The 54,008-nt window shown below is 59.4% G+C and carries 53 protein-coding genes and 6 pseudogenes; 36 read left to right on the forward strand and 23 right to left on the reverse strand.

Translation table 11 applies throughout. The features are described 5' to 3' along the window. Positions 1-13: 13 nt before the first annotated feature. From J8I87_RS13705 to arsN2, 5 genes and pseudogenes are all read left to right on the forward strand, one after another. Positions 14-334 (forward strand): annotated as a pseudogene (locus J8I87_RS13705) (ArsR/SmtB family transcription factor); the annotation flags it as partial. 34 nt (positions 335-368) lie between these two features. After that, a pseudogene (locus tag J8I87_RS13710) lies at positions 369-521 on the forward strand (arsenate reductase ArsC); the annotation flags it as partial. A 2-nt stretch (positions 522-523) separates the two neighbouring features. Beyond that, positions 524-793, forward strand: a pseudogene (locus J8I87_RS13715) (arsenic resistance protein); the annotation flags it as partial. Positions 794-840: 47 nt separating this feature from the next. Beyond that, a pseudogene (arsH, locus tag J8I87_RS13720) lies at positions 841-1,530 on the forward strand (arsenical resistance protein ArsH). A 118-nt stretch (positions 1,531-1,648) separates the two neighbouring features. Then, a complete protein-coding gene (gene arsN2, locus J8I87_RS13725) occupies positions 1,649-2,086 on the forward strand; it encodes an arsenic resistance N-acetyltransferase ArsN2 (RefSeq protein WP_209931995.1) in 438 nt (145 codons plus the stop codon). A gap of 593 nt (positions 2,087-2,679) precedes the next feature. Here the strand turns inward: arsN2 and J8I87_RS13730 are convergent. Continuing rightward, on the reverse strand, positions 2,680-4,026 hold the full coding sequence (locus J8I87_RS13730; RefSeq protein ID WP_209931996.1) for an MFS transporter: 1,347 nt from the start codon (positions 4,024-4,026) through the stop codon (positions 2,680-2,682). 112 nt (positions 4,027-4,138) lie between these two features. Then, the gene (locus J8I87_RS13735) at positions 4,139-4,564 is read right to left on the reverse strand and encodes a DoxX family protein (protein ID WP_209931997.1); all 426 of its coding nucleotides are present in this window, start codon (positions 4,562-4,564) and stop codon (positions 4,139-4,141) included. 199 nt (positions 4,565-4,763) lie between these two features. On the opposite strand from J8I87_RS13735, the pseudogene J8I87_RS44715 reads away from it, so the two are divergent. Next, positions 4,764-5,711 (forward strand): annotated as a pseudogene (locus J8I87_RS44715) (LysR family transcriptional regulator). Between the two features lie 345 nt (positions 5,712-6,056). Here J8I87_RS44715 and J8I87_RS13750 read toward each other — a convergent pair. From J8I87_RS13750 to J8I87_RS13780, 7 genes are all read right to left on the reverse strand, one after another. Continuing rightward, positions 6,057-7,001, reverse strand: coding sequence for a hypothetical protein (locus J8I87_RS13750; protein ID WP_209932000.1), 945 nt, complete (start codon positions 6,999-7,001; stop codon positions 6,057-6,059). A gap of 163 nt (positions 7,002-7,164) precedes the next feature. Beyond that, positions 7,165-7,881: a hypothetical protein gene (locus J8I87_RS13755; protein WP_209932001.1), complete on the reverse strand. Its 717-nt coding sequence runs from the start codon at positions 7,879-7,881 to the stop codon at positions 7,165-7,167. A gap of 848 nt (positions 7,882-8,729) precedes the next feature. Next, a complete protein-coding gene (locus tag J8I87_RS45980; RefSeq protein ID WP_313064455.1) occupies positions 8,730-9,752 on the reverse strand; it encodes a medium chain dehydrogenase/reductase family protein in 1,023 nt (340 codons plus the stop codon). Between the two features lie 568 nt (positions 9,753-10,320). Next, entirely contained in the window at positions 10,321-11,682 is a 1,362-nt protein-coding gene (locus J8I87_RS13765) for an aromatic acid/H+ symport family MFS transporter (protein WP_209932003.1), read from the reverse strand. Between the two features lie 143 nt (positions 11,683-11,825). Further along, the gene (locus tag J8I87_RS13770) at positions 11,826-12,689 is read right to left on the reverse strand and encodes a VOC family protein (protein WP_209932004.1); all 864 of its coding nucleotides are present in this window, start codon (positions 12,687-12,689) and stop codon (positions 11,826-11,828) included. Positions 12,690-12,934: 245 nt separating this feature from the next. Continuing rightward, the gene (locus J8I87_RS13775) at positions 12,935-13,876 is read right to left on the reverse strand and encodes a DUF2950 domain-containing protein (RefSeq protein WP_209932005.1); all 942 of its coding nucleotides are present in this window, start codon (positions 13,874-13,876) and stop codon (positions 12,935-12,937) included. A gap of 30 nt (positions 13,877-13,906) precedes the next feature. Next, on the reverse strand, positions 13,907-15,145 hold the full coding sequence (locus J8I87_RS13780) for a DUF3300 domain-containing protein (RefSeq protein ID WP_313064456.1): 1,239 nt from the start codon (positions 15,143-15,145) through the stop codon (positions 13,907-13,909). A 695-nt stretch (positions 15,146-15,840) separates the two neighbouring features. On the opposite strand from J8I87_RS13780, the gene J8I87_RS13785 reads away from it, so the two are divergent. Next, the gene (locus tag J8I87_RS13785) at positions 15,841-16,611 is read left to right on the forward strand and encodes a hypothetical protein (protein ID WP_209932006.1); all 771 of its coding nucleotides are present in this window, start codon (positions 15,841-15,843) and stop codon (positions 16,609-16,611) included. 139 nt (positions 16,612-16,750) lie between these two features. Here the strand turns inward: J8I87_RS13785 and J8I87_RS13790 are convergent, their stop codons facing one another. The 3 genes from J8I87_RS13790 to J8I87_RS13800 all read right to left on the reverse strand — a co-directional run bounded on the left by J8I87_RS13790 (position 16,751) and on the right by J8I87_RS13800 (position 19,372). After that, positions 16,751-17,839: a DUF3466 family protein gene (locus J8I87_RS13790; protein WP_209932007.1), complete on the reverse strand. Its 1,089-nt coding sequence runs from the start codon at positions 17,837-17,839 to the stop codon at positions 16,751-16,753. Positions 17,840-18,239: 400 nt separating this feature from the next. Continuing rightward, positions 18,240-18,527: a hypothetical protein gene (locus J8I87_RS46325; protein ID WP_409518756.1), complete on the reverse strand. Its 288-nt coding sequence runs from the start codon at positions 18,525-18,527 to the stop codon at positions 18,240-18,242. A gap of 221 nt (positions 18,528-18,748) precedes the next feature. After that, positions 18,749-19,372 carry a YSC84-related protein gene (locus J8I87_RS13800; protein WP_209932008.1) on the reverse strand — a complete coding sequence of 208 codons (624 nt, stop codon included), beginning with the start codon at positions 19,370-19,372 and terminating at the stop codon, positions 18,749-18,751. Positions 19,373-19,786: 414 nt separating this feature from the next. Between J8I87_RS13800 and J8I87_RS13805 the strand changes: the two genes are divergently transcribed. From J8I87_RS13805 to J8I87_RS13830, 6 genes are all read left to right on the forward strand, one after another. After that, a complete protein-coding gene (locus tag J8I87_RS13805; RefSeq protein WP_209932009.1) occupies positions 19,787-21,121 on the forward strand; it encodes a two-component system sensor histidine kinase NtrB in 1,335 nt (444 codons plus the stop codon). Beyond that, positions 21,115-21,768 carry a response regulator transcription factor gene (locus tag J8I87_RS13810; RefSeq protein ID WP_409518757.1) on the forward strand — a complete coding sequence of 218 codons (654 nt, stop codon included), beginning with the start codon at positions 21,115-21,117 and terminating at the stop codon, positions 21,766-21,768. The genes J8I87_RS13805 and J8I87_RS13810 overlap by 7 nt, the downstream gene beginning before the upstream one ends. Positions 21,769-21,830: 62 nt before the next feature. Then, positions 21,831-22,223, forward strand: coding sequence for a response regulator transcription factor (locus J8I87_RS13815; RefSeq protein ID WP_209932010.1), 393 nt, complete (start codon positions 21,831-21,833; stop codon positions 22,221-22,223). Between the two features lie 181 nt (positions 22,224-22,404). Then, positions 22,405-22,779 carry a DUF3302 domain-containing protein gene (locus J8I87_RS13820; RefSeq protein WP_245253914.1) on the forward strand — a complete coding sequence of 125 codons (375 nt, stop codon included), beginning with the start codon at positions 22,405-22,407 and terminating at the stop codon, positions 22,777-22,779. A gap of 12 nt (positions 22,780-22,791) precedes the next feature. Beyond that, entirely contained in the window at positions 22,792-23,946 is a 1,155-nt protein-coding gene (locus tag J8I87_RS13825) for an HlyD family secretion protein (protein WP_209932011.1), read from the forward strand. Continuing rightward, positions 23,913-25,355, forward strand: a complete 1,443-nt coding sequence (locus J8I87_RS13830) for an efflux transporter outer membrane subunit (RefSeq protein ID WP_313064458.1) — start codon at positions 23,913-23,915, stop codon at positions 25,353-25,355. Before J8I87_RS13825 ends, J8I87_RS13830 begins: the two co-directional genes overlap by 34 nt. Positions 25,356-25,600: 245 nt before the next feature. Here the strand turns inward: J8I87_RS13830 and J8I87_RS46330 are convergent, their stop codons facing one another. After that, positions 25,601-25,720 (reverse strand): hypothetical protein, encoded by a 120-nt coding sequence (locus J8I87_RS46330; RefSeq protein WP_209932012.1) that lies wholly within the window; start codon positions 25,718-25,720, stop codon positions 25,601-25,603. 303 nt (positions 25,721-26,023) lie between these two features. Here J8I87_RS46330 and J8I87_RS13840 point away from each other — a divergent pair, with 303 nt between their 5' ends. The 10 genes from J8I87_RS13840 to J8I87_RS13885 all read left to right on the forward strand — a co-directional run bounded on the left by J8I87_RS13840 (position 26,024) and on the right by J8I87_RS13885 (position 34,011). Further along, positions 26,024-26,407: a response regulator gene (locus tag J8I87_RS13840; protein WP_209932013.1), complete on the forward strand. Its 384-nt coding sequence runs from the start codon at positions 26,024-26,026 to the stop codon at positions 26,405-26,407. 151 nt (positions 26,408-26,558) lie between these two features. Then, on the forward strand, positions 26,559-27,125 hold the full coding sequence (locus J8I87_RS13845) for a lipid-binding SYLF domain-containing protein (RefSeq protein ID WP_209932014.1): 567 nt from the start codon (positions 26,559-26,561) through the stop codon (positions 27,123-27,125). A 38-nt stretch (positions 27,126-27,163) separates the two neighbouring features. Next, a complete protein-coding gene (locus J8I87_RS13850; RefSeq protein ID WP_209932015.1) occupies positions 27,164-27,388 on the forward strand; it encodes a hypothetical protein in 225 nt (74 codons plus the stop codon). Continuing rightward, positions 27,385-28,674 carry a paraquat-inducible protein A gene (locus J8I87_RS13855; protein ID WP_209932016.1) on the forward strand — a complete coding sequence of 430 codons (1,290 nt, stop codon included), beginning with the start codon at positions 27,385-27,387 and terminating at the stop codon, positions 28,672-28,674. Before J8I87_RS13850 ends, J8I87_RS13855 begins: the two co-directional genes overlap by 4 nt. Next, a complete protein-coding gene (locus J8I87_RS13860) occupies positions 28,643-30,283 on the forward strand; it encodes an intermembrane transport protein PqiB (protein ID WP_209932017.1) in 1,641 nt (546 codons plus the stop codon). The genes J8I87_RS13855 and J8I87_RS13860 overlap by 32 nt, the downstream gene beginning before the upstream one ends. After that, on the forward strand, positions 30,280-30,870 hold the full coding sequence (locus J8I87_RS13865) for a membrane integrity-associated transporter subunit PqiC (RefSeq protein WP_209932018.1): 591 nt from the start codon (positions 30,280-30,282) through the stop codon (positions 30,868-30,870). Before J8I87_RS13860 ends, J8I87_RS13865 begins: the two co-directional genes overlap by 4 nt. Before the next feature lie 50 nt (positions 30,871-30,920). Continuing rightward, positions 30,921-32,093, forward strand: coding sequence for a patatin-like phospholipase family protein (locus tag J8I87_RS13870; RefSeq protein ID WP_209932019.1), 1,173 nt, complete (start codon positions 30,921-30,923; stop codon positions 32,091-32,093). Beyond that, entirely contained in the window at positions 32,090-32,845 is a 756-nt protein-coding gene (locus tag J8I87_RS13875) for an acetoacetate decarboxylase (protein ID WP_209932020.1), read from the forward strand. Before J8I87_RS13870 ends, J8I87_RS13875 begins: the two co-directional genes overlap by 4 nt. 258 nt (positions 32,846-33,103) lie before the next feature. Beyond that, positions 33,104-33,523, forward strand: coding sequence for a glycine zipper family protein (locus J8I87_RS13880; RefSeq protein WP_245253916.1), 420 nt, complete (start codon positions 33,104-33,106; stop codon positions 33,521-33,523). A 20-nt stretch (positions 33,524-33,543) separates the two neighbouring features. After that, positions 33,544-34,011, forward strand: coding sequence for a hypothetical protein (locus J8I87_RS13885; protein ID WP_245253917.1), 468 nt, complete (start codon positions 33,544-33,546; stop codon positions 34,009-34,011). 369 nt (positions 34,012-34,380) lie between these two features. Here the strand turns inward: J8I87_RS13885 and J8I87_RS13890 are convergent, their stop codons facing one another. The 4 genes from J8I87_RS13890 to J8I87_RS13905 form a co-directional block, all read right to left on the reverse strand. After that, on the reverse strand, positions 34,381-34,584 hold the full coding sequence (locus tag J8I87_RS13890; RefSeq protein ID WP_209932022.1) for a DUF2970 domain-containing protein: 204 nt from the start codon (positions 34,582-34,584) through the stop codon (positions 34,381-34,383). Positions 34,585-34,965: 381 nt separating this feature from the next. Next, the gene (locus J8I87_RS13895) at positions 34,966-35,379 is read right to left on the reverse strand and encodes a hypothetical protein (protein ID WP_209932051.1); all 414 of its coding nucleotides are present in this window, start codon (positions 35,377-35,379) and stop codon (positions 34,966-34,968) included. Positions 35,380-36,103: 724 nt separating this feature from the next. After that, a complete protein-coding gene (locus J8I87_RS13900) occupies positions 36,104-36,409 on the reverse strand; it encodes a hypothetical protein (protein ID WP_209932023.1) in 306 nt (101 codons plus the stop codon). 172 nt (positions 36,410-36,581) lie between these two features. After that, complete coding sequence (locus tag J8I87_RS13905) at positions 36,582-37,883, reverse strand: PAS domain-containing protein (RefSeq protein ID WP_209932024.1); 1,302 nt, start codon at positions 37,881-37,883, stop codon at positions 36,582-36,584. 203 nt (positions 37,884-38,086) lie between these two features. Between J8I87_RS13905 and J8I87_RS13910 the strand changes: the two genes are divergently transcribed. Next, positions 38,087-38,947 carry a DUF692 domain-containing protein gene (locus J8I87_RS13910; protein WP_209932025.1) on the forward strand — a complete coding sequence of 287 codons (861 nt, stop codon included), beginning with the start codon at positions 38,087-38,089 and terminating at the stop codon, positions 38,945-38,947. Beyond that, positions 38,931-39,695, forward strand: coding sequence for a DNA-binding domain-containing protein (locus J8I87_RS13915; protein ID WP_209932026.1), 765 nt, complete (start codon positions 38,931-38,933; stop codon positions 39,693-39,695). Before J8I87_RS13910 ends, J8I87_RS13915 begins: the two co-directional genes overlap by 17 nt. Positions 39,696-39,720: 25 nt before the next feature. Here J8I87_RS13915 and J8I87_RS13920 read toward each other — a convergent pair whose 3' ends face one another. Then, the gene (locus J8I87_RS13920) at positions 39,721-40,797 is read right to left on the reverse strand and encodes a cell wall metabolism sensor histidine kinase WalK (RefSeq protein WP_245253918.1); all 1,077 of its coding nucleotides are present in this window, start codon (positions 40,795-40,797) and stop codon (positions 39,721-39,723) included. Further along, positions 40,781-41,488, reverse strand: coding sequence for a response regulator transcription factor (locus J8I87_RS13925; protein WP_209932027.1), 708 nt, complete (start codon positions 41,486-41,488; stop codon positions 40,781-40,783). The genes J8I87_RS13920 and J8I87_RS13925 overlap by 17 nt, the downstream gene beginning before the upstream one ends. A 228-nt stretch (positions 41,489-41,716) precedes the next feature. On the opposite strand from J8I87_RS13925, the gene J8I87_RS13930 reads away from it, so the two are divergent. The 9 genes from J8I87_RS13930 to J8I87_RS13970 all read left to right on the forward strand — a co-directional run bounded on the left by J8I87_RS13930 (position 41,717) and on the right by J8I87_RS13970 (position 49,645). Next, positions 41,717-42,040, forward strand: coding sequence for a DUF2282 domain-containing protein (locus J8I87_RS13930; protein ID WP_209932028.1), 324 nt, complete (start codon positions 41,717-41,719; stop codon positions 42,038-42,040). Between the two features lie 88 nt (positions 42,041-42,128). After that, positions 42,129-42,638: a DoxX family protein gene (locus J8I87_RS13935; RefSeq protein WP_209932029.1), complete on the forward strand. Its 510-nt coding sequence runs from the start codon at positions 42,129-42,131 to the stop codon at positions 42,636-42,638. A gap of 69 nt (positions 42,639-42,707) precedes the next feature. Further along, positions 42,708-43,490 (forward strand): 3-hydroxybutyrate dehydrogenase, encoded by a 783-nt coding sequence (locus J8I87_RS13940; RefSeq protein ID WP_209932030.1) that lies wholly within the window; start codon positions 42,708-42,710, stop codon positions 43,488-43,490. 9 nt (positions 43,491-43,499) lie between these two features. Beyond that, a complete protein-coding gene (locus J8I87_RS13945) occupies positions 43,500-44,576 on the forward strand; it encodes a patatin-like phospholipase family protein (protein ID WP_209932031.1) in 1,077 nt (358 codons plus the stop codon). Between the two features lie 37 nt (positions 44,577-44,613). Then, positions 44,614-45,642, forward strand: coding sequence for a YeeE/YedE thiosulfate transporter family protein (locus J8I87_RS13950; RefSeq protein WP_209932032.1), 1,029 nt, complete (start codon positions 44,614-44,616; stop codon positions 45,640-45,642). Next, entirely contained in the window at positions 45,639-45,926 is a 288-nt protein-coding gene (locus J8I87_RS13955) for a DUF2282 domain-containing protein (protein ID WP_209932033.1), read from the forward strand. The genes J8I87_RS13950 and J8I87_RS13955 overlap by 4 nt, the downstream gene beginning before the upstream one ends. 30 nt (positions 45,927-45,956) lie before the next feature. Then, positions 45,957-47,306: an adenylate/guanylate cyclase domain-containing protein gene (locus J8I87_RS13960; RefSeq protein ID WP_209932034.1), complete on the forward strand. Its 1,350-nt coding sequence runs from the start codon at positions 45,957-45,959 to the stop codon at positions 47,304-47,306. Between the two features lie 120 nt (positions 47,307-47,426). Then, a complete protein-coding gene (locus tag J8I87_RS13965; protein WP_313064460.1) occupies positions 47,427-48,821 on the forward strand; it encodes an NAD(P)/FAD-dependent oxidoreductase in 1,395 nt (464 codons plus the stop codon). 44 nt (positions 48,822-48,865) lie between these two features. Next, on the forward strand, positions 48,866-49,645 hold the full coding sequence (locus J8I87_RS13970) for an acetoacetate decarboxylase (protein WP_209932036.1): 780 nt from the start codon (positions 48,866-48,868) through the stop codon (positions 49,643-49,645). Positions 49,646-49,701: 56 nt separating this feature from the next. Here the strand turns inward: J8I87_RS13970 and J8I87_RS13975 are convergent, their stop codons facing one another. After that, on the reverse strand, positions 49,702-50,421 hold the full coding sequence (locus tag J8I87_RS13975) for a DUF1223 domain-containing protein (protein WP_209932037.1): 720 nt from the start codon (positions 50,419-50,421) through the stop codon (positions 49,702-49,704). Between the two features lie 331 nt (positions 50,422-50,752). After that, positions 50,753-51,616, reverse strand: coding sequence for an NmrA family NAD(P)-binding protein (locus J8I87_RS13980; RefSeq protein WP_209932038.1), 864 nt, complete (start codon positions 51,614-51,616; stop codon positions 50,753-50,755). A gap of 215 nt (positions 51,617-51,831) precedes the next feature. Here J8I87_RS13980 and J8I87_RS13985 point away from each other — a divergent pair, with 215 nt between their 5' ends. Beyond that, positions 51,832-52,386 carry a TetR/AcrR family transcriptional regulator gene (locus J8I87_RS13985; protein ID WP_209932039.1) on the forward strand — a complete coding sequence of 185 codons (555 nt, stop codon included), beginning with the start codon at positions 51,832-51,834 and terminating at the stop codon, positions 52,384-52,386. 98 nt (positions 52,387-52,484) lie between these two features. Here the strand turns inward: J8I87_RS13985 and J8I87_RS13990 are convergent, their stop codons facing one another. After that, a complete protein-coding gene (locus tag J8I87_RS13990; RefSeq protein ID WP_209932040.1) occupies positions 52,485-53,636 on the reverse strand; it encodes a CaiB/BaiF CoA transferase family protein in 1,152 nt (383 codons plus the stop codon). 7 nt (positions 53,637-53,643) lie between these two features. Further along, positions 53,644-53,799 (reverse strand): annotated as a pseudogene (locus J8I87_RS13995) (hydroxymethylglutaryl-CoA lyase); the annotation flags it as partial. On the opposite strand from J8I87_RS13995, the gene J8I87_RS14000 reads away from it, so the two are divergent. Beyond that, positions 53,792-54,008: hypothetical protein (locus J8I87_RS14000; protein WP_209932041.1), on the forward strand; the 217-nt coding region annotated here is incomplete at its 3' end. The pseudogene J8I87_RS13995 and the gene J8I87_RS14000 overlap by 8 nt on opposite strands.

Raw genomic sequence — 54,008 nt, forward strand, 5'->3', positions numbered from 1 at the left:
TTATTACCGAAATATGGAAACGAACCAGACATCGCCGCTCTGGCGGCACTCGCGCACGAGTCGCGGCTCGTAGTCCTTTCGAGCTCTGGTGCAGGCAGGCCCCGAAGGCATGCCCGCAGGCCAGATCGCTACGTTGCTCGATGTGCCGCCGTCGTTGATGTCCTTCCATCTGAAGGAGCTGTCTCATGCGCAGCTCGTCACCAGTCGGCAAGAAGGCCGGTTCGTCTGCTACTGCGCGAATTTCCAAACGATGAACGGCCTGCTGGCCTATCTCACCGAGAACTGCTGTGGCGGCAACCCCTGTTCGCCGGCATCAGCGTGTTCTCCCTCACGGAGAAGCAGTCATGAAGCGCTTCCAGGTTCACGTCGCCGTCACTGCATTGACGAATGCGGGCATCGATACGGCAGGCTATCGCAGCAAGAGCTGGGACGAATTCGCGCAGGACGGAGCGCCGCAACTGCGCATCGTCATTACGGTATGCGACAGCGCGGCCGCCGAAGCATGTCCGTTTTGGCCGGGTAGGTGCCGATCCTGATCCAGGTGTTTTTCAATTCAGCGCTGGCGTACTGGCTCAATCGTGCTGTTGGCGAAAAGCACAACATTGCCTGTCCGTCTGCGCTGATCGGCGCGTCGAACTTCTTCGAGCTGGCCGTCGCAACTGCAATCGGCCTGTTCGGATTCAACTCCGGCGCTGCGCTCGCGACCGTCGTGGGCGTGCTGATCGAGGTGCCCGTCATGCTGCTCGTCGTGCGCATCGTGAACCGTTCGAAGAACTGGTACGAATGCGCCTGAAGGTTACGGAAACGATCACATGAACGAGGTCAACGAAGTAATCATCGATGCGGAGGGCAAACGTGCCTGATCTCAAGACCGAACTGCCGCAGGTTGACCCGACGCTGTTCCGCGTTCCCGACATCGACCGCCTGCAGCCCGCGAAAGCCTCGCCGCACCCGCCGCGCATCCTGCTGCTCTATGGCTCGCTGCGTGAACGCTCCTTCAGCCGGTTGCTGAGCGAAGAAGCCGCGCGCCTCCTTACGGCGATGGGCGCCGAAGTGCGGACGTTCAACCCGAGCGGCCTGCCGCTTCCGGACGATGCGCCGGACACGCATCCCAAGGTGGCCGAACTGCGGGAACTGGTGCTGTGGTCGGAAGGCATGGTCTGGTGCTCGCCTGAGCGTCACGGCGCGATGACCGGCATCATGAAATCACAGCTCGACTGGATTCCGCTATCAGTCGGCGCGGTCAGACCAACGCAGGGCAAGACGCTCGCTGTGATGCAGGTTAGCGGCGGCTCGCAGTCGTTCAACGCGGTCAACCAGATGCGCGTGCTCGGACGCTGGATGCGCATCCTGACCATCCCGAACCAGTCGTCGGTGGCCAAGGCATTCATGGAGTTCGATGAAACCGGACGTATGAAACCCTCGGCCTACTTTCGCGTCGTGGACGTGATGGAATAACTGGTGAAGTTCACGCTGCTGATCCGCGATATCGGTCCATATCTGCTCGACCGTTACAGCGAACGAAAGTAAAGCGCCGAGGCACTGATGAAGCGCGTGAACCAAGCCAGTATCTGACCGATGTCGCCTTCGTCGTGCTCTCGGCGACCAACACATCAACGAAAGTCACTGGACGGGAACGATGCACGTCATGAAAATACGAGCCGCTAAAGACGACGATCTCGTCGGGATAAGAAGCTTGCTTGCAACGTGTGGGTTGCCAACTGAGGACGTCATGGCTGTACTGCTATCCGGGTTTCTCGTTGCCGTCGACGAAGAGGGCGCGATCGTCGGAAGCGTCTGTCTGGAACCTCTGGGCGGTGATGCGTTGCTCAGATCGCTGGCTGTCGCTTTGCATTTGCGTGCAACGGGTCTCGGCACGTCACTGCTTCAGGCGATCGAACGGGAAGCCAGGGCGCGCCCCTATGCGAGCTTGTGGCTGCTGACAACGAGCGCGCAGCGCTTTTTTGAGTATCACGGTTACAGCACAGTAGATCGAACCAATGTGCCGGGTGCAGTACGTGAAACAACACAGTTCATGCGGCTTTGCCCGTCTACCGCCGTGTGCATGAAAAAGCGCATCGCGTGAGCTAACACACTGCGCCCTGCATTCGACGATCGACTCTCCCCCGCTTTCAATGTCTGTTGACGGATTCGAACGAGCCATCAAACAGAATACGATCAATGACTGCAAGTGGCTTTAATTGCCAATCGGTGTGCAATCAACGAAATCATTGCGCGAACGGCAACACACGACCCACAAGGGACCTTCGGTTTTCTCGATAGCGGACGTTTGCGCTTTGCGGCGCATTCCGTCATAAGGGCGTGTGTCCCCGCCGAAGTCAGACCAGCGAGTGCGCCGGCCCGAACCAGTGAGTGAATGTCCGATGCCAACAGCCTCGGGTGCCGTTGATGAGCATTACGGGAGGAACGCCTCGTCGATGTGGCGAACGGTGAACTGGGCACTCACAGGTAGGTCATGGTGAACGTCATTTCGGTGCTGGCCGAGCCTGCGTTGACCGTCGGCCCGGTCTGGTAGTAGCTCGCCTTCGAGTCATCCCGGGCCAATGCGTTGATTGAGTTTAGGCGATGATTGCGTTTTCACACACTCTCGATCCGAAGCGGACGAATATCATCAATAGTCCAGCGACCGCTTTGAGTTCGTTTCAAGACTCCCGTCAATCAGGACGCAGTGGCACGTGCCTTCGTGGGCTGAGGGCCCGTGGACATCAGCAGCAACATCAGAGCGGAGACTGCGGCCGGCACGGCCACCGCCACGAAGAGCCCGGTGTTGGACCAGTTCATCCCGATCAATTCGCCACCGATCACCGGTCCTACGATGGAGCCGATTCGTCCGACGCCCAAACTCCAGCCGACGCCAGTGGACCGCAGCGAAGTTGGATAGTAGGTGGCGGCCAGAGCATTGACGGCTGGTTGGCCGCCAATGATGGACAACCCCGTGACACTGACGACGACAAACAGCAAACCGAGCGGAAGTCCCGGCAGACCAATAGTAGCGATCGTCACTGCGGCCACCAGGAACGCCGGTACGAGGACCTTGAAGAAGCCGATGCGGTCGATGATCGGTCCCATTGCTATCGTGCCAATTACGCCGCCCAGTTGAAGCGCAGTGCCGACCATTACTGCTGTCGAGGTCGGCAGGCCGGCGCTCCTGGCGATCGTCGGCAACCAGTTGGACAGGAAGTACAGATTGAGCAGGTTCATGAAATTGACGGCCCACAGCAACAACGTCGTCTTTGCGCGTCCGGTGCGGAACAGTTCCACAACAGGAGCCTTGTCCTGACGCGACTCAGGGACGACGAAGCGCGTGTCTGGTGTCACGGCCAATGATGGATCAATCCGACGCAGCGTATCAGCCAGCCTGTCAAGGCGAACACTGCGCACCGCTGCGAACAGCATGGATTCGGGAATGTAAAAGAACATCAACATTGCGAGCGCGAGTGGCACGATGCCGCCGACGATGAATACCGACTGCCACCCCCACAAGGGGATCAGTGCGGCGGAGACGAGTCCTCCTAACACGGCGCCGACCGTAAAGCCGCATGACACCCACATCATCAGCGTCACGCGATTGCGCTTCGGGCTGAATTCGCCAGCGAGCGACATCGCATTGGGCATGATGGCGCCAAGACCCAGGCCAGTGACGAACCGTATCGATAGCAGTTCTGTGATCGTCTTCACCTGCGAGGTCGCCAGCATGCATAGCGCAAATACAAGCGTGGCCACGATTAACACGGGGCGCCGCCCCACCTTGTCAGCGACGACGCTCAATGCCAGGGAGCCGACTAGCATTCCTAGAAGACCGGCACCGAATACCGGTCCAAAGGCGGCCTTGTTCAAACCCCAAGCCTGAATGATGGCAGGCGCGACAAAGCCCATCGATTGAACGTCAAACCCATCGATGACCACGGTCAGGCCAATCAATGTCAGAATTCCGATCTGAAAGCGGCTGAGGGGGCTCTCATCGATGAAGACGGAAATGTCTACGGCCGATTGCGGTGTTTGCATTGCTGCGCCTCCTGAAGGAGCACGTTAGAACAATTGTGAGCGACCGTATGGCAGGCCTGCTCTGCTGTTGGTTGTTGGCCTTTGGCTGCCTGATTGATGAGCCGAGACCGCGTTACCTGCAAACCTTGCCGAGTTGCGAAGTTAGGCTCGAACTTGCAACTATGAGCAGGGCGCCGAAAATGGCAACGTTCTTGAGGAAATGATTAAGCTGATTGCTGTATGTGGCGGCATCGGCATTCCAGAACGAATGGAACATCAGCGTCGCCGGCACCACGAAAAGCGCCAGCGCCATCGCGACGCGTCGTGTCTGCCAGCCAAGTGCCAGCGACAACCCGCCTCCTGTTTCGAACATCGCGACAAGCAGAGCGACGCCTTGCGCAAACGGCATCCCTAGCCCCGCGAGCATTGTCGTGACGGCCGCAAGGTGGGTGATCTTCTGCAGACCCGACACCAGGAAGAGAACTGCCATCAGCAGTCGCCCGATTGCTACGCCCAGGTGAGCATGATTAGGAACCGAAACGGCCAACGTCTTGTCCATGTGTGCGACTCCATCGTGTGACGAAACTGGGGATGCCGTACTCTAAAAGCGGATGTCGCTTCACGGGAAGACTTCGAGCGGCATTTCATTTGTGCCATGACGGCACAAATGCGCAGGCGAGTCTATACTGGCGTACCAAACGCGAAGCCCTGAAAGGCGACGCGACTCGGGCAGGACCGAATAGAGGGGCACGCACCTCATGAATGATTCAGGGATCGACCGGCTGAATGCGGTGGAACTCTTCTGTGCTGCGGCGAAAGCGCAAAGTTTCACCGCCGCGGCATCGGCCTTGGGAGTGACACCCTCCGCCATCAGTAAAGCCGTGCAGCGCCTCGAAAACCGGTTGGGGCTCAAATTGTTCCAACGCACGACGCGCGCGATCCGTCTGACCGACGACGGTCTTGCCTACTACAAGACCTGCCAGACGGCGTTGCAAAGCATCCGGGACGCGGAGCAGACGCTAACGCGCCATGGCATGCCGCGTGGAGAATTGCGGATCAGTCTGCCGTATAGCTATGGAATCAAACGGGTTATCCCACTGATACCCAGGTACGTCGAACGCTATCTGGGACAGGTGAAAGTCGCCGTTTCCCTCGGCAACACCCTGACGGATTTCGTGAAGCAGGACTTCGACATGGCGATCCGGCTGGGCCATGTGGCCGATTCGCGCCTTGTCGCGCGGACCTTGCACCAGGCCAGTTTTCGCGTAGTGGCCGCGCCGTGATACTTGCGCCGGCACGCCGTTCCAGCGCGGCCGGAAGACTTGCACGGTTCCAATTGCCTGGGTCTCGTGATGCCCGACACCGGCCGCGTGCTGCCCTGGACGTTTTCAGGGAGCGAGGGCGATACGTACGAAGTTGCCATTCGGCCCTCGATCACGTTCGATCACCCGCTTGCGACGCTGACTGGTGCGTTAAATGATGCGGGCTTCGCGCAACTGCTCGATTTCACTGTCGAAGACGATCTACGCAGCGGTCGTCTCGTCGAGGTGTTGGCTGATTTTCGTCCCCCACCGCAGTCGGTCTCGATCGTCTATCCCGGCAATCGCCATACATCAGCGAAGGTGCGCACGTTCGTGGATTTTCTGGTCGAGGTAAGCGGCGGGCCACAGGACTCGAATGGAAAGCACGGTATCGTGGCCAAGTAACGCAGTTCCCCACTTCTACCCCATGCGTTGGTACTTCGCTGCGGGTCGACCAGTTATCACGAGCAATGTCGTCTTGATGCTTCGTTGGTTGCGCCAAATACCGCTACCGCAACGACAGAAAGGGAACCCAATCCGGTCGGTCGCTCGAAGTTGAGGGATGTCTCAAAGTGGGGGTGCCCTCAAGATTCGGATTTTTTCGTACGCTAAGCGCGCAGGGCGCCGGGGCTCCGAAGTCTCTGAACGACCCACAAGCGACAGTTGATATGCGCGATAGCGGCCATTCAGGCAAGCTCGGATGTCGTTGCTATCCCCGAAAGTGCTACGGAGACGTATGATGCGGCGCCGTTATCTGCCTTTGCGCCGGAAGGTGAACACGGTGCCACCGCAGCAGTTGCCATTCAGCAGATTGATCTCGAAGGTTTTGTCGACGATCGCGTAGCTGACCGTTACGATGTCCAGGTTGTCGTCTAGCAAGTAGCTGCCCGACATCGCCGTCACTAGATCGATCGCGTCGCTGGCGAGCAGGTAGAGATGTTCGTCATGGACAGTAGTGGCGGGTGACATCGTCTTCAGTTCATCTTCGATCACGCTGTCGTGGGGTTGGCTGATCTCGTACTGCATACTCGCGTCGCGGTACGGGATCGACAGCAGCACCTTGCCATCTACACTCAGGTGTGTGGTGAGCGAAGCGTCCACTATGACCGTCATGCTGTTAAGCCGGTGCAGATCTTCGCGTGTCAGGTTCACATTCGAGAACTCGCGGCGCCCCATACTGATGGCCGATACGTTCGATTTCCATCTGCCATTCTCTCGCCACGAGTCAGACATGCCGTTGGCACCCGCCGCTCCTGAGATGCCATCGAGCGCATAAGTGCCAATAGCCTGCGTGAGGATCTCGCGTTTCGACCCGAGGAGAATTTCCGAGGTTTGATGTGCGTCAACAGACAAGCGTCTGTCGCCGCGGGCTGATGCCCAAGCGCCGTTGAGCGTGTCGTTGGCCACCTTGCCGGTAAAGGTGCCGGTATGTTGGCCCGTGCTTCCGATCTCGTCCATCGTAAAGGTACCTGATGGGTCGATCTTGCCGCTCAGGTAGATATCACTGTGCTTGCCGGCGTAGCGATAGCTTCCCGTTAGACTGCCGTCAACATTTTTGAGATTCATCGTGAACGCGTAATGATCGCCGATGCGGCCCGCAAACATCTTGTGGAAGTAACGAGAATCGGCCTGCGCTGTGGCGGCGGTCACACAAGACAAAAGGAGTGCGATGAGTTGCAGGACAGGTCGGAACATAGAGAGTGGTCGGGATTCGAAATGGTGCAGTTGTGACACACCGTGCTGATCGGTAACGCAGGGGCCACGCGCGGAAATCGCTTGATGAGACGGAATTATCAGCGTCGTGATTGTCGGACCAAGCTTACGGCACTTCGCTATACACAAGTCAAACGAACGTTGATCATCCGCACAGCGCCGCATTGTGCAAAATCGCCTTGCCCGTCGACTGATAATCAATCACATTGGCAGGCGGCAGTCCGAAGGTCTCGTCAACGTCGCGGTTCTGCATTGCCGTCGTCGGCGCGAGTGTCTCAAGGCACTTCGCCTTGTCACCGAGATGATATTGGGTCAATGCAAGATCGCTGCGCACGCGATCGGCTTCGATCCAATTCATGTAGGTCGAACATTGGTCGATCAACGATGTGAAAGCCGCAACTGCTAAACCATAGTTCTTCCTCGTGTACGCTTCCCGCGCAGCTTCGATGCGTCCCGTCCGCGCTCGGTCCGTACAGGCTGCGGGCGGCCTCTGGTACAGGCCGTCGAACCACGCTCGCGCACCGCAATACGATCGGCAGGCGTCGGTGTCGCTCGGGCCGACATGCAAGACGCCGTTTCCCCCCGAGAAAGCAACCCGGCATGTTTCGCCACCGTCACTTACTACGCCCGACTTCCCCTTCATCGAGCCTGTCAGCGAGCATGTATGGTCATTTGCACCAATCGTGTCGATCGTAAAATTGCCGTCTTTCACGTTCAGCCTGCCATGCTCGTGACCGCCTTGCACATAGAAATATTCACCTGTTTCGACAGCTAGCACGTTCGTTGCACCAAAAATACCTGTGACACAACAAAAGCTAATTAACCGCAGCATGAGATGAATCTTTTTTCGGTGCAACGCCATCCTGGTCCTTAGCAAATGGTGGCCTTGGTTTGCGATCCTTCAGACAACGCGCAAACCGAGGCATTTTCAATCGGGGCTCATTAGAGGAGATTGTTGACCATCTATGCGCGTTTGTCGAACGGCCGCTCCTGGCCCGTTAATTGCCAATCGGTGTGCAATCAATGAAATCATTGCGCGAACGGCAACACACGACCCGCTTCCAGCCTGTCGACTCAGTGTGCTGACAACGGCCGTTTCCTGGGCAGAACCGCCACTCGAATGCCACGCGACGCCCCTGTTGAGCGTCTTGACACCGCTCGCGGTCACGCGTTGTACAAGCTAAGTGACTTTTCGGCGCTGCATTTTCAGACCTCTTGTATTTTTGAGATGCCTTTGAGAAGACGAGTCTTGACGAGGTCTCGATTGCCAACGTCAAAATTCGGTGCCGCAGAGTGCGTGCGCAAGACCTCGACTTAATCGGCACCAGAGCTGGCTTCCGCGATTGTTACCACAAGCTCGGAACCGATGAATCTGAATGTGATTTTCATCCAGTACCGCATCCGGTGCTCTCGAAAATGATGATGCAGACCCATGTTTCGATAGGGGTGATCTGTGGCCGGATCGCGCGCGAGCGAACGTGCAGTCAACCAACCAAAAACGAAGAGCTGGATGAGGCGGTGGCAATGGTATCTGCATGTCCACTCGCCGCATCGTTTCTCCGGCAAGGAGCCAATTTTGACGCCGACCCAAACTCCGCGAACAATCGGTCGCTTGTCGACGAAATGCTCATCGCTGTGAATGCTGCGGAGCCGACGGTCCTTGAGTCATGCCGCGTACCGTTCTTATACCGCTCCAGAGTCAGAAGCGGATCATCCATTGCACACGAGCACGATCTTGCCTGTCACGCCCCCATCGCCCAGCAGCTCCTGCGCGCGCCGTGCCTCCGCAAGGGGAATGAGCTGCGCGACTAGCGGGACGATCTTCCTCTGTTGCAGAAGACCGAGCAGGGTAATCAAATCCTGTCGAAACAATGCGGGGTGCAGACGTTTAAGCCACTGGATGCTGTAGGGGATCACCCGTTTCCTGCCCGGCAAAAGCCAGCTGCCGACAATGTACAACCCAAAAATGGCGATTGCGCGAAAGCGATGACGACCACCTGGACGACCTGATGCCAATCTACCTCTATGTAGAGAAGAGGTTAAGCCATATGCGACTACTGTCCCGCCCGGACGGAGAGCCTCGCGGGATCGCCAGATGTGGGTACCGCCGATCCCTTCAAAGACGACGTCTACGCCGTCCCTTGTGAGCCGCTGAATTTCTTTGACGAAGTCGAGATGCTGGTAATCAATCGGGATACCGCCCAGCGCTGAAACGGCCGACGCCCCGCGCAATGAACAGGTACCATACATCTCCAGCCCGGCGAGACGCCCAAGTTGCAACAATGCCGTGCCGACTCCGCCTGCTGCACCGTGGATCAAGACACGCTGGCCCGGTTTCACCTTTGCAGAATCATGCAGCATCTGGTACGCCGTCACATAGTTCAGCACAAGAGTAACCGCCTCGGCAGCATCTACCCCGGCGGGCACCGGAACCAGTTCATCTTGCGGCAGGCACACGTACTGCGCGTACGCGCCACTGATCGGCAGTGCGGCAATCATCTGGCCGGTTTCGATTCCCGACACGCCGCGTCCGAGCCGGTCCACCACGCCAACCAGCTCCCACCCGGGCGTGAAAGGCAGCCGTGGCGTTTCAGGGTGGATACCCTCGCGCATCATCAGGTCGGGCAAGCTGACACCTGCATCCAGTACTTGCACCCGCACCTCGCCATCCCCGGGCTCGGGGCACTCCTCCTCAATCACGCTGAGTGCGTCGGGACCACCGTAGTGAGTCACGACGATACGTGTGTGTCTCACAAGCACATTCCCCTGTTGCCGAGTGCTCTATCCCGCGAATGCGAGCAAGATGTCAAGGCAAGTCAGCGACATCTGAATTCAAGGTACCCGCCTGCCTTCGCGCCACTTTGATGCAGATCATCCCTTCCAAAGGACAGCGTTGCAGCCGTCTTGCCACCCGCATCTTGCTGGCCGCGACCGATGAGGGATCGGCCTGCCTAGGCCGGCGACGCTTGCTTCATTGTTGGTGGCGATATTCTGAAGTCCGCTTCTTGTACGCTGATCAGTCATCAAATGTTCATATGAATGTGTGGACGAACCAACGGTGGAAGACGGTCGGCCTCTGCATCATGCACGCGGACATACGCGGCCCGAATCTCTCAAAGCCGCAATCGGCAGCACGCACCAGGTTGCCGCCCTTCCACTGGACACGCATTAACCTCCAAGTGCCATGCGGGTGCGATCGGTCGGCGTGCCGGCGTCATTAGCGTACGGCGTAGCTGGATGAAATGCCGGAGAAGTTGACTTCGACGAAAGTGCGATGCATGGATTCGGCGCCGACAGTCGTCTAAGGCTTGACTGAACCAGAGGGGGTTCGAGCAACCTCAAACGATCTGAGCGCGGCCTCGTGGCGTCCCATGCCAAACATGCTGAGCGCGGCGACGAAAGTGGGTATCGCCACCAGGATGAACATGATGGGCAGGCTTAGATGCATGGCTAGCAACACTCCGCCAACTAGCGAACCCACGATCGAACCCACCCTGCCAATGCCGAGCGCCCAACTCACGCCAGAAACGCGGCTGGAAGTTGGATAGTAGGCCGCCGCCATTGCATTGACGCCGGTCTGCGAGCCGCCCGTCCCAAGACCTGCCCCAAAGACTGCGAACACCAGCATCGGCAGCGACGAAGCAACGCCGATGAGCAGGATAAACATGGCGGCAACGACGTACGAACTTGCGAGCACCAGACAGGGACTGTGCCGGTCCATCAGGCGTCCGATCAGCACAGCGCCGACCGTGCTGCCCAAGGGCAGCGCCGCGGCGACCAGTGCAGCCATACCCAGGGGGATGCCTGTGTTGGAAATGACGGTCGGTAGCCAGCTGGTGAGCAGGTAATACACCAGCAGACTCATGAAGAAGGTGAGCCAGAGGCAGACGGTGCCGACCATCACCCCGCTGTCGAAAAGGTTGCGCACGGGAGAACCCGTCACCTTGTTCTCGGAGACTGTGAACACCGTATGGTCGAGCACCTCCTGTGGTGCTATGCGCCGGAGCGTGCTGACCACGTGCTCATGTTTCTGGCCAGACAACGCCAGGTACCGGACAGACTCGGGCAGAAGCCACACGAGAACCGGCACCAGAACCAATGGCATGGCCCCGCCGAATAACAGCACGCCCTGCCAGCCATGCACGGGAATGATCTGCGAGGCGACCACGCCCCCGAATGACCCGCCTAACGTGAAGCCGCAGAACATACTCGTCACCAATAGCGAGCGCTGTTTCTCGGGACCGAATTCGGATGTCATCGTAACGGCCGTAGGCATGGCGCCGCCAAGACCCAGGCCTGTCAGGAATCGCAATAGTATGAGTTCGCGCAGAGAAGTCGCGTAGGCGGACCACAGGCACATGAAACCGAAAAACGCCACTGAAAGGCAGAGTATCGGTTTGCGCCCAAACCTGTCGGCAAGCGGTCCGAACAGGAGCGCGCCTACCATCAGACCAAACAGGCCGCCGCCGAACACAGGCGCCAACTGAAGCGCGCTCAATGCCCATTGCTTCCTGATGGCAGGCGCAATGAATCCGGCACTTGCCGTATCGAATCCGTCGAACGCGACTGTCAGGAAACACAGTGCGACGATCAGCAACTGATACGGCGACAGCTTGTGCGAATTGATGAACTCCTGAACATCGACCGTTCTGATCGTTGCCATGGCGTTCTCCCTGTAGTCGCTAAACCCAGGCCGTCTCTTTGAGAAAGGTGCCGGCAGGAACCTTGCCCCCACGTGTTCTCCTGGCTGCGCCTCCAGTCCCTCGAGATTGCTCTCGCGCGATCAGCGATGGACCTGATCGCGCGTCAGGATTGAAATTCTGGAATGTCGGGTTTGGCGCCCCACATGCAAAAGCCGGTCGAATCGAACGGAAACTGGCGAGGGCAATAAGTCGCCTCCTCGTCCCGCCTGATCAAACGAACGCCTGTCGAGTATTCGTAAGTCATTCCGTCAGGCCCCTCGAAGTAGAGAAAGATGGCGCCCGACGTCGGATGCCGCCCTGGTCCGAACCGAATGGGTATGCCCTGTTCACGCAGGATGTACCAGGCGCGCATGACGTCGTCGATGCTTGCAACCTGGTGATTGATATGTTGAATGCCGGCGAATGTGGACGGAAAGAGGGCGATCCGGTGATGTACCTCGTCGATCCTTAGCAGCGGTGCAGGTCCGATCCAGTCGCTCACGCGCGCATTGCACAGTGTCGTCCAGAAGATCTCGTCACGTCCGGGATCGCTGGTGCGCAGGCCGACGTGGCTGAAGCCGGTGATTCCGGTGTGGTGCGACGGAAAATAGCGACGGCCGCTTTGCAAGGCGCCGAACACCAATTCGATCGGGTTGCCCGATGGATCCTTGAAACTGATGAAGGCACGTACGCGACGTCGATCGCACTCGTCGCGACTGCCGGCGTGTACGCGGAAGCTGTTCTGCTCCAACACCGCGCCCGCATGTTCGAGCGCCTCGCTCGTGACGACATCGAATGCAATCGTCTGGTCATTCGGATCGCCCTCGAAGTAGACCAGCGTGTGATCACGCTCATCCGAGCGCAGGTAGGCCCACCCACCCTCGCGCCGCACCAGCTGTAATCCAAGGATATCGGCGGCATACTTCGCCGCTGCGTCGATGTCACGGGTACCGAGCCGAACATACCGGAGTTCGTGCAAATTGATCATGAACGGGACCCCTGCGGTTTGCCTATATCGAAGGATAGGCGGCATCCCTCCTGTGTGTGCCTGATTTTCGTGGCTGCTCGCCTTGGGCCTGCTGCGGGCTGGAGACGCAGAGCGCTGGCCGACGAACGGTCTGATGCCGCCCCCTCCCGGAGGGATATATCGAGAGGGCGGTTGAAAGCGTCCCTCACAGCGATCATGCGATTCCCGATGTGATAGCCAGGCGGGCTCGTTAAGAATCAGTGCGATCAAGGGCGAACCAGCCGCCAGGACGGATCGGGATCGAACGCGCCAAGTGCGAGGGCAGTGCGCTCCGTATGCGGTCCCAGGTCCTTCTGATAGATCTGCCCGTCCTGGTTCACGATAAAGCTCATGACCCCCGTGCTGCCGTATCGGGCAGGCCACGCTATCAGCGCACACCCCTTCGTCATCACGCCGTCCTGCACATAGTTCGCGGCGCCGCCGCTCGCATGATTGCCCTGCCGGCTCAGGATACGGAAACGATAACCGTGATACCCATCCGCCGAAATCGGCGAGTCTTGCCGCATGACGGTTACAAGCGGTCCCAGTGGACTTTGCGCTTCGTCCGGTGCAGCCGGCCAGTACAGGCCGTCGTGATGGCCCGGCGTGCTCACGAGACGCCGTGCATAATGGCCGGTCAGATTCCGGTAGTCGTTCTGCGCGTCGAGATAGGCGAGCGATGTCAGCATCGCTGCGCGCTCATTGCGGCCTATTCTGAGCGTGAGCATTTCGTCTTTTGCCGCTGCGGGATCGAAGCGCCAGCCGTGTGTGCCCTCGATGAGCGGAATGGGCAGCGTCCAGCCACTTTCGCCGACCCGCAGATGGGCCCTATGCCGGGAGCCGGCTGACGGGTCCATCACGATTTCGTGGCCCTGTGACCACGCGCCAAGGAAGTCGTAGATATCGTCATGGCCAATGGCCTGGGTCGGAATGAAGCGCTCGAAGTCGTTGCCTAGAACGTGCTTCAGCGCCCCCGGATCGCTGTGCGATAGCGCATCCACCAGAGCGGTCACCGCCGCGTCGGGCGTCGAATAGACCGCCTGCGCAATAGCGCAGGGTACGACCAGCAGCGTGCCAGGCGCCGCGATGAATGACGCCACAAGACGCGCGACCAAAACGCGATGCGAAACCCACTGTCGCTGCACGGGACATTGGCGGAAGTGAATCATCGTCCTTCTCCTCCTGACAGACCGCCTTGCTCATCGGCGGAAGTGGCCGCCGCCTCCGAAACCACCACCGCCGAAGCCCCCGCCGCCAAACCTGCCGCTGTCCATCCCGCCTTCATCAAACCGGTCGCCGCCAAAGCCCCCGCTACCAAACCTGTCGCTGCTGCCGAATCGGCCGCCTCCAAAGTTGTCACTGGCAAACGCACTGCGGCTGGACCAGCCGCGCTGCATATTCTGACGCGCCGCGTCGCCATCGCCCGCGCCTCGCAGCGCGTTATCCCGATTCACGCTTTGCGCGCGCTCGCGCAGATCCTCCGTGCCCATGCTCCCGCCGCGCTGGATGTCCTGCAGGCGCTGGCTGGCGGAGCCGGCCAGATTCTCGCCCGTCCGGTCTTCCAGCGTTTGCATCGCCTGCTCGCGGGAACTGTCATATCCTCGGTATGCGTTGCGCTGCACGCTGCTGAAGCTGCTATTGCGGTTCCAGGTCGTTGTGCTGCTGCTCGCGTTAATCCGGTTGTTGACGTTGATATTGTTGAAGCGGTTGACATTCACGTTGACACTGCCGCTGTTCCAATTGACCCCGCCCCACAGTGCATTGGTCACCGCGATACCCGCACCGAATGCCATGCCCGCAGCAAAGCCGCTCGCAATCGCATAGCCAGGCGGCGGCGGAATATAGACGGGTGGATACGCCGGATAAAGCCATGGCCCGTAGACGACTGCCGGGTTATAGGTCGGCACATACACCACCTGCGGATCGGTGGGCTGTATCTGGATCGTGTTCTGTTCGACGATCACCTTCTGTTGCTCGCTTGATTTGAGGTTGCCCGCCTGCCGTGCCTGCTTCCTCAGGCGCTGCACGGCATCCATCAAATCGTTCGGCTGCGCGAGAAATGCCTGGCCAAGCTGATCCACCCATTCCGGCTTTGACGCCATCGTTGCCAGCACCTGAGGAAACGCCACCAGCGACTGCACGCTCGGATCCCAGGGTTGGGACGCGACGGCCTTCACTGCATCATCACCGCTGCGCTTCGAATTAGCCTTTGACCATTGCCCTGCGGACTGCACTTCCTGAGGAAATGTCGAAGCCATCAGCACTTGGGCAAGCAACGCGTCAGGATAGAGCGCGATAGGCGCAGTGAGTGAATCGAGCTGCTGGCTCGATAATTTATTCACTCCCTGGGCGCACACTGCGAGTGGAACAACAAGCCCGGTCGCTACGACCACTAACAGGACTAGATAACCTTTCATAATGTCCCGAAATGACTTCACGATCAGCTCCTATCCTTAAAAACGGATTTAACCTTGGCAAACAGGTCCTCGGTCCTGAGATGCAGTCGAACGAGAACGAATAGTTGCATTCCAAGGCAACGCAATCCCGGTCCGGAGTACATCGGCTTCTGATATTTGGCTGTTGCGACTTCGCGGCGTCTGATCGTGGTGCGTTGGAGGGAAACTGGCGTAACGGTAAGGCGCAGCGAGTTCGTAAAAGGCAGCGCTGAGTTGAACTCTAGTCTAGTACCAATAAACCAGCGGAATGCAAGTGACAGAGCAAATTTTCGGGGACGGCGATTCATTCACCAGCCAGCTGCCGTGTTAGTTATTAGCTCTACGACCACCGCAGTCATCGATGAGAGGCACTCCGCTCGGTGATCGCCGATTTGAGCGGTACAGGGCGCCGCATAATCGGTCTTCCGCTGTATCATCGTTTGCGGGAATGGCCTGATGAGTTTGCTGCGTTTCTTATTCGACTTTCTTTTTTAGCAACTTTTTTAAGGAACCCCAGCCCGGACGCCGGTTAGCGGTATCTGAGAGCCGCACCTTAGACGTTCCTCAAGAGACGATGGCTTACTGGCATTCTGTTTGACGCGCGAACATAAGTGGCAACGGGCTGCAAAGAGTAGCGCTGAAGTCGGAGACGCGCAGAGAAGATTCTCCCCACTGCAAAACGAAATGGAGACGCAACAATGTCGGCGATCATGAGGCATCCGCTGGTTCTGTTCGTCATGTCATTCGTGGTGATGGCCATCGGGGCGTATATTGGCGCGACCGTCCTGCGTCGTCGCTTGAAAAACATTGACGGGGGAAGAGACGGTCTAGATGTTGTGCAGGCCGCTACGCTCACCCTGCTGGCGCTAATTATTGGCTTTACGTTCTCGATGGCCGTCACTCGCTACGATCAGCGCAAGAACTACGAGGAAGAAGAAGCCAACGCAATCGGAACTGCATACTTGCGGTCAGGACTGCTGCCCGCCGCGGAGGCGCGAAGCATGAAGAAATTGTTGCGCCTGTACCTCGACCTTCGAATCCGCTACTACCAGGCGCGTAGCGATCAAGCCGTCGCACAGATCAACGCGGCCACCGGCCAATTGCAAAATGACCTATGGAAAGCTGCGCAGATCGCTGCGATGGAGCAGCAGACGGCAGTCATCGCGCTCGTCGTCTCAGGCATGAATGATGTGTTGAATACACAAGGCTACACGCAGGCATCGTGGTGGAACCACATCCCAATTACCGCATGGTCCTTGATGATTGCCATCGGCTTATTCAGTAATTTGCTGATCGGTTATAGCTTACACGGCAACGTCAAAGGAAACGTGGTGCTCCTGGTCTTGCCGTTGGTCATCGCTTCCTCGTTTGCTCTCATCGCCGATATCGACAGTCCGCGCGGCGGATGGATTACGCTGACGCCCATTAATCTCATTGCACTCGCGCACTCGCTAGGGCCGGCCGGATAATCGGATAATCGACCAGGCTGTCCTGCTCGCATGACGGCTCCAGGCTTGCCCCCGGCTGTCGTCGGTGAATCGGCCGCGGACCACGCACTATCGCGAAAGAATGACAGAGGACGCAAGCGATGCGCCGTCCTGCGGACGATCATTGCGTCGTCATCGGACGCGGTGAGGTCAAACGGCCACGCGACGCGTTGCAGCAATTGCCGGCGGGGATGAGCAAAACGGCATGCGCGATGCCGTTGACTTGCGCCACACCCACAATCTGTCCACTGTCGCTAATAGCATTCGCTTTCACCAATATAAGCCCGGAACGAGTGCTTAGCAGATCGTTTAGGTCCTGCATATTGCCGTTCTCATACAGGAAGGCGCGGCTGGTGCCGTCGGCCATGATACAGTCGCCAACGACGTCGCCGTGTACGTTGATGCTCCAGGCCTCGCTATCGGAGCACCCTGTCAGCGCACCGAGGTCGGTCATATGACCGCTTGCGGGATACAGGAACGCACGATTGTTTCCGACCGCATTACGGCTGAAGCCGACCACGTCGCCGCGTGCATTAATCGCGGTCGCGCGGCTGGAAGACCCGCCTGGCAGCGTGCCCAGATCGGTCATGTGGCCGCCCGCCGGGTAGATGAATGCATGGGAGCTTGAGTCTTCTGTGTCAGCATAGCCAACGACATCGCCCTTGTTGTTAATGCCCGACGCGCTGCTCGATGCCCCACCTTCGAGGATTCCCAGGCCGGTCATACGACCGCCGGCCGGAAGCAAGAAGGCGTGACTCACAGTGTCACCGGGATCACCGGTATCAGCATATCCAACGATGTCGCCGGCGCCATTGATGCACGTCGCGTAGCTGTTTAATCCGCCCGCAAAAGTGCCCAGATCCGTCGTCCGGCCCTTGACGGAATACAGGACCGCATGTACAGCCTGTGTGGCTGTCTCGCTATACCCCACGGCGTTGCCAAGTGCGTTAATGCCCGTCACCCGGTTGAATGAGCCGCCAGGCAACGGGGATAGAGCGGTGATGCGACCGTGCGCCGGGCGGCGATACGCGCGGGCGGCAAAGCTGTCGCCGACGATATCGCCACGTTCGTTGATGCCCGTTGCAGCACCGTCCGTGAGTGGCCCAAGGTCTGTAACGTTGTACGCAACTGGTTCGGCTGATGCGCCATGTAGTTGACATACCAGAGTGATGCAGCCGGTGATAAACCATTTAAACATTGGGCGCCGCATGGTCGGTCTTCCGTTGAAGCATCGTTTTCGGTAATGGCCTATTGAGGTTATTGCGTTCTATTATTCGCGTTTGCTTTCCGATGACTTTTAAGGAAGCCAATCCCGGATGCCGGTTAGCGGCGTCCGTGATCCGCACATTTGGCGTTCCTTAGGAGACGATGGCTTACCTGCATTCTGTCTGACGCTCGAACATCAGTGGCAAAAGAGCGACGGGCCGTTAAAGGTCGGCACGAAGTCGTCGAAGGCATCGACCCGCTCGACTGGTGTTAAACGCAACCGGATGGTCGCGCTTCCGCTGCCGGGTAGGTCGCACACGCAGTGCACCGCCGCCTTGGTTCCCTTTTTGGCAGGATTAACAGCCTCGACTGTCCCGCAATGACGTACGCGTGGAACGCGTCCTTCACATAAGGCGACGCGTTGGGTTGATTCCAAAGACGCAGTGCGTTGCTTTCGTTTTCCGTGAAAAGCACTTCCATCGCGCCGCCGAAATAAAGCCAATACTCGCCCAGTTCATGTCTTCCGGACCCGCCTTCGCGTGTTCGACGAACACGTAGAAATACCGGTCGTCATCGAAGACGCCGGTATCGAACAGTTCGTACTCGAAGTCGTTGCGCGATCGCATCCGGTTGGTCTCGATCAGATCCCGGTATGGATACTCGCGCTTTGGATACATGTACAGATACTTCATGTACGAATGCCGTGCGCGTGCCCTACTCTCCCCATCGGTAAGCGCGCGAACGTGCATGGTCATGGGGGAAATAGTCCCAGGCGTTGCCGTGTTCGCCCCCACTTCCTCGACGGTACCTGACTGGTGCGCGCGTCGCTCAGGCGCTTCTCTTCGACGACGTCATCGTTCACGGGACACATGCGACGCCTCCGCAACATCGATACCGCGGCGCCCCCGCATCTTCATCTGCTGACTTTACTGATCTTCGTCCCTCTTAAGGACGAGCCCACCATCAGACCGCGTTGGTCAAAAATAGTTGCGTAGACTTCGGATTTTACGGTTTCAGTATTCAGGTTTTTCGCCATCCCTTCGTCCATGACCACGACAGTCGGCCCCACCCCGACTTCGAAATCCTTGCTTGCTTTAAAATTGTCGAGTGCTGCGTCTGTCATGAAAAGCATTGCATAGGCGTATTGCTGAACACCTGCCTGAAATCCATAAGAAACCGAGGTCGTTGCGTAGTATCCCGTCACCTTGCCGCCCTCAATCAGTTCACCGGCACCATGCGAGACGCCCGCAAGAAATCCTGCGCGTGTGACGTTTGGGAATATCAGAACGCCCTTGGCTCGGTGAGCAAAAGCATCCATGTTTGGATGAGTCGACACCAGAGTGAAGATCGCGGCTCTGGAATCGGCGTCTATCAGACGAGTGGCGCTCGTGGGTTGTATCGTGGCAGGTGGGGGAACAGCCAGTGGTTGCGCGGGTTCCGAGGACGCTTCCGTATTGCCCGCCGAACTCGGGGTTGTGCACGCTGCCATGAACGTCAAAGCTGAAATGATGGCGAGCGTTGTAACAGTATTCGACATGATACACACTCCTTCCGATTAAGCCATGGGCTCGATGCGCCCCCGATCCATCAGTACGACAAGATGAAGTTTGGTATCTCTTTAGTGAGAGCACTATTCATCTTTAGTCTTATATGCCAATGATCCAATGAATCGATGGCGGGCCGACAATTCATTAACAAGACCTATAAATTGCACGCGTCCGCCGTGCTGAATTCAGTAAAACGCCCCTAGAAAAGTGATTTGAGGCTAAATCCGATATTCGTTTTGCGGAAAATCTTACGAGAAGCCGGAAAATCGACCTATGATCATTGGAGAATTTGCTGATCCAGATTCGCGGCTGATGCATTTCCCCTGCGGCAATCGCATCCGCGCGTGTATGTGACCATCCCTGTTATCAACGAACAAGTCACGGTTAAACGTAAGGGAAACGTAATGCTCACCTCCACAGCGAACTGCCACGACCCGACTCCGCCCGTGGGCGGGCGAACCGGCGTCATCGGTTCCATTAGCAGAAGAATTAGCACCGTCGTCGCGCAAAGGATGTTTGCAAACAAGACGATTTTGTTGTCGTCGGGGGCCACTTCAGGGAATGCCTTGCGCCGTTCCAGCGCACGATTTCACTGGCCAGGCTGGGGAAGCCGGAGAAAGCAGCGCGGTAGTACGGCGATGCGAACCGACCTGCTGGACAGTTTGCCGATAGCAGTGGTTGCGATCGATGAGCAGGAGACAATTGCATATGCGAACAAGGGAGCAATTGAGCTATTCGGTTACCAAGGGAGGGACATGCACGGCATGCCGGCGGGCATCCTGTTCCCTGCAACACGTGCTGATGCGCTTCCGTCAATTCAAAGAGCGCTAACCGCAGGCGACGATCGCGAAAGGGGTGCAATAACCGTCGTAGCCAGGAAGGCAGACAATGCAGAGTTTCTCGTTGAACTGACGGCCAACGCGTGTGATATTGACAAGGTTCATGTACAGCTGATCATCGTTGTCGATCGCAGTGAACGGTACGAACTGCACCGTAGCGCCCAGGAACTGGCGCATCTCGCGCGTATATCATCGCTTGGCGAAATGGCCGGATCGCTTGCACATGAACTGAATCAGCCTCTTACGGCGATATTGAGTAACGCACAGGCGGTACAGCACTTTATCGAAAAAGACCCAATCAACCTTCGCGAAATACGGGAAACCTTGCGGGACATCGTCGCTGACAACTGTCGCGCAAGTGAAATCATTCGACGAATCCGTTCATTGGTCAGAAAGGGAGAAGTTGAAATCCAGAGCCTGGATATGGGCAATCTGATTCGCGAAGTGGTCACACTGGTACATAGCGACGCGATCGTTCGCGGCATCAAGACGAAGATACATATCGACGATCACCTTCCGCCCGTACGCGGTGACAAGGTACAGCTCCAGCAGGTTCTACTCAACCTCCTCTTGAATGCCTTCGAGGCCGCTTGCGATAGTCCGCATTCCGATCGAACGGTAGCGCTGGACGTCATCCCGGACAGCGGGAATACGATCCTGATCGCCGTCCGCGACCGGGGTTCCGGGATGACGGTGGATCAGCTCGATACGATCTTCGAGCCGTTTGTTACATCCAAGCAGAATGGATTGGGGCTCGGCCTCTCAATCAGTCGCAAGATCGTGCTGATGCACGGAGGGTCGATCCGGGCCGAAAACAACCGGGACTGCGGTGCCACTTTCTATGTCAATCTTCCAGCTGAGGGCACTGCGGGTTATCCCCCGGCGTGCGGCGAATCGTGAACTGCGAAAAACGGGTGTTTATCGTCGACGATGACGGACTTGTTCGTCGTGCTCTTTGTCGACTTCTTGGCGCGATGGGCTATCAGGCAGAGGCCTTCGATACCGCCCAGTCATTTCTGGATAATATCGATCTCACGGCTGGACCAGCCTGCGTTGTCCTCGATCTGCAGCTTCCCGATATGAGCGGTCTCGAAGTTCAGCGCCGGTTAGACATGAGACTACCTATCGTCTTCATTACCGGTCATGGCGATATCGGCACAAGCGTCGATGCGATGAAAGCGGGGGCTACCGATTTCCTGACCAAACCGATCGATGGCGAAGTGTTGGTCGAAGCGATAAAACGGGCGCTATGTCATGCAAAGAAGGCGTTCGACGATCGCCGTGAACAGGAACATATTCAATCGCGCCTGGCAACGCTTACCCCACGAGAACGAGAAGTGATGACCCATGTCGTCGCTGGTCGTTTGAACAAGCAGGTGGCCGACAACCTCGGCATTGCAGAGGCGACAATCAAGATACATCGTGCTCGAGTGATGACCAAGATGCAGGCAGAATCACTGGCTGACCTGATCCATCTCGTGGACAAAGCAGGCGAGCGGGCATTCGCGAACCCTGCTCCACCGGTCTACAATCAAGGCAGCCGGTAACCCTTCTTTTCAAGCGTGTTCTTATGTCATGAGAGGTCGACGAAAAGGTCGATCCGCTATCAATGCACAGCACAAGCCCATATGTTGCAATAGTAGACGATGACGCATCGGTGTGCCGGGCGATCAGGCGCCTGCTTTTATCGATCGAAATCGAAGCCGATATTTTTCTCAGTGGCGAGGAATTTCTGAGTGCATGGTCCAACGACCCGAAGCGCTTGCCCGCGTGCGTGATTCTCGACATTCATATGCCAGGTATGAATGGCCTCGAGGTACAACGGCAATTGTCTGGTAGTGGCATATCGATCATTATCATGACGGCGTTTGACGAAATCGGGGTGCATCAACAGGCACTCTCTTCGGGCGCGGCAGGATATCTTCGAAAACCGTTTTCTGAGTCGATACTTTTGAGTACCGTGAAGACTGCATTGCAGGAGCAGACTTCTTCGGAAAAGTAAAGAGATTTTCAGATCTTAAATGCTCGCATATTAAAAGCTAATGAATTGAATAACCCGGCAGAATATGACATCTCGTGTATTGTCGGTATTAGACCATGGTTCTATAGCGATGTCTGAGCGGACCGCATAGTCTTCCAAAGGTATTGATAGCGCAGCCTGCGCGTCTGACAGGGAGCTTGAGATGCTCGGATTTGAACTCGGGTTCTGGGATTACGTGACATTTGCCACGGCGTTTCTCGCTGGCGGTGCCGGCATTCTCACCTACATCTGGATCGCGGGCTTGCCAGGACGCATCGCGATCGCCCGCCGCCATCCGGAAGCCGAAGCAGTGAAGCTCATGGGATGGGCAGGACTGCTGCCCACGATATTGCCGTGGATTCAGGCATTCATTTGGGCCTTCAAACCTACCGACGTCATCGATATCCGGCGTTTCCCACGCGAGGAGGCTCGTGCGATCGAAGAGGAACATGCGCGCCTGACTGGCGTCGCGCCTTCCACTCCTAAAGAACCCCGAACCGATGCAGGGCGCACAGAGGATAGCAAAGCTAAACGCTGAGGGAGGCAATGCATGCTACTCGGATTTGTACTGCTATTCGCCTATGGCTTCGTCGTCTGGCTGGTCTTTTTCAAGTTCCGGTGGCTCAGGTTCACCATTGGATGGGGCTTCTTCTCCACGTTCTTCGTGCTGCATCTTGGCATCATATTCCTGGTTGGGCTGCGCTACGTCACCCCGGCGTCAACAGAGGCGCGCGTCATCCAGCACACGATCCAGCTCACGCCGCGCCTGTCGGAGCCGACACTCGTCACAGCCGTACTCGTGCAACCCAATGTCCACGTCAAGCAGGGTACACCGTTGTTCCAGTTCGATAGGCGCGTATACGAGGACAAAGTGAAGCAGTTGGAGGCGCAACTCGCGCAGGCGAAGCAGAACGTACTGGTAATGAAATCCGACGTTCAGGTGGCAACTGAGAAGATCGACAGGCTGAAGAGCGAACTCGAGTACGCCACCTACCAGGAGAAGCTTTCTGCCTCTCTGGCGAAGCGGGGCGCGGGACCTGAGGAGGATGCGCAGAAGTGGCACGCACAGGCAGCCGCGAATATCGCTGCAATCAAGGAGGCGCAGGCTGAGAAAGAGCGTGCGTTGCTCCAATTCCAATCCGAAATCGGCGGCGTGAATACCACGGTGTCGTCGATCGAAGCCGAACTAGATCAGGCGCGCTTTTACCTCGACAACACCCTGCTGGTCGCTCCGGAGGATGGTTACATCATCAATCTGCAGGTCCGGCCCGGGATGGTGTCGGGCGACATTCGCTTCGGCGCGATTGCGTCGTTTGTCTGCGATGCTGATCGTTTCGTTCTTGCGCAATTCTTCCAGGAGAATCTGAAGTACGTGAAGCCGGGACAGCCGGTGGAAGTCGCATTGGATCTCTATCCCGGGCAGATCTGGCCAGGCAAGGTCGCGGCAATCTGGCAGGGAAGCGGCGCGGGACAAATGCTCCCCAGCGGTGCGCTGCCGAATTTCAACGCTGTACCTGGTGAGACCCCGCAAGGCCAGTTCGCAGTTGCAATCACACTCGACGATCCGGACCAGACCAAATTCCCGATTGGTACGCAGGGGCGCGCAGCAATCTACACGAGCGCGGGTAGCAGCTTCGACGTACTACGTAAAGTCGCGATCCGTTCCTACACGTGGTACAACTGGCTGTACCCCTTCTCACCATGATGCGCGCGCGGTCGTTGAACGTTGTAGTGATTGCAGCGCTGACCGCCGGTTGTGCGTTGGCGCCGCCACCGCAGCACAGCGAACTCGTGGACGAGGCCTTGCCCAAAGGCACAAGCATCCCGGCGGCCTGGACATCGGATGCAAATGCCGACCCGGTTGCCGACGACTGGTTGAAGTCACTAGACGATCCAATGCTCAATGCGATCGTCGCCGAAGCGCTCGCCAACAACCTCGACTTACGACAGGCGGCCGACCGTGTGACGATCGCGCAGCAATCTGTCATTGTCGCCGGCGCACAACTGTGGCCACAGATCGGTGCAGCAGTAGGGGGGCGAACCACTCATGACTTCGACCACAACAACGACTCGAACACCTCGATCGTTTTGGGCACTGTCGCGTGGGAAGTGGATGTCTGGGGTAAGCTGCGCGCCCGGCGAGCCGCGGCGGTTGCCGGGTATGAGGCGACAGCGCTTGATTATGCGTACGCACGACAGTCGCTGGCCGCAACGGTAGCGCAGGCGTGGTACCTCGCGATCGAAGCGAGGCAGCTGCTCGCACTCGCTGAACATTCGGTCGATATCTATCTCCAGTTGCTTGACCTCGTGTCGACGCGGCGCTCTGCGGGCAAGGATTCCGACCTCGACGTGGCCGACATGCGCGCCAAACTCGAAACGGCCCGCAGTTCCGTCGAGGCCACACGCCAGTCGTATGGTGACGCACGCCGCGCGCTGGAGGTGCTGCTCGGCCGCTATCCCGCCGACGAAATCGACGTCGCCACAACCTATCCTCTCTTGCCGCCCCCTCCAGCGACAGGGCTGCCCGCAGCCTTGCTCGAACGGCGGCCCGACCTGATCGCTGCCGAGCGCGAGGTGCTGGCCGCGTTTCGTCAGGAGGAAGTGGCGAAGCTGGCGCTGCTGCCTGACTTCTCTTTCTCGTTTGCGGGTGGACGGCTCGGTGATCCGCTCTTTTCCTTAATGAACCTCAATCCGTGGCTGGTGACCGCCGCGATCGGCGCATCGATTCCGATCTTTACGGGTGGTTCGCTGGAAGCCGAGGTCAAGATTGCGACTGCGCAACAGCAACAGGCAGTCGGCCACTACGGCAGCGTTGTGCTAGTCGCATTTCGAGAGGTCGAGGATTCTCTCGCTAACGAGCAGTTGCTGGCGAAACGATTGCCACTCGAAAAGACCGCTGTCGACGCGCGCACCGAAGCCGTGCGCATCGCGACGTTGCAGTACAAGGCGGGTCGCCGAGACCTCTTATGGGTCTCGAATTTGCAGACGGCTGAGCTCGCCAGCCAGGCGGACCTCATCAAGTTATGGGGCCTGCAGCGCAGAAACCGCATTCGCTTGTATCTCGCGCTCGGCGGAAGCTTCGACTCGACGCCGTCGAAAGCGTTATCGCAGTGACTGGATAGGCTAGTGGACAGTTGCTTCGACTGACCGAGAAACGCCCGCAGCGCGCAATAGCAGGCGCCTCTATCACATGCTTTTGCTACGTGGGCACCGTCGATGACAGACTATCGATCGGCAGCGTATTTCGGCTCAGCGGTCATGTCCTGACGGAGTGGGCAGTACTTGGTGCGCGACGCCTTTGGCCCGCGCGAAGCCCACGATCTGCCCGCTGTCGCTGATGACTTTTGCTTTTGCCAATATCATGAGCCCGGCACTGTATCGACGAGACTATTCAGATCGTAAATGCTGCCGTTTTTATGCAGAAAGGGACGGTGGGTTCCGTTGTCCATGATGCAATCGCCTACCACCTCGCCGCGCACGTTGATGCTCCATGCTTGCCGCCCGCTGGCCGCCGAGATGTGCGGTCGGCAAGCCTGTCGCCCAAAATGTCGCCGCGTTCGTTGATGGCTCGTCGCTGCCCCATCCGCGAGTGCACCAGGATCATCCAGGATCGTTCACCTGCTTGTCAGTGCGAGGAGTTTTGCAGACCTACCTTAACTGGACAGCAGTTCTCGTCACGGGTATCTCACCAAAGTCTTATATCAAAAACGGTTATGGCGTTCTAGTGTTTAAGCGTGTCCCGGAACGCATGGTGCCATGGTGCTCTTACTGGATCCTCCGCCATGACTAGACAGAAGCCGTTTGTTGCGGTAGTCGACGACGATACCTCAGTGAATCGCGCGATCCGAAGACTACTGCGCTCGATGGGCGTTGCTGCGGATAGATTTCGCACCGGAGACGAACTGTTGGAGACGATGCGCTCCATTCCTTCTTATCGTCCGGGATGCGTAATCCTCGATGTTCAAATGCCGGGCACGAACGGACTTGAAATCCAGCAGCGCCTCGTGGCGTTCGGGGCTCCCGTTATTTTCACGACATCCCATGAAGGTGTCATCGAACGTGACAAGGCGCTGGCGGCGGGCGCGATTGCCTACATCAGAAGGCCATTCGATGACGAGTTGTTTATGAAGGCAGTGCGCGCAGCATTCGCATCAGCACGCAAATAGCGGTATTGCGGTTAGGAAGAGAGTGATGGAGCAGCTGTAACGCTGAATAACAAGCTGGATAACAAGCTGTTCTTGCGAAGCGTTGTCGAAATCTTGACGGTGTCGCGCCATAAATTGAGGAGTTCTCTCATTTGTGATCGGAGAATGTGTCATGAATAGATTCCTTCAATCCATTGTGTCAATTCCTGTTTTGCTGATTGCGTTAGGCTGTTCGACACAGCAGATGTTGTCTTCAGGAGGCGGAGACCCGCAACTTGAGCAGGCCGCCCGTGGGGAACTGGACAAGCTGTATAGCACGACGCCCAAGGCAAAAGAGCTTCAGGGCCATGCCAAAGCGATTCTGATATTTCCGACCATCTACAAGGCGGGTTTCCTCGTTGGCGCACAGGGAGGAAACGGGGTCATGTTCGACCCCTCCGGAAAGGTGCTTGCATACTACAATGCGACCGCTTTTTCATATGGACTTCAGGCGGGCGCGCAGGAGTTTTCCGAAGCGATGTTCCTGATGAACCAGAATTCAATTAACTACCTCCAGACAAAGAGCGATGGTTGGTCAGTGGGTGTCGGGCCAAGTGTCGTCGTCCTGGATGACGGGGCTGCGAAAGCACTGACTACGACTACGATGCAGTCGGATGTCTATGCGTTTCTGTTTGCACAGGAAGGGTTGATGGCCGGCATGGGGGTGCAGGGCCAAAAGATATCGAAGCTGGGACGATAAAGGCGGGGCGGCCAGATGCAAGACAAGGTGGAGAGCATATGGTTACCTTCTTTTTGTACACCAGGTCTGGCGGCGCCAAACGGAGGAAGTCCGGCTTAGTGCTGCGGAGCGTCTTTTCCAGCGTGCTTTTACCGGATGCGGCGACGGCCAGTCGCAAGCGTGCAGCCGGTCTCACCCTCGATGCATTCGACAGGTTGAGGACGGTCTCGGAGCACGATACGCCCGTTGATTTTGAGAGCGGCGAAACGGGAGTGCAGGCATGAGCAGCGCTCCTCTCATTGCCTGTCACCAGTGCGATCTGTTGCAGCGCGAATCCCCTATCGAGGACAACGGCGCCGCTCGCTGCACGCGCTGCGGTGCGCCGCTGTACCGCAGCCGTCCCGGAGGCCTTGAGCAGACGCTCGCGTGTACGTTGGCAGCGCTGGTGACGTTTGCGTTAGCGAATGCGTATCCCGTCGTCGGGCTGTCAGTCAATGGAACTCTCGTCGACACCACATTGCTCGGCGCCGTGTTCGATCTCTACCATGATGGTGTCTGGCCAATTGCAGGTCTGGTTTTTCTGACCACGCTGTTCGTGCCCTTGCTCGACATGCTGGCGTTGCTGTACCTGCTGATGCCGTTGCGTCTCGGCGTGGCTCCCCACAGACCCGACCTTGCCTTTCGCGTGTTACACGTGGTCGAGCCCTGGTGCATGACGGAAGTATTGATCCTGGGATTGCTGGTAGCGCTGGTCAAGCTCTCGGTCATTGCCACCGTCGTGCCAGGAATTGGACTCTACGCGTTCGGCGTGCAGATGTTACTGCTGGCCGCGATGTCCTCGGGTTTCGAACCACGTGATATCTGGTTGCGGGTCAGTGCAATCAGGAAGGCTGGCGCAATGGCATGTTCGACGCCATCCACCGCTTCGGCATCGACCGCGTCTTCGGCCGGCCTTTATGTATGTCATCAATGTGGGCTGCTATCGGCTGCTGCCCGGCTGCACTCGGCGCGTTGTCCGCGTTGCCGCGCGCATCTGCGTTTCCGCACGCCCGCCAGCATCAGCCGCACATGGGCGTTTCTGGTGGCCGCTGCCGTCCTGTATGTGCCTGCAAACGCGCTGCCGGTGATGTATACGAGCTCGATATTCGGTGCGGAGAACGACACGATACTGAGCGGTGTGGTCTACCTCTGGGCATCCGGGTCATGGCCGCTAGCGATCGTCGTGTTCATCGCGAGCATCGCTGTGCCGATGCTGAAGATCATTGCGCTCGTCTTTCTCGTGGTAACCGCACAGCGTCGCTCGCGATGGATGCAAAGGCGCAGGGCACGCATCTATCGCATCGTCGAACTGGTGGGACGTTGGTCGATGCTCGATATCTATGTCATTACCATGCTGGTGGCGCTCGTCCAGTTCAACGCGTTGGCAACAATTGAAGCAGGTCCGGCTGCAATTGCTTTTGGCGCCGTTGTCGTGCTGACCATGTTTGCAGCGATGTCATTCGACCCGCGGCTGACGTGGGACACCACTGAGGCAGATCATGGACAAGCCGCCCCAGGCTCACGCCAATGAGCCGCAGGAACCTGGCGGGCCGGACTTCCCTGCTGTCGAGACGGTCCGTCGCGCCCGCTGGCGCGTGCAACTGGTTTGGCTGGTGCCGCTTGTTGCCGTTTTGATCGGCGGCTGGCTTGCGATCAAGGCAGTACTCGAACAGGGACCGACCGTCACGATCAGCTTCAACACGGGCGACGGGCTGGAGGCAGGCAAGACCAAGATCAGGTTCAAGAACGTCGAAGTCGGCACGGTCAAGAGAGTGGTGTTATCGAACGACCATACCCGCGTCATCGCGACAGCCGAGATCACAAAGAGCGCGTCCGACATGCTGGTGGACGATTCCCGTTTCTGGGTCGTTCGGCCGCGGATTTCGGGCGGCACGGTCTCCGGCCTGAGCACGTTGTTGTCCGGCTCGTACGTCAGCATGGACCCCGGCAGGTCGAAAGTCGCGCGACACGACTTTATTGGTCTCGAGACGCCGCCCGTCATCGCGACGGGCGAGTCTGGACGTGAGTTCGTGCTCAAAGGTGAAGACATGGGATCGCTCGATGTCGGCTCGCCAGTCTTCTTCCGTCGCCTGCAGGTCGGCCAGGTGACGTCATACAATCTCGACGCTGATGGCAAAGGCGTCACGCTGCACGTCTTCGTCAATGCGCCGTACGACCGATACGTGACGAAGGGCACGCGATTCTGGCAGGCGAGTGGCATCGACGTATCGCTCGATGCGGCAGGTGTTCGCGTCAACACGGAGTCGCTTGTTTCGATTCTCGTCGGTGGACTGGCGTTTCAGACGCCAACGGAATCGGCCAGCAGCGAGCAGGCTGCCGCGCGCAGTGAATTTGTCCTGTACCCGGACCGTGCGGAAGCCATGAAGCATCCCGACCGGATCGTCGTTCCGTACGTCTTCAACTTCAAGGAATCCGTGCGGGGGCTGGTCGTGGGTGCGCCCGTCGAATTCCGGGGCATCCCAGTCGGCGAAGTGACGGCCATCTACACGCGCTTCGATCGCGCCAGGAACGAGTTCAGCATTCCCGTCGAAGTGCATCTGTATCCCGAGCGCTTTACGTCGCGTTATGCATCGGGGGAGAGAGGCGGCAGGCTCACGTCGGAACCGGAGAAACTCGCCCAGATTCTCGTGGACCGGGGTTTGCGCGGGCAATTGCGCACGGGCAGTCTGCTGACGGGACAACTCTATATTGCTCTGGACTTCTTCCCGGACGCGCCGAAAGCCACCGTTGACTTTGCTTCGAATCCGCCGGAACTGCCGACCGTTCCCGGCGGCCTTCAATCCCTCCAGGACTCGGTCTCGAGTCTGATCGCCAAGCTCAACAAGGTGCCATTCGAGGGTATCGGTAACAACGCGCGGCAGACCCTTGCGGACGCCGACAAGCTGGTGAAGGCCCTCGACTCCGGGATCGTTCCGGATGCCCGTGCCACGTTGACTGCAGCCCGCAATGCGATCGACTCGGCCAACGGCGCACTCCAGCCAGATAGCGTGCTGACGCAGAACACCGTGGAGACGATGCGCGAGATGTCACGCGCGGCTGCCGCGTTGCGCACGCTTGCCGATTACCTCGAACGCCATCCAGAGGCGCTACTCAGAGGCAAGACGGGGGGCGAAAAATGATGCGCCGTGTTTGCCTTCTAATGTTGATGGCCGTGTCGATGATCGTGTTGGCGGCGTGCGCAAGATCGCCGCGCGCGGAGTTCTACACCTTGAGCGCCGAGCCGATGGACCGGCTCGTTGCACCCGTGATGCCGGCAGCGATCGTTATCGACACCATTACCGTGCCTGACCTGGTCAACCGCCCGCAGTTCGTACTGCGCATCAGCCAATCGCAGGTGAGGATCGACGAGTTCGCGCGATGGGCCGAACCGCTGAAGAATCAGATCGCCGGCGTGCTTGCGGCCAACCTGGCAGAGCTGTTTCCCGACGCTGTCGTTTTCGGTTTCCCGCAGCCGGCAGGCAAACCGGCTGTTCGGCTGTCGGTCGACGTGCAGATTTTCGATTCATCCATAAGTGAAGGGACGCTGATGGTTGCATTGTGGTCGATACGCTATCCCGGTGTGACTGGCGCGACAGACGGGAAGATTGCGTTGCATGAACAGGTTAGCGGTCCGGGGTACGACGCCTTGGTCGACGCACATAGCCGTGCTCTTGCGATGCTTAGCCGTGAGATCTCGCAAGCGATCATCTCAGGAACGAAAAAATGAAGTCCGCTCTGTCAGATTCCGCATCTTACTTGTCCATATGGTGAAGCGCGATGACAGCCAATACGACGGCGCTGCCCACGCAGATAGCCGAGAACCTCGCGAAATTCGAACACACCGTGCTTGTATTGCAAGGCGGGGGCGCTTTGGGCGCGTATCAGGCAGGCGTGTTCACCGGGATTACGGAGGTCGGCATTGTTCCCGACTGGATTGCCGGCATCTCTATTGGCGCGATTAACGCGGCGCTCATTGCAGGCAATCCGCCTGAAAGACGAGTCAAGCGGCTACGCGAGTTCTGGGACCGCGCTTGCGCGCGCACGTCCTTCCTTTCGCACCCACTGTATGACGCCGCGCGGCCGTGGCTCAATGCATGGAGTGCGGCATCCGTTGTCGCGTTCGGCGTGCCCGGATTCTTTGTGCCGCGTATGCCGCCGCCATTCATGGCTGTTCAGGGCAGTGTCGGCGCGCTGAGCTTCTACGACACCCAGCCGCTCAAGAGCACCCTGGAGGAGCTTGTCGACTTCGATCTGATCAACCGTCAGGACATACGTCTTTCGCTTGGCGCGGTCAATGTGTGCACCGGTGAGTCTGTCTACTTCGACAACACCAGAATGCGGATTGCCCCTGAGCATGTGATGGCAAGCGGTGCGCTGCCTCCAGGTTTCCCGCCGGTGCAGATCGATGGGCAATGGTACTGGGATGGCGGAATTTCTTCCAATACGCCGATGTGGTACGTCGTCGATGAGGCGTATCGGGAAAGCGCGCTCGTTTTGCAGGTCGATGTGTTCGCCGGCGCGGGGGAATTGCCTCAGAACCTTCAACAGGTTCAGGAGCGCCTGAAGGATATCCAGTATGCAAGCAAAACGCGCTTCAACGCGAGACACGTCAGAAACACAGAGGAGCTAAGAACGGCGCTGCGTCGTCTGCTGGAGAAGATTCCGGACGCTCTGCGCAACGACCCGGATGTACAGCGCCTGACGGAAGTCAGTACGCGAGGCGCAGTGGCGCTGGTTCATTTGACTAACCGTCACGATACCCGCTCATCGGATTTCAAGGATTACGAGTTTTCGCGTGCCACGATCGGCGAACTGTGGCAAGGCGGGCTCGATGATGTGCGTGACGGTATCGCGCGACAGGCATGGCAAGACGTAGTCGAGCTTGCGCAAGGGATTCACGTCTACGAATTCACACCGCTCAATCCAGGACAGCAGGAGAGAACATCATGACCGAATCTGAGGTAAGAGACCGTGCCTTCGCAATGCCGCTCACGAGCCCCGCCTTTCCACCGGGACCGTATCGATTTGTCGACCGGGAATTCCTGATCATCACCTATCGGACTGATCCAGACGCGCTGAGGAAGGTGGTACCAGGGCCGCTCGAGATGACCGAGCCGATCGTTAAATTTGAGTTCATCCGGATGCCGAACTCGACGGGTTTCGGTGACTACACCGAAAGTGGACAGGTTATACCAGTGACGTTTCAGGGAAAGAGTGGCGGGTACGTGCATGCGATGTTTCTTGATGACATGGCACCAATCGCTGCCGGTCGGGAAATCTGGGGGTTCCCCAAAAAACTTGCTAGTCCAGAGCTTCGCGTCGAGAAGGACACGATTGGCGGCATGTTGCGATATGGTCCATTTCCGATTGCTGTCGCCACGATGGGCTACAAATATCATCCCGTGCATCATGACAGAATCCTCGCATCCCTGTCTGCGCCAAATTATCTGCTCAAGATCATTCCGCATGTGGATGGCTCCCCTCGAATCTGCGAACTCGTGCGCTATTGCTGTGAGGAGATCACAGTCAAGGGCGCGTGGGAGGGCCCCGCAGCGCTTGAGTTATTCCATCATGCGCTTGCACCTGTCGCCGAACTGCCGGTCCTCGAAGTACTTTCCGGAGTACATATTCTGACTGACCTGACACTCGGTCTCGGTACAGTTGTCCACGACTATCTGTCGGATCGAAGAACCGTATCGTAATGCAGTGGGATAAATCGGCGCATTGGCGCTGGCACTGCGAGCGGTATTGGCATGAGGTTACCCACCGCATGCATCTGAAGTTTTCAGTTACGGACCATTGAGCTCAGCGTGGCCTGAGCGACCGGGTGGATTGCTGGTCGCGAGGCGGCGATGAAGCGACGCCCTTTCGGGCTTGAAGAAACCGTTGGAGTTGACGCTATGCTACGTTCTGTTCGATTCCTTGCCGGAATTCTGGCCTCGTCTCTATCGGTTGTAGCCTTGAGCGCGCAGCCGATCATCTATCCCGCCCGTGGCCAGAGTGCGGAAAGGCAGCAAATCGACACTCAGGAATGTCACGCATGGGCCCAGAGAACAACGGGTGTCGACCCGGTCGCTGTTGCCGAGCAGATGGCGTACGCGCCCGCGCCGGACCAGCAGCGAGGCGAAATGTTGCGAGGGGCTGGCGGCGGAGCGTTGTTCGGCACCGTGGTCGGGGGCGTGGCGGGCGGCCACTGGGGCGAGGGCGCCGGCGTCGGCGCGCTGGTCGGATCGATGGGCATGGGCATGCGAATGCGGCGCGAGCGCCAGCAGGCCGCCATGCAGCAGGAAGGCATGCAGCAGCAGGCATCGGGGCAGCTGGCAACCTATAACCGCGCGGTCGCGGCATGCATGACGGGACGCGGCTACACCGTCGAGTAAATAGCGGGTGAACGTCACCCATGCGCTGGACGATCAGTCGGCTGTCCTATTGCAGCCCGACCATTGCACGACATGCAGGAGGACAAGCGATGCGAAAGTTACTGCGGACGACTGCCGCCGCGATCCTGGTGTGCGCGACCCCGACCTGGGTGCTCGGTGCAGACTTTGATGGCAGCAAACCGCTGTTGTGCGCGACGATCGATGCGCACTTCTGCGATATAGGGGAAGTCTGTTACCGCACGCTGCCGGGCATCCTCGGTGCACCTGACTTCGTGCGCCTTAATTTCGCCAAGAAGATGTTAGTCGGTTCACAGCGCAGCACGCCGATCCGCTACATGGAGACGGGTGAAGGTCAATTGATTCTGCAAGGCACGGAGCTGGGCTATGGCTGGAGCATTGCGCTTGATACGAAAACGGGTGGCATGTCCGCGACGCTGGTGAACCGCGACGATGTGTTTGTGCTGTTTGGGACGTGCACGCCGTCGTAGCCACGCGGTCTGGGGCAGTGTCCGGGACTTGGGCACTGCGCGAGAGCGCAAGCCAAAGGATCATGGACGACACGGCAACAGGGGAGCACAGTCACGGGCTGGCCGCGCTGACCGTCATATCGCTCGTCGCAGGAGCGGCCTGCGGCTTGCCTGGAACGATCTTCCGGTTCTCCCTTGGTGCAACACAAAGCAGTGAATCAGCTTAAGCAACGAATGCCGAAGACAACGCAAGAAGGTCTGGTCGAAAGCAGTCGCTGCGTGCGAATCGCCTCGACCTTTGACGGCTACCCGTTCCGTTGTACTTGGCGGATTCAACCTACCGCAGAGCGGCCTGGAGACCCTGCGCGTTGTCGTAGCGCATGCGCTGCCTCAGAAACCCTGCATCGTCCCGACCGAATTCACGACAAGATGTACGACACCGAAGATCCCCACCCCGATGAGCAGCGCCATCGCTACGGCAACGAATGGCAACATCACCATATTGACGTTCGCGAAGTCGGCCTCATGTGACGCGCGTTTGCGCACCCCAAAAAAGCTCGACAATACAATACGTATCATGTGAAACAACTGCATGGCGCTCTCCTATCGGAATATCATTGCGGTCAATGATCCGCTAGAACGACCGGGAGGAACAGGAGCAGTTGACCTCAATCCGTGGTAAGCAGTCGCGTTTGTTGCGAGTGTCGAATTGGGCACGTAGTGCCCACGCGATCCGTCACCAAAGTATTTCGTCGTTTACTCGCGATATCGCCCCGGCGCTGTCTCCATCGCGCGTTTGAACGCGTGACTGAACGCACTCTCGGACGTACGTCCGACAGATTCAGCGACTTCCGCTACGCCACCACGGCGGTCAACAGGGACAGTGGCCCTCTAACGACGGGACGCCCGCCGGCGGCTGAACGCGTCTGGCCGGTGCCGTAAAGCCTTTTTCCTATGCATTGGTCGTGCATTCAGTCAGCGAACCAGCGATCGCAAAATCCGGGTCCATACCGCCCGGAAGCGCCGCGCACGGTCTTCCAGAAGGTACGTGGCAGCCAGCGTCAGCAGCCCCGACGTCAAGCCTGTTACGACCGCCTCTGGGAACGGTAAGCCGTAGTGACTGGGATGCGAAAAGGCATCGCCTGCCGCCGTCAGGATGCCGACGATGAGCGCATTGCCATATCGGTGCGCGTAGAGCCTCGCCGCTGGCGTGAAAGTCAAAAGTACAGCCAGAATGCCGGTGAACAGGCCTGTCTGCAACGCAATCGTCCAGTGGGCAAGACTCAGAACGTTGCCCCAGCTACCCGGCATGCACGTCATACACGCGCTGGTCGGCTGCCAGAAACGCTGTATGAACAGCCTCACGCGGCGCTTCATCTCCATTGACATCGGGTACTCCCTATCGACACTCATGCCCCGACTGATGACACATTGCCCAAGCTGTTTCCGCGCCCTTTCTCCTGCTTGTCGCGGCACGGTGACGTCGGTCCGAATCACCCGCCTCAGCGAAACAAACTTGTGACATTTGCTTGACCACGACGTGAATTCCATTTGCCACACTGCTTTCTGGGTGCCTCGAAGGCATTGCGCATTTTGAGGCCGGCATCGGATATAAGTCGGAGGCGGTCATGAACACGAGTCCCCGGTCCTTGCACTCTCTGGTCGACAAATGGCTCGCGCCGAGCGCGACCACCTTGATCAGGGTAACCCGGTTCGGTCCAGGCAGCGGGCACAACCGGCGGTACGTATGCGTCGAAACAACACGCCAGACCGGCACCTGGTCCATGTTCTTTTTCCGGCACGATGATGGCTGGTGCGTATTCCCGCCGAACAACAAGCGGATTTCTCTCGGCTCTCCGATTCGCATCACGGCCCGCTAGCGGCTTCGCATCGCGCTACCACGATGACCGGCCAGATCAGTGCGGGAGCGCGTCACGCATGCGCGCATGCATGTTCGTACGTGACATCGTACATTGGCCGTTCGTCGCGACGGTTCGAGCCCGGTATTCCGGACGAAAGAGATTGCGGCGGCCGACTTTCGCCTCACACCACAATGGAACCGAGCGCGGGGCGAATCGCTATTCGGCCTGAACGCCGCGCTCGACCGTAGCAATCAATGCGCACGGAACACGTCGAGTAACTGCTTCTGCTGGTCCATCATGGACTGCATGAAGTCCATTTCCATTTTTGCCATCGTCTGGTCATGCTCCATGGTCATCTGCATCATTTTGCTCCTGATCTGCACCACTTCATTTCTTTGCTGTGCGGTGAGCTTGTCCATCGACATCGTTACGGGACTATCCCACGATGGCCCGTACATCCCGCTACGGCCGATACCTTGTGCCTGCGCGTGCGTCGCGCCGATTGCACAAGCCAGAGGAATGACAGCACAAAGAATTGCGTTGCGAACGGCTTTCATGTCTGCTCCAGAAAAGGAAATGCGCCGCCACCGTGGCCGACGCTTTACGCCAAGTCCTGTGCTGGAGCGCTAATCTCCGGACCTCATCCAGAAACAGTCGCAGTGAACCGCTCCATACCGAACTTCAGGAGCGATTCTGGCTGGCGCTCATCACGCTTCAATCAACTGGAAATCACATGTTCGTCACATTCGACGCCGAGCGCGGCACATCTTCAGTGCCGGAAGCATCCGGCCCATTCGGGAGCCTGGAATGCCTGAGGCGATCGAGCGCTGCCTTGCGTTCTATTTCGGCGGCCGCGCGTGTCGTGAAGATCTGATACACCGCATCGGTCAGGACGTCCTGCTCCTTCATTTCCCGGTCGTTGAAGAAGGCCATGTGTCCAATCACCTCGCCCCGGGTACCGAAGATCGGGATGCCGTAGTAGCTCTCGTATGCCTTGTCGCGGGGGAACAGTTTCCCGACACCCGACGCATGAAATACGGGGCGGCCATTGCTGTACACCGCTTCGCATGGCGTGCCCGCGAGTTCGAATTCGATGTTTTCCCGGAAGTCGTCGCGAAGCCAGTAAGCGAGTGTCTGCACGCTTTTAGGCGGCCAGCCGGTACATTCCGTAATGAACGCGCACGGCACGTCCAGTGCGGCGGCGAAGTGGCGCACCAGCGCCCGGAAAAATGCCTCGCCCCCCATCCCTGCCGTGCCTTCGACAATATGCTGCAGCACGCTCTCGATATGCTTTATCCGCGTGATATCCGTATCGAGCGCAACGATGCGCAGAGGCTTGCCGCTCGCATGCCGTATGACGGTACCGAGCGAGCTTACCCAGCGATACCGGCCATCCCTGTGCAGGAGCCTGAACTGATGTTCGAACTGGCGTTCCTGTCCCTCCAGCCGACATCGCAGCGTCGCATCCACGCCGGCGAGGTCAAGCGGGTGGATATGTCCGCGCCAGTTTTCCAGCGAGTCCGGGAACTCGTCGTCGCCATACCCGAGCATGCATTTCCATCGCGTGGAGAGCACGAACTCGTTCGTTTGCAGATTCCATTCCCATGGACCGTCGTCCGCGATCCGCATTGCGAGCACGTACCGCTCTTCGCTGTATTGCAGTTCGGCCGCCAGCGCCGAGCGCTTTGTTTCAGCAGCATTCAGCGCCTGGCCTAGCGCCTCGGCCTTGTCGATAAGTTGTCCGGCAGCGCGCTGCACCGCCTGCACTTCGTCGGCCGCCCTGCTCATTGCATCGGGGGGAGTGACATCTTCAAACGTATGCAGAATGGCCCTGAGGGGACGGCATAAGCGAAGTTCCGACACCGCCCCCATGACCAGGAGCAGAACCGCAAGCGCCACCGCGACGACGATCAGAAGACCCCATCGCCCTTGTCCTTTTAACAACACGGGAACGGGACCGGCCGCCAGGCCGATTAGTATGAGCAGCGCGCAGGCCGCAGCCGGCCAGATCAGCTTCCATTTGAGACTCATACGAAGGCCCCAATATCTCGCGTCGGAGGATGTTCCGCTCTTCCAAAAGATAGGCGAACATCCAGCGCTGCACTAGCGCGTGCGGCAAGGCCGCTCGTCTAGAAGCGGAGAACACAGGTCAAAAAATTCGACGCAATCGTGACGGATTTGTGATCGTTATCGACGACAGTGCAGTTATTCGCACCGCTGAAGAGGATTGCCCGATGTGTACCCCTGCCTCACCGTTTGCTGTGGCGCACACCGTGCCCGATCTGGCCGGGATCGGCCTGCGCCCGCCACACTATCAGCAGATCCTTCGTGAACGGCCACGCGTCGGATGGTTTGAAGTGCATAGCGAAAACTACTTCGGTGCGGGCGGCCAACCGCTGCACTACCTCGAGCGTATCCGCGACGCGTATCCGCTGAGTCTGCATGGCGTCGGACTCAGTCTCGGATCGACGGGCCCGCTCGACAGCGAGCATCTCCGGCATCTGCGCGATCTGGTTTCCCGAGTCCAGCCCGGACTCGTGTCCGAGCACCTGAGCTGGGGGCGCGTCGGATCGAGACATCTGAATGACCTTTTGCCTTTGCCCTACACGGAAGAGGCGCTGGACGTCGTGTGCGATCACATCGACGAAGTACAGGAACATCTTCACGGGCAGATTCTCATCGAGAACATATCGAGCTATATCCGGTTCCGTCATTCGACCATAGCCGAAGGCGAATTCATCGCACATGTCGCCCGGCGGACGGGTTGTGGAATATTGCTGGACGTGAACAACCTGTATGTGAATGAAGCAAATAACGACATCGATCCCGAAACATATCTGGATGCGTTGCCTGTTGACGCGATTCGCGAAATTCATCTTGCCGGCCACGACCGGGTCGGCACCCTGCTGATCGACACGCACGGCACGCGCGTTGCACCCGCCGTCTGGGAACTGTACGCGCGTGCGCTCGACCGCTTCGGCCCGGTCCCGACCCTGATCGAATGGGACACCGACATCCCGCCGCTCGAAGTCCTGCTCGAAGAATCCAGTCACGCCGCGACGGTGATGAGGGCTCGCCATGCATTCGCTTCATGAATTTCAGGCCGCGTTTGCGGCCGCGATTTTCGAGCAGGACCCGTCCGCGATCGACGGGACCCTATGCGGCGACAACACGCAGGACCGGCTGGCGGTCTATATCGGCAACACGTATCACAACCTGCGCGAAGCACTGCGCGCCGTCTATCCCGTCGTTGACAGGCTCGTCGGCGAGCCGTTCTTCGACTATGCGGCGAACCGGTACATACGCGACCATCCATCGCAAAGCGGTGATATCCAGCGTTTCGGCGACAGCTTTCCAGCCTTCCTCGAAAGCTTTCCGCCTGCCGTCTCCCTGAGCTACCTGGCCGATACCGCGACACTCGAATGGCTCGTGCACGAAGTCTTTCATGCCGCGGATCACGCTCCCCTTCCACTATCGGAACTGTCGAGCCTCGCGGGCGCGGAATGCTCGACACTGCGCCTGAGGCTCCACCCTGCGTGCCGCCTGTTCGCCTCTGCGTTCCCGGTCCGGAAGATCTGGGAGGTCAACCAGCGAGAATCCCTGAGCAACGAAACCATCAATGCAAGGGCCGGGGGCGAGCGGCTTCTTGTCCGCCGTGTCGGCTTCGCGGTCGATATCCAGCCATTACCAGACGGCGAGTTCGCGATGCTGCGGGCACTGCACGAAGGGCAGACCGTGGACGACGCTTACGACCTTGCGTTGCGGCGCGATCCGGCGTTTGCACTCGGCGAGTTCATCGAGCGCCGCATCCTCGACTCGACCATCGTCGGCTTCGATCTATGAGCCCTGGCAGAGCCGCGCATGATACTTACGCCATCGCCAGCTCGACCGTGAAGGTGGTGCCAAGACCCGGCGTACTCTCGACGCGAATCTGCCCGCCATGCAGCTCGATGATGCGGCGCGAAATTGCGAGCCCCAGGCCCGCATTGCCTGCGTCGCTGGATTCGCCACGATCCGCGCGATAGTATCGGTCGAACACGTTGCCGATATCGTCGTGATGGATGCCCTGCCCCGTATCGCTCACCTGAAGCTCGACCCGGTCTCCGGCCCGGTGCACGCCAACGCTGATTTCCCCGCCGGCCGGCGTATAGCGCATCGCGTTTTCAATCAGGTTCTCGAGCACGCGTTCCATCATGCCGATATCGGCGCAAACGGGCGGGCAGTCTGTACTCACGCGCGCGCTCAGCCTGAGATCCCGCTTCTGCGCGCTAAGCGCAAACTTCTGGACGACGTCCTGCGCAAGTTCGCTGATCGGAAATGACTCGACCTGCGGTCTTACTTCGTTTGCCTCAAGCTTCGTCAGATCGAACAGGTCGCGCACGAGCCTTGCAAGCCGCTCGCAGTGCTTCACCGCTATCTGCAGATACCGGCATCGGTCTTCCTGGGACAATTCGTCGTCCCGGATCAGCACCATCTCGAGATAACCCTGCATGGAGGCAAGCGGTGTTCTCAGATCGTGCGACACGTTGGCAAGCAGTTCGCGGCGCTGCCGGTCGACCTGTTCAAGCTGCGAGAGCTGCATCGCGATGCGCTCCGACATCTCCTGAAACGCGGCGATGAGATGTCCTATCTCGTCGTCGTTGCCATCCGTCGCCTCGACCCGTATCGGATTTGCAAAACCGCTCGCCCGGAACGCTTCGATCGCGGACGCCAGCCTGCGAAGTCTGAGCGTGAGGAAACGAAAAACGACGAGCGCGGCAATCAGGCTGAATGCCACCGTGCCGACCACCAGGTTGGCTACCAGTTCGAACAGTCGCTGCGTCTCGAACATCCGTTGCGACGCCACGATCATGACCGCGCCGATCGCGACGAACACCACCATCAGCAACAATGCGAGCCGGCCATACAAGGTGGCGAACAGATGGAAGTCAGTTTTCGGTCGCATTGCGGAACTTGTACCCGACGCCCCATACGGTCTGGATGTATTCCGGCGCATTCGGATCGATCTCGATCTTCGCGCGCAGGCGGTTGATATGCGAATTGACCGTATGTTCATAGCCGCTATGGCTGTAGCCCCACACCTGATCGAGCAGTTGCGCGCGCGTATAGACGCGCCCCGGGTTCTGCGCGAAATGAAGCAGCAACTGGAACTCCTTGGCGGTCAGCAGGATTGAAGCGCCGCGCACGGTCACGTCCCGCCTTTCGACGTCGATCTTCAGATCTTTGCATTCGATCCGCGTATGCTCTCCGGCCGCCGTATTGGCGAGCATATCGACGAGTCTGAAAATCGCCTTCACGCGAGCAACGAATTCCAGCACGCTGAACGGCTTTGCGAGGTAGTCGTCGGCGCCCATCTCCAGTCCCAGGACCCGGTCGAGCTCGGTCGACTTGGCCGTCAGCATCAGGATAGGCGTATAGCGGCGTTCGGAGCGCAGACGCCGGCAGATCTCGAGTCCGTCGACACCTGGCAGCATCAGATCAAGCACCACCAGGTCGTAGGGCCTGGCAAGCGCTTCCGCCAGCCCTGCCCTGCCGTCGTTAAGGACCGTCGTCTCGCAGGCGAGACCCGCGAGCTGCATGCGGACGAGTTGGGCGATGTCATTGTCGTCTTCGATCACCAGAACGTTGCGAGACATGACGGGCATCCTCACTGGACTGTTGGGGGCACGGCACCGCCCGCGAGAACGGGCAATTGCATGATGTCCAGATCATTCTAGATCGCCAGCGGGGCGTGTCCAGCGCGCCCGCGCGTCGTGACGAAAATTTGATTTTCGGGCGATGAAACCGTGAGCAGCGCTTCGCACACTTCATCCCGGGACACAGGCAATCGCGCCTGACCTCATCACCACCCTGGAGGAAACATCATGAAGAGCGAACGCATCATTCAAGGAGCCATTGCGAGTCTGCTTGCCATTGGCGTTGCGACGGCGAGCACGGCCTCGTTTGCAGCCGGCGACTTCGAGAAGTGCGCAGGCATCGCGAAGGCGGGCAAGAACGACTGCGGCACCAGCAAGAGTTCATGTGCCGCTACCGCAAAGATGGACCATGACTCGGAAGCCTGGATTCTCGTTCCCAAGGGCACGTGCGACAAGATCGCCGGCGCTCATCTGCAGACGTCGGAGTTCGCCAAACCCGGTGGAAAAAGCGGCGTTCTCAGTCCCGCAGCCAAATCCGCCGCGGCGGGCTGATATCGACTTCGCCGTCCCGGCGCCGCATCGAGCCGCCTGCGGCGCCGCCTGACTTCCGCCTGAGTTCACGATGACCCGAGGTTCCAACATGAAGCTCTCATCCCCCCTTTCCGCGACGCACGACGCCGAACCGTCCAGTGTGCCGCACAAGGCACTCTCGCTTTACCGTTCGGCGCTGCGCGCGCTGGAGTTCGCCACGCCCGTGCTCGACCTGGGCATTCGTATCGTCATCGGCCTGGTGTTCTTTCAGTCTGGGCTCACCAAGATCGCGAGCTGGTCTTCCACACTCGCCCTCTTTCAGGGCGAGTATTCGGTGCCGCTCTTGCCGCCCGAACTAGCCGCCTATCTCGGCACGGCCGCCGAACTGGGCTTTCCGATCTTCCTCGTGCTTGGGCTCGGCTCGCGCTTCGCGGCATTCGGGCTTTTTATCTTCAACATCATCGCTGTCATCTCCTATCCGGGGCTGGGCGAAGTCGGTCTGCGCGATCACCAGTACTGGGGCCTATTTTTGCTCGTTACGCTTTTGCACGGCCCAGGCAAGCTGTCGCTCGACTACCTGATCAGCCGCTGGCTGGGTCACACGTCATCACGCCCATAACTGCGGTGCTGTAGTCAGCGAGCGCCTGCCAGCGCGCGCCGTCCCGCACAGTGCAATCGGGAGAATCTCATGCTCACAGGAAAATCAGCCATCGTCACCGGGTCGACGAGCGGCATCGGACTCGCAATCGCAACGGCATTCGCCGCGCACGGCGCGGATGTGATGCTCAACGGTTTCGGCGACGCGGATGCCATCGAGGCGACGCGTGCACGACTGGAACACGGACACGGCGTACGCGTTCGCTACAGCCCCGCAAACATGGCCGTCCCACAGGACGTGCGGCAGATGGCGCTGCAGACGGTCGACGCTTTTGGCAAGGTCGACATCGTGGTCAACAACGCCGGAATCCAGCACGTCGCCCCGATCGACCAGCAGCCGGACGACCGCTGGAACGCCGTCATCGCCGTCAATCTGTCCTCGGCCTTTCATCTGGTCAAGGCCGTGTTGCCGGGGATGAAGGCTCGCGGCTGGGGCCGCGTGATCAACGTCGCTTCCGCACACGGGCTGGTGGCCTCGCCGTTCAAGGCGCCGTATGTCGCCGCCAAGCACGGCCTGATCGGCCTTTCGAAAACAGTCGCCGTCGAGGTGGCCGAACACGGGATCACGAGCAATACGATCTGCCCCGGCTACGTCAGGACACCGCTTGTCGACGGGCAGATCGCCGAGCAGGCCATAGCGCATGGCATCTCGCCCGAGAACGTCATTCGCGACGTCCTGCTCGCCCATCAGGCGCGCAAAAGTTTCGTCACGGTCGAGGAAATCGCCGCGCTTGCATTGTTCCTCGCGTCGGACGCCGCCGCGTCGATCACGGCCACCGCCCTCGCCGTAGACGGTGGCTGGACGCAACATTAGGAGGCAGCCATGGACGGGACAACTCGCAGCCCGCGTGCAACCGGCGGCACGAAGCAGATCGCGCTGGCCTTGCAGGGCGGCGGCGCACATGGCGCCTTTGCCTGGGGCGTGATCGACCGCCTACTCGAAGATGGGCGGCTGGCGATCGAGGGGGTCAGCGCGACCAGCGCGGGCGCCATGAATGCGGCGGTGCTGGCGAGCGGCCTCCAGGGAGGTGGGCCTGACGGCGCGCGCGCCGCGCTCCACGCGTTCTGGCAAGACATCGCTCATGCCGCGCAGTACGCGAGCCCGTTTCGCAAGCTGCCGTGGGAGGCGTTGCTTCAGAACGGCCAGACGAACGGGCAGACGAACGGCCATACGCTGGACTACTCGCCGATGTATGTGATGACCGATCTCATGCTGCGGATGTGGTCGCCTTACCAGTTCAATCCGATGAACTTCAATCCGCTTCGGGACGTGCTCGAACGCCATGTCGACTTCGACGCATTGCGCGCCGGATGTCCCATTCATCTGCATCTGTGCGCAACGAACGTCGAAACGGGAAAGGTCCGGGTGTTCGACGGCCACGAGGTAAGCGCCGATGCCGTACTCGCATCCGCCTGCCTGCCGTTCCTGTTCCAGGCCGTCGAGATCGACGGCGAACACTACTGGGACGGCGGCTATATGGGTAACCCCGCCATCTTTCCGCTCATCTATCACTGTGGGACTCGCGACGTGGTCATCGTGCACATCAATCCGATCGTGCGACGAGGCGTGCCAAGAACGGCCTCGGAAATCATGAACCGCATCAATGAGGTCAGCTTCAACTCGTCGCTGATGCGCGAACTGAGGGCCATCAGTTTCGTCACATCGCTGATCCAGCAAGGCAGGATCGATCGGCCTGACATGAAGGAGATGCTGATCCACTCGATCCGTTCCGACGAAGCGATGGCGGCGCTGGGTGTATCGAGCAAGCTCAACGCCGACTGGTCGTTCCTGTGCTTTCTGCGCGACGAGGGGCGGGCCCGTGCCGAAGCGTGGCTACATGACAACTTCGACGCGATCGGCGAGCGCTCCAGCATCGATCTTCGCGCCGAGTTCCTGTAGCGCGTTTGCCCCCATCGGCTCTTTCAGGAGCACGGTCATGATCGACGTCCCGCCTCTTGCCAGTACAACAACACTTGCGGTGCTCTGCGCGTTGGCGATGGGCGTCGCCATCCGGCGCGGGGCAACCTGCACCGTGGCCGCTGTCAACGAGATCATCGACGAGCGCAAATGCGGGCGTCTGCTCGCGATACTGTTCGCATCCGTGCTCGTGCTTGGCGGCCTGTTCATTGCCAAATCGCTCGATGCGCTGCCATCGCTTCCGGCTGGCTCGCCGGTGACTCGCGCGACGCTCTGGGGTGGCCTGCTTCTGGGACTGGGTGCCTCGGTGAACGGCGCGTGCGCGCTGGGCACGATCGCGCGCATTGGTGCGGGTCAGTGGAGCTACGTCGCAACGCCCATTGGCTATTACGCCGGCTGTCACATCGCCGCGCGTGGCCTTGCGGCTGCGACACCCTTCCCGGTGCATGATTCGCCTGCGCTGCATGCGCCCGCATCTATCGTGGTGTTGCTCGTCGCGGTAGCGACAACGCTTGCGGCCTGTGCGCTGCGCTCACGCCACGCGGGATCGACACCCAGCCTGCCGGACACGGACCCGGCCGGGAAGAATCGTGCATCGTGGTTACCGCACGGCGCGACTGCCGCAATCGGGATTACGTTCGTGTTGCTGTTCGTGCTCGATGGCGCGTGGACATACACCGATACGCTCGCCGATCTCGCCCAGCGAGGACACGTCGGCGCGACAGCCTCGCGTGGACTGCTGTCCGGTGCACTCCTGCTGGGCGCGATGTCAGCCAGGATCACACGCGCGATGCGCGGCGACCGCGTAGACGGCACGCGCGTCACACCGGCGCTACTGGTGCGCTGCCTGAGTGGCGGTGCGCTGATGGGCTGGGCAAGCCTGATGATTCCCGGCGGCAACGACTCGCTCGTCCTGGTGGCGATGCCTCTCTTGCGGCCGTATGCGTGGGTCGCATTTGCGGCGATGTGTTTCGCGATCGGCGCCGTGTCGTTGTCGCGCCGGCTGCTGCACGCACGCCGGCAGCATGAAATGAGGGAGCTTGCATGAGCCGCCGCATCGCCAATGTCATCGTGATCGTCAGCGCGCTCGGCGCGATTGCGGTCGCAGTCGACCGTAATACCCATCTCGGCCCTCACTCGAGCGCGACCTTCACATTCAGTCGCGAGCGATGCTTCGGCGTTGTGCGTGCCGCCCGGAACGACTGCGGCACGGCAAGACATGCGTGTGCCGGCCGCGCCACGCGGGATGCAGCCAGCGACGAATGGGTGCTGCTTCCAGCCGGCACATGCACGAAGATCGTCGGCGGCGAAACCCGGCCTGCATCGGGTTAGCGCATTCACGAACACGGCCAGGATTTGCGCATGTCGACTCTCCCGCAATCATTCGTTTCGATGTTGCGTCGGCGTACGGGGACCGACGTATGGCCTGCTCGCGTGCGGCGAGAACTGGAGCGCGAACAGTACCACAGCGAGCTGCTGGTGACGATGGTTCAGCTGCTGATTGCAGCCATCCTCTGCGTCCTGTATGCGCTTACCCCGCCCGGCTTCTCGCCTGATGCGCCCATCCGTGCCGTGCCGCTCGGGCTGACGCTCTTCGCCGTCGCTGCGCTCGTGCGGCTGTATCTGGCCATGACCAGCCAGCTTCGACGATGGATGGTAGGAACAACGGTCGTAGTCGAAATGGCGGTGCTGATGTTCGTGATCTGGGCGTATCACCTGCAGTATGAACAGCCTGCGCCGTTCTATCTGAAGTGCACGGAGTTCGCCTATGTGTTCATCCTGATTGCTTTGCGCACGCTGCGCTTCGAGCCGGTATGGGTCGTCCTGTCGGGCCTGACGGCCGCGGCGGGATGGCTGGTGTTGCTCGCCTGGGCGTTGACTCACGCACAGGGCAATCCGGTGACATGGGACTACGTGACCGCGTTGCGCTCAACGCAGATTCACTTTGGCGGCGAGCTCGACAAGCTGCTCGCAATCGTCGTGACGACAGCCGTACTCGCATTGGCGCTCGCCCGTGCGCGCAGCTTCGTCGTCCAATCCGTGTCCGGTCAGCAGGCCGTCACCGATCTCTCGATGTTCTTCGACGACACGGTCGCTGACCGCATCACCCGATCGGAATTCCCGGGCATGCCGGGGCAGGCCGATGTACGCGACGCGACCATTGTGTTCTTCGATATGCGCGGCTTCACGGAAGCATCGCGCAGTCTGTGCGTCACCGATGTGATCGTCCTGCTTCGTGAATATCAACGACTGATCGTGCCTGTCATCCGGTCGCATGGCGGCAGCATCGACAAGTTTCTCGGCGATGGCATTCTCGCAAGCTTTGGAGCCGTCGCGCCCGACCTGCATCACGCGGCCCATGCATTGCGCGCGGTCGATGCCACCCTGCACGCCGTCGACGGGTGGCGTGCCGCTCGACTCAAGTGTGGTCAGCCTGCGCCCGATGTCGGCGCGGGCGTCGCCAGCGGTCCGGTGCTGTTCGGCATCGTCGGCGACGGAAGGCGGCTCGAATACACGGTCATCGGCGACGCCGTCAATCTGGCCGCAAAGCTCGAGAAACACAACAAACGCGAACGCACACGGGCCATCGCGCCACATGCCACCTATGCGCTGGCGACATCCCAGGGCTATCTGGAGATCAGGCCCACAAGACCTGCACGGTCGGTCGGGGGCTTGACCGCCGAGATGGACCTGACTGTCTGGGTGTCGTGACAGAAAAGTGAACTCCGGGCGACGCGTACGTGAGGAGCGGTTCGCACACTACCTACCAGACCCAGGCCACTCCGGCCGATGGGTACGTAAGGAGTTGACATGGAAGCCGAGAAAAACATCGTGGTCATCGGCGGCGGCTTTGCCGGTACGACGCTCGCCCAAGCCCTCGAAAAGCGATTGCCTGCGCCCTATCGTGTGGTGCTCATCAGCGACGAAAGCTTCACCACCTTCAATCCGATGCTGGCTGAAGTCGTGGGCGCATCGGTTTTCCCGGAGCAGGTCATTGTGCCGATCCGGCAGATGATCCGGCGCTCCCGCTTCATCATGGCAACTGTCCAGGACATCGACTACGAGCGCCGGACCGTACATGGCACGACACTGGCCGGTACGCGCGAAATCGCCTTTGAGCATCTGATCTTCGCGTTCGGAACGCGTGCAAACCTGGAACTTGTACCGGGCATGAAGGAACATGCTTTGCCGCTCAAGATGATCGGCGACGCGATGTTCATCCGTAATCAGGTCCTGCGACGGCTTGCGCGCATTGAACTGGAATCAGACCCGGATGTCAGGCGCAGGCTTGGACACTTCATCGTTGTGGGTGGGGGATTCTCCGGCGTCGAGGTAGCTGGCGAACTGGCCGACTATCTCCATAGCGTGCGGCACTTTTACAGGCTCGTGCGGGATGAGGAACTTGCCGTCACGATACTGCACGACGGAGACCGGCTGCTGCCGGAGATGCCAGAACAGCTTGGCGCGATCACTGCGCAGCGGATGGCGGACAGGGGCATCAACGTCAGGCTGCGCACGCGCGCATCGCTTGTCAGCGCAGAAGGCGTCGTGCTGCAGGATGGCGAGTGCATCGATGGTTCAACGGTCATCTGCACGATCGGCACGAAACCCAACCCACTGATCGAACGACTCGCCACACGCATCGGCTTGCCCGTCGAGCGCGGCCGGATCACGACGCAAGGCGATATGAGCGTGCGTGACTTCCCCGCTCTGTGGGCAGCGGGAGATTGCGCGCTGGTGCACAACGCGGCGACGGGCCAACCGTCGCCGCCGACCGCCCAGCACGCGGTCGCGCAGGCCCACCAACTCGCAGACAACCTTGTGCGTCGCCTGACGGGCAGAGAGACTCGCCCATTCGCATTTGTCGCGAAAGGGATGATGGCCACCATCGGGCATATGAAAGGTGTCGCATCCATTTACGGCATACGCCTGACTGGCCTCCCCGCGTGGTTGCTATGGCGTGCCTTTTATCTCGCCAGAATCCCGACGCTTGGCCGCAAGCTGCGGATCTTTGTGGAGTGGAGCTGGGGCATGTTCTTCCCGACGGATATCACGCACTTGCGCTTCACACGCTCGAACGAGGCCGATGAGATCAATGGGCATGTGCCGCCCGTCGTCGGCATGCCGGCAGATGGGAAGGCTTATCCGAAAACGCCTGATCATGCGGTCGCTGTGACCCCTGGCGCGACCCAACGCGTCGACGCGGGCGTCCGGGCAGGCATCTGAAACGGCCCTTTTCTCTGCAACATCAAACGATCTTGGAGAGCACCATGAAGCGTGAAGACATTATCACCCTGCCGTCCATGCCCGCTGCGTCCCCTTCCTATCCGCGCGGCCCTTACAGGTTCATCGACCGGGAATATCTCATCATCACCTACGAAACGGACCCCGGCGCGTTACGCGATGCACTGCCGGAACCGCTGGAGCCCGATGGAAGCAACACCGCTCTTTTCGAATTCATTCGCATGCCGGATTCCGCAGGATTTGGCGACTACACGGAGTCGGGTGTCGTGATTCCTGCGATGCTTGGCGGTGAGCATGTCAATTTCACCGCACAGATGTACCTCGACGACGAACCGCCCATCGCGGGTGGACGCGAGATTTGGGGCTTTCCAAAGAAGCACGCCAAACCCAGACTATCCGTGGTTCACGACACACTCACAGGTACGCTCGAATACGCCGGAGTCCAGGTCGCGGTCGGTACCATGGGATACAAGCATCAGCATCTGCTTTACGACGTGGAGGGCCGACGGGCCTGCTCTCCTGCATCCATCATCGACAAGATGGGCGCCACGCAGGTCAACCTGAAAATCATTCCCGGTGTTGACGGCGAGCCTGCCATCGCGCAACTCGTCGGCTATAACCTGTCCGACATTCATGTCAAGGGAGCCTGGTCGGGCCCGGCGCGGCTGGGTCTTGTTCCGCACGTGAATGCACCCGTAGCTGATTTGCAAGTGAAGCGCGTCCTCGGCGCCATTCACTTCATTGCCGACATCACACTCCCTTACGGCAGGGTTATCCACGACTACATTAAAGACTCGTCGCGGTAGGCCATCGCACATCGGAAATGAACTCGTCATCGTTTCCGGATCAAACAACCAATCGCTCACCGCGCCGGCGCCTCACGCGCATCGACCACGCGTGCGGCACCGACAATTGCACCATCATTGGCCTCGAGCAGTACCACTTGATGCTCACCGGCGACGGCGTCGGCACGCAATGTTTGCGCTGTGCCTGACCACTGGCCGATGGGCGCAATGCCGCGTACGACGTTCGATTCGGTAAGCGTATGGCCCGCGTTCTCGCCGCGTCCGACCGCCGTGACGTGACGGGTGTCGTAGCCGACGAGCAGCACGCGCGCGCTTCCGGTGCCCGGGCCGATGGACACTGAGACACCGCCGTCTGCGCGCGTCGCGCTAACCGTAGCGGCCGTCAAGCCGGTGAACTTCGCACGGTCGATGGCCGAGCTGGCTGCAGTTCGATTCGAGCCCACCACCTCGGCCTTGCCGTCGATCACCATCTCCGGCGTGTACTCGAAGTCGCGAAACCGCTGCGCGTACTGGGCCTGACGCGCATCGGCGCCGTCGAATGAAAACGGATCTTTCCAGCCGAGCTGATTCCAGTACGTGACGTGAAACGCCAGGGGCAGAACATCCGAGCGCGTGTCGCTCAGCTCAGACAGAAAGCGATCGGCGGGCGGGCACGACGAACAACCCTGCGACGTGAACAGTTCGACGACGACAGGGCGCGACCCAGCGGGGTAGGCGTGCGAGGCGAGCAGCGCGGCCGCGCTGGCGCAGATGGCAGTGAGAGAACGGCGCAGCATGTCCTGACTCCAGATGACGACGTTTACGGTAATTCGCTCGCGGGCACGAGCCGGTTACACTTGAGGTCCGCGCGCATCCGGCGAATTCCGTTGATCGCGACCGCTCGTGTCGTCCGTCGTCAATGAAGCCCACCTACGCGGGCATTTGTGCCGAGCTTGGCGATTCCTCAGCGCGCCCAGCGCTCGCGCCGATCGAGACGTATCTGTGTGTACAAGGAGCGGCGCGAGCGATGATCCGACCGGGGCGGTTTCACGCTTCCGATCGAGTCCCATGCTCTACGAATGGCGGATTGCGAGCGAAACCCGCCGGGTCGTCTGACGGCGGTGACATTTACGCCAACAGATGGCGATGCGCTTCGATGAACTGTTCGGGCGTCGTCAGCGGCTGACCGACGATCTCCGCCGCGCTTTTGTCGACGCCGGCAAGCAGTTGCTCCTGCTGATCGACCTTGACCGCCTTGAAATGGGCGGCAAATGAAGGATCGCCGTCGAGGCCAATGGCCTTTACGAATTCGTCCGGCGACACCTGCTCGAAGCGAACCTCCTTTCCGAGCGTGCTCGCGAGAATGCCCGCGAGCTCGATGTGGCTGACTTCGATCGAGCCCGTGACCGGAATGATCGCGTTACCGAACGCCTCCGGATTCTCAAGAATCTTTACGACCACGCATGCGATATCCACCGCGGCGATGGGCACGAAGCGACTCTCCGGATCGAACGGTGTCAGATAGCGGCCAGCGCGGATCTCAGCGGCTGTGTACAACATCCATTCGGCAAAGAAGTTGACTCGCAGATGTGCTGCCGGAACGCCCGAGCGATCAAGGATCTGCTCGGAAAGCCAGTGACTCATCGTTGCCGGGCTGCGTGCGTGCGGACGCGACTGTCGTTGCGACATATAAACGATCTGCTTCACGCTGTGCTCGCTTGCAGCCTGAGCGAGGATCGCCGTCGCTTCTACCGCGCCTTGTGTCAGTGGATAGCAGAAGTAGACGCCGTCGACACCCTTCATCGCACGACGGACATCTTCGATCTTCAGCATGTCACCCGTCACGATTTCCGCGCCCAGTTCCTTCAGCGCCTCGGAACGGCCGTCTTCACGGCGAACGAAAGCCACGACGTCGTGGCCATTTGCCAGCAGCAGGCGAACGGTAGGAGCGCCCGTAGCGCCAGTGGAACCTGTGACGAGAAACTTCTTCATATAAACCTCCGGAGACTGAGGAAACGCGGCCAAAGCTTGCGCGCCGTGCCCGCACGGTTAAGCAGTATGGTCATCATGTTATAGGGCGCATGCAAGCACGGAACCCTTCAAATGCGGCCGATTAAACATGATGATCATCATGCTATCGTTGGCGAAGCATGATGGTTATACTGTTTCAAGTCAACTCATTTCTTTTTTGGTTTTTCGGAGGACGTATGCGTTACCCGCCAGAAGAGACGGCAGAGAAGCATGCCCGCATCCTGGAACAAGCATCCATTCTGTTTCGCGAACGCGGATTTTCCGGGGTCAGCCTTAGCGAAATCATGAAGGCGACCGGTCTTACACACGGCGCCTTCTACCATCACTTCGAGTCAAAAGAGGATCTGATCGCGAAGAGCATCGAAGACACATCGGCCAAAGCTCTCGAGTCCATCAGAGAAGGCGCGGCTCGCGGTGAGCTGAGGGCACAATACGTTGACGGATATCTCACCGAGCAACACCGCGACGACAGGGGCAACGGATGCATGATGGCAGGATTGGCTGGCGAGATTGCCCGTGAACCCGCGGCTCAACCCGCCTTCACACAGCATGTCGAGGGTATGCTCAAAGGCTTCACTGAGCCTCGTGCAAAGACAAAAAAGAAAAATGCTCGTCGCGATGCGATTCATACGCTTTCAAGCATCGTTGGAGCCCTCATCTTGGCTCGCGCGGTTGATGACCCTGAACTGTCGGAAGAGATTCTTCGTGAAACGCGAGCGGCTCTGGACTAACGTCGCCTAACGCGGGATGCGCTTGACCACGCGATTGTCGTTGTAGCGCTGTCATCACAGGAGCGCAACGAGACTTTGAACGCGATAGATGACATGACTTATGCGATCCCCCGGCGCTTCAGCCGCGCCAGCACTTCCTGAGTGTGTTCGCCGACGCGCGCGAGCGCCTGGCGCACGCCAGGTCGTCGTCCGCCCATCGTGATCGGCAGAAGGACGACATCCGTCATGCCTCCGTCGTCGGTCTGCATCGGCGCGAGGCCGCCGCTCGCTTTCAGGTGCGGGTCATCGAGCAGTTGCTCTGGGCGCACGATCGGCGCGTAGGGGATGCCCGCCGCTTCGAGCTTCGGCGACAGTTCATCCACGCGATGATCTTTCAGAATATTGCCGAGCCGCTCGAGAAGACGCGGACGCACGGCGACGCGCAATGCGTTCGTTGCGAAGTCCGGTTCGGCGGCGAGATCGGGGCATGCCAGCACATCGCACAGCGTCACGAACTGCTTGTCGCTCACCGCGCCGATGAAAAGCTGCTCGCCATCGGCGAGCGTGAACACGTCATAGACGCTCCACGCCGACACGCGCGCGGGCATCGGCGGCGGCGCCTCGCGGGTCATTGCGTATTGCTGCATGTGCTGCGCGCAGAGAAACACGCAGTTCTCGAACAGCGCGCTTTGCACTTCCTGGCCGAGACCGGTGTGCTCGCGTTCGCGCAGCGCTGCGAGCACGCCGATCGCGCCGAACATGCCGCCCATGATGTCGTTGACCGACGTGCCGACGCGCAGCGGACGGCCGACGGGACCCGTCATGTACGACAGCCCGCCCATCATCTGCACGACTTCATCCAGCGCGAGGCGCTTGTCGTACGGGCCGGGCAGGAAGCCCTTGTGCGATACGTAGATGAGTCCGGGGTAGTGCTTCGATAGCGTGTCATAGTCGAGGCCGAGCTTCGTCATCAGGCCGGGACGAAAGTTTTCGAGCATCACGTCGCAGGTGCCGATCAGTTCGACCGCGGCGTCCTTGCCTTCAGGTGAATTGATGTCGAGCACGACGCTCTTCTTGTTGCGGTTGAACGAACGGAAGAAGCCGATGCCGAGGCCCGGCAGGTTGCGTGTTTTGTCGCCGCCCGGCGGCTCGATCTTGATCACTTCGGCGCCGAGATCGGCGAGGATCATCCCGCATGTCGGTCCCATGACCATGTGCGTGAATTCGATGACGCGAACGCCGTCGAGAGGAAGTCGGGTGACGTGGTTCATGATGACCTCAGGCGTCGATTGGAGCGGCAGCGGCGTGGGTTTTCGGCAGACCGGCGAGCCATAGCGCGCCGTGCAGGGTTTCGCCCTCCAGCCAGCGCGCGACCTTCGCGCGTAGCGCAAGCAACGCGGAAATGTCGATGCCAGTTTCGAGGCCCATGTCGGCGAATGACTACCTGCGTGAGGAACGAGGGCACGTTGCTGTCTCTCCATTACTTGGCCAGTCGTGGATACGACGGCGTCGTGCTAACTTTAGACATTCCGGAAAAAGGTTAAAGCGGTATTTTGGAACCGCTAAGGAAGATGTTCAAAACACAGTCGGCGACGCCGACCTGACGACGTATGTATCGCCAAGTGAAATCAATGAGACGAAAC

Source organism: Paraburkholderia sp. LEh10, from assembly GCF_017814945.1.
Lineage (GTDB): Bacteria > Pseudomonadota > Gammaproteobacteria > Burkholderiales > Burkholderiaceae > Paraburkholderia.

Bases quoted from the DNA above. Each gene is read 5' to 3' on its own strand.
- J8I87_RS13890 (WP_209932022.1), bottom strand. From the start codon at position 34,584: ATGCAGTTGTTTCACATGATACGTATTGTATTGTCGAGCTTTTTTGGG.
- J8I87_RS13730 (WP_209931996.1), bottom strand. From the start codon at position 4,026: ATGCAAACACCGCAATCGGCCGTAGACATTTCCGTCTTCATCGATGAG.
- J8I87_RS46325 (WP_409518756.1), bottom strand. From the start codon at position 18,527: ATGAAGTATCTGTACATGTATCCAAAGCGCGAGTATCCATACCGGGAT.
- J8I87_RS13915 (WP_209932026.1), top strand. From the start codon at position 38,931: ATGCATTCGCTTCATGAATTTCAGGCCGCGTTTGCGGCCGCGATTTTC.
- J8I87_RS13770 (WP_209932004.1), bottom strand. From the start codon at position 12,689: ATGATCAATTTGCACGAACTCCGGTATGTTCGGCTCGGTACCCGTGAC.
- J8I87_RS13875 (WP_209932020.1), top strand. From the start codon at position 32,090: ATGACCGAATCTGAGGTAAGAGACCGTGCCTTCGCAATGCCGCTCACG.
- J8I87_RS13800 (WP_209932008.1), bottom strand. From the start codon at position 19,372: ATGTCGAATACTGTTACAACGCTCGCCATCATTTCAGCTTTGACGTTC.
- J8I87_RS13945 (WP_209932031.1), top strand. From the start codon at position 43,500: ATGGACGGGACAACTCGCAGCCCGCGTGCAACCGGCGGCACGAAGCAG.
- J8I87_RS13935 (WP_209932029.1), top strand. From the start codon at position 42,129: ATGAAGCTCTCATCCCCCCTTTCCGCGACGCACGACGCCGAACCGTCC.
- J8I87_RS13985 (WP_209932039.1), top strand. From the start codon at position 51,832: ATGCGTTACCCGCCAGAAGAGACGGCAGAGAAGCATGCCCGCATCCTG.
- J8I87_RS13860 (WP_209932017.1), top strand. From the start codon at position 28,643: ATGGACAAGCCGCCCCAGGCTCACGCCAATGAGCCGCAGGAACCTGGC.
- J8I87_RS13895 (WP_209932051.1), bottom strand. From the start codon at position 35,379: ATGTCAATGGAGATGAAGCGCCGCGTGAGGCTGTTCATACAGCGTTTC.
- J8I87_RS13870 (WP_209932019.1), top strand. From the start codon at position 30,921: ATGACAGCCAATACGACGGCGCTGCCCACGCAGATAGCCGAGAACCTC.
- J8I87_RS13955 (WP_209932033.1), top strand. From the start codon at position 45,639: ATGAGCCGCCGCATCGCCAATGTCATCGTGATCGTCAGCGCGCTCGGC.
- J8I87_RS13910 (WP_209932025.1), top strand. From the start codon at position 38,087: ATGTGTACCCCTGCCTCACCGTTTGCTGTGGCGCACACCGTGCCCGAT.
- J8I87_RS13820 (WP_245253914.1), top strand. From the start codon at position 22,405: ATGCTCGGATTTGAACTCGGGTTCTGGGATTACGTGACATTTGCCACG.
- J8I87_RS13815 (WP_209932010.1), top strand. From the start codon at position 21,831: ATGCACAGCACAAGCCCATATGTTGCAATAGTAGACGATGACGCATCG.
- J8I87_RS13825 (WP_209932011.1), top strand. From the start codon at position 22,792: ATGCTACTCGGATTTGTACTGCTATTCGCCTATGGCTTCGTCGTCTGG.
- J8I87_RS13925 (WP_209932027.1), bottom strand. From the start codon at position 41,488: ATGTCTCGCAACGTTCTGGTGATCGAAGACGACAATGACATCGCCCAA.
- J8I87_RS13790 (WP_209932007.1), bottom strand. From the start codon at position 17,839: ATGCGGCGCCCAATGTTTAAATGGTTTATCACCGGCTGCATCACTCTG.
- J8I87_RS13960 (WP_209932034.1), top strand. From the start codon at position 45,957: ATGTCGACTCTCCCGCAATCATTCGTTTCGATGTTGCGTCGGCGTACG.
- J8I87_RS13905 (WP_209932024.1), bottom strand. From the start codon at position 37,883: ATGAGTCTCAAATGGAAGCTGATCTGGCCGGCTGCGGCCTGCGCGCTG.
- J8I87_RS13840 (WP_209932013.1), top strand. From the start codon at position 26,024: ATGACTAGACAGAAGCCGTTTGTTGCGGTAGTCGACGACGATACCTCA.
- J8I87_RS13735 (WP_209931997.1), bottom strand. From the start codon at position 4,564: ATGGACAAGACGTTGGCCGTTTCGGTTCCTAATCATGCTCACCTGGGC.
- J8I87_RS13990 (WP_209932040.1), bottom strand. From the start codon at position 53,636: ATGAACCACGTCACCCGACTTCCTCTCGACGGCGTTCGCGTCATCGAA.
- J8I87_RS13750 (WP_209932000.1), bottom strand. From the start codon at position 7,001: ATGTTCCGACCTGTCCTGCAACTCATCGCACTCCTTTTGTCTTGTGTG.
- J8I87_RS13755 (WP_209932001.1), bottom strand. From the start codon at position 7,881: ATGGCGTTGCACCGAAAAAAGATTCATCTCATGCTGCGGTTAATTAGC.
- J8I87_RS13940 (WP_209932030.1), top strand. From the start codon at position 42,708: ATGCTCACAGGAAAATCAGCCATCGTCACCGGGTCGACGAGCGGCATC.
- J8I87_RS13845 (WP_209932014.1), top strand. From the start codon at position 26,559: ATGAATAGATTCCTTCAATCCATTGTGTCAATTCCTGTTTTGCTGATT.
- arsN2 (WP_209931995.1), top strand. From the start codon at position 1,649: ATGAAAATACGAGCCGCTAAAGACGACGATCTCGTCGGGATAAGAAGC.
- J8I87_RS13785 (WP_209932006.1), top strand. From the start codon at position 15,841: ATGTCGGCGATCATGAGGCATCCGCTGGTTCTGTTCGTCATGTCATTC.
- J8I87_RS13865 (WP_209932018.1), top strand. From the start codon at position 30,280: ATGATGCGCCGTGTTTGCCTTCTAATGTTGATGGCCGTGTCGATGATC.
- J8I87_RS13855 (WP_209932016.1), top strand. From the start codon at position 27,385: ATGAGCAGCGCTCCTCTCATTGCCTGTCACCAGTGCGATCTGTTGCAG.
- J8I87_RS13765 (WP_209932003.1), bottom strand. From the start codon at position 11,682: ATGGCAACGATCAGAACGGTCGATGTTCAGGAGTTCATCAATTCGCAC.
- J8I87_RS13975 (WP_209932037.1), bottom strand. From the start codon at position 50,421: ATGCTGCGCCGTTCTCTCACTGCCATCTGCGCCAGCGCGGCCGCGCTG.
- J8I87_RS13950 (WP_209932032.1), top strand. From the start codon at position 44,614: ATGATCGACGTCCCGCCTCTTGCCAGTACAACAACACTTGCGGTGCTC.
- J8I87_RS13980 (WP_209932038.1), bottom strand. From the start codon at position 51,616: ATGAAGAAGTTTCTCGTCACAGGTTCCACTGGCGCTACGGGCGCTCCT.
- J8I87_RS13970 (WP_209932036.1), top strand. From the start codon at position 48,866: ATGAAGCGTGAAGACATTATCACCCTGCCGTCCATGCCCGCTGCGTCC.
- J8I87_RS13930 (WP_209932028.1), top strand. From the start codon at position 41,717: ATGAAGAGCGAACGCATCATTCAAGGAGCCATTGCGAGTCTGCTTGCC.
- J8I87_RS13900 (WP_209932023.1), bottom strand. From the start codon at position 36,409: ATGAAAGCCGTTCGCAACGCAATTCTTTGTGCTGTCATTCCTCTGGCT.
- J8I87_RS13805 (WP_209932009.1), top strand. From the start codon at position 19,787: ATGCTCACCTCCACAGCGAACTGCCACGACCCGACTCCGCCCGTGGGC.
- J8I87_RS13885 (WP_245253917.1), top strand. From the start codon at position 33,544: ATGCGCTGGACGATCAGTCGGCTGTCCTATTGCAGCCCGACCATTGCA.
- J8I87_RS13775 (WP_209932005.1), bottom strand. From the start codon at position 13,876: ATGATTCACTTCCGCCAATGTCCCGTGCAGCGACAGTGGGTTTCGCAT.
- J8I87_RS13850 (WP_209932015.1), top strand. From the start codon at position 27,164: ATGGTTACCTTCTTTTTGTACACCAGGTCTGGCGGCGCCAAACGGAGG.
- J8I87_RS13920 (WP_245253918.1), bottom strand. From the start codon at position 40,797: ATGCGACCGAAAACTGACTTCCATCTGTTCGCCACCTTGTATGGCCGG.